Here is a 57,671-nt window from a genome sequence, read left to right on the forward strand (position 1 = left end):
GAACCAGAATGGATGTACCCCTGTTTGCATCGCCAGGTTACATCCATTTGTCATACATTTCTTTTCGGGCGTGGTTAAACAATCGGGCGTACAGTTGAGTGGTCGCTGGCCTTTGATGCCCAAGCAACTGTTGAATCGCTTCGCCTGGCATCCCTTTTTGGGCAAGGTGTGCTGCAAATGTATGCCGCAGCATGTGTGGATGTACATGAAACCCCAACTGTTCGGAATAGACTTGGAAGTTCGCATTGATCTTTTGATGGCGTATTCGCTTGGTTGCGTTGTGATTAACGAATACATACGGCAATTCATCGGTCCGACTCGCTAAGTATGCTTGAACATACTGAAGGCTTTCAAGACTAATCAATACGATTCGCCCTTGGTTCCCTTTGCCATCCGGGATATGAATACTTCGATCTGTTTCATTGATGTCTTCTTTTTTCATTGCGACTAACTCACCCATTCGTATCCCTGTCGAGACAAACATTTCGACGATGGCGCGTTCCAACAAACTATGTTGGACACAGGCACGAAGTTGTGTGAGTTCAGGTTTCGTCAAGTAAATTGGCACTTTGTCAGGGAGTTTCGGGTACGGGATACGTGCTGCGGGATTGGTGGCAATCCAGCCTTCCTCCAAACAATACTTAAAATAGGTTTTGACCCCGATTAACTTCGTGTAGATGGTCGTGGGTGTGTACCCTTGTTCCTCTAACCACATCAACCAGTTTCGAATATCCTTTCGGGTGATCTCTTGAAACGGTATCCCCGTCTGTTCGAAAAATTGGAGAATGTTACTTTGGTAAGCCCGGATTGTGCGAGGTGCCAATCGAAGCTGATAATCTTTTTGGAATTGCTCAATAGTGTCTATCGACATGATTTTCCCCTCTTTCTTATCCCATATGCCTTCTATATAAACGGATTAGTTTCCACTTCGGAATACGTGCATAAATTTTCGTCGTTTCTAAGTTCGCATGCCCAAGTTCATCGGCGATAAAATCTAGTTCAGCTCCTTTGGTTAATAACTCTGTCGCAAATGTGTGACGGAAGCGATGCGGGTATAGCGAGCCTGTGATTCCTGCAGACTTCCCAAGTTGATTAATGTTTTTTCGCATCCGGGACATGCCGAGCCTCGTTCCTGTTCTTGACACCAATAAGGCAGGATGTTCTTCTTCCTTTACCTCCTCCATCTCCCCATACCGTTCCAATAAGAGTGCACACGTTACGGAAAAATGCACCTCGCGGATTTTTCCTCCTTTGCCCATCACGCGGGCAGTTCGTGTATCTATGTCCACATCCTTTTTATCCAGTAGATGGAGTTCACGTATGCGACATCCTGACGAGAGAAGGAATTCTACGATAATTCGATTCCGAAGGAGTTCTTTTTCAGCATGTTGGCGTACTTTAGCCAGCTCTCCTTTTTCGAGATACCTAGGTATCGGCCTGGGTTCCCGCATATACCACCTCTTCTTGATGGGAACACACTCCATGTAGCCTTCCTCCACACAAAACGTGAAAAAAGAAGAGAGGATGGATAACCGACCGTTCACCGTCGTGGCTTGAACGATTTTTTGTTGGTGGATGACCCATTGCAAGATTTCATCAAAAGAAACAGTTGAAAAGTCGTCCTCTTTCCGTACAAAATATATTTCTAGCGCTCGTTTATAGAGAATAATCGTCAGTTCACTCATATTCGAAATTTTCATCGACTGCAAGTACTCATTTACGACTTCCTTGTTGGTTGGGTTACGAAACACCTTATCCGTCACCCAGTACTTTTTTGACGCATTTTTCTCCACCCAGAATAAGTCGATGGGCGATTTCGCCATATACTCCTTACGGACACAAAAGAAATAAAATGAACGTAACACCTGCTTGTAGTTGTTGATGGTTCGAATGCTCCAGTCCGGATCTTGAAGAGAAAACCATTCGTCAATCTGCTTCCGATCCACTTGTGAAAAATGAAGAGGATTCGTACCAAAAAATCGGTGCAACACAATCCCATATTCAACAATCGTTTTTTTCGTTCGCCTCTTATTCTTCAAATACAATAAAAACGCATTGATCACGTCCTTGTTCTCCTTAATGGAGAAGCGACCTTGTACTTCCCAGTAGAGATCGGTGGCTTCGGCAAATTTCCTTTTATTACGGAGCGGTGTGTCTTCCAAAATTTCATTCTCCCAACAATACTCATAGAGAGACCGAAGTGTACTCCACATCCCATTCCTCGCCGATTCGCTGCGTTGTTGATGCGTATCTATCACCCGTTGTTCAATTTCTTCCAGTGTTAGCTGACGAAGCGATTGATCGATTTCCTTGAAAATCCTTTGTAAATAGGTTCGCAACGCCACAATCGTATGCTCAGTTCTTCCTAGCGTTTTCATATGAAGCAAGAACTGATTCACAATCAGTTGATTCTCTGGATTCGGGAGATTGGTTTTCAATTCCCAGTAATAATCTGGGGTAGATATCTCCTGTAAATTCGGATTGAGCGGAAAGTTCTCTAAATGTCCTGCCTGGACACAAAAGTTGTAAAAACCACGCAGTGTTTTTAGATAATCTTTCACCGTTCGCTCTTTTTTTTGCGCTCGTTGTTGGGTAAGCCACGGCTCGACTTCATCTCTAGTAATCGATTTATAAGAAACCCGGTGAGCTAAGAAGAAGGATTGTAATGCAGTTCGGTAACGCCTCACAGCATCCCTACTAAGATCCTTATCTTTTAAGCTCTTTAAATATAAATTGAGGACGATGTGAGTGTCTTCCATCAGTCCTTTACAATTCACCTCCCAATGTCCTGCCATCTCTACACCTCCTATTTCTTACTGTTGGTATTGATCATACTTTTTCTTCTGTTCAGGGTTCATCAAACGCGTATAGATTCTAGTACTATTGATATTGGAATGACCCATTAATTCTTGAATATACGTAAAATCCATTCCTTTTTCCGCTAAGTTTGCCGCAAATGTATGCCGTAATGTGTGCGGGCTAACTTTGAAACCGAGGGCTCCTGAGTACTCGCGAAACTTCGTTTGAACTAAGTCTCGACTGATGGGTTGTCCTCTTTTATTTGAAAATAGGTAGTCACCCTCATACTTCCTCATTTCGATATACCGTACCAATCGCTCTGCACAGGCATGACTAAAGAGGACAATTCGACCTTTATTTCCTTTTCCTTTTCGAATCGTTATCTGTCTCGTTTCCCATTTGATATCTTCCAGTTTAATATTCAGTAATTCAGTTACCCGTACCCCCGTGGCATACAGTGTTTCAATAATTGCCCGATCTCTTATATTGTTCTTTGTGTGCTCCTGCAGCATGGCCAGTTGTCGCTTTGATAGATAGTAAGGAAGAGAATCGACCTTTTTCGGTGTAACGACTTTCAAAGTCGGATTCTTATTGATTTTGTTTTCTTCCATACAATAGCGATAAAAGGATTTCAGCGCGACGAGCTTAAGTTGGATACTACGTGGTTGAAGTCCATCATTCGTCATGACTTCTAACCAGTTCCGGATATCTCTCGCTTTTACTTCTTCCACGCTTTTTCCGCACACGGTGAAGAATTGAGAGAGCGCTAACTTGTACGCACGAACGGTCTCTGGACTAAATTGATTGTGGTTATCTAAAAAGAACTGTTTAATGACTTCTTGATTCATGTTTTTCACCCCATAATATTTTGATAGGTTAACAGCATCTCTTCCGTTGGGATTTGCGCATAGATTCGTGTGGTGTTGAGGTCCGCATGTCCTAACACGTCTGCGATGAACTGTAAATCGGCTCCTCTCGCGAGCATATTGGTCGCAAATGTATGCCGGCACATATGTGGATGAAATGATTGAACGAGTCCAGCTTCACCACCCACTTTTTTCAACACTTTTCGAATCCCCTGTACTTGAAGACCCTCACCAAATTTATTCATGAATAACGAATCGGATGGTTCAGCTGAACGCTTTTCCAAATAGTCTTGAAGGACAAGTCCACATTCTTCAGAAAAATAAATCTGTCGTATTTTTCGTCCTTTCCCCGTGACATCCACTTTTCGTTTGTTAAAATCAATATCCTGAACGTGTAAACTAGCTACTTCTGATACACGACAGCCCGTTGAAAAGAGAAACAACAGCAAGGCTCGATTTCGAATCGATAACTGTTCAGCACTCACTTTCACACGGGCAAATTCAAATTCATCCAAGTACTTCGGCAACGAGTAAGGAATTTTCGGTCGCCATCGTTTTTTCACGACCGTGATTTCCATGTACTCTTCTTCTAAACAAAAGCTGAAAAATGAAGAGACAGCCGATAGATACAAATCAACAGTACGCGCTTTCTTTCCTTGCGAAATGGTCGTCAACCACGTTAATACATCGTCACTCGTAATCTCTTCTAGCGGTAGGTTGCACTCCTTAAAAAATGCTTCGATGATCCTTCGATACTTCTCGATGGTTGCTTCCGCTTTATCTGCCAACTTCAGGCTGAGTAAATACTCATTTAATGCTTGTCGAGTTTCTTCGAGTAAATGGCCAGCGGTACTTTCCCAAAAGATTTTCGTTTCACTCAGTTTGATTCACCTCTTTTCATCTCGCTATCTTCGCTACTATCAATATGACCCATTATTGCGGTATTTATACTAACGTGAGTTTTATTGAAAGATTTATATATGAGGAATGCTCTCTACAATGGATGATTGCTTCTAATGAGTTTTCGAGAAGTTATAAGGAGCTCATTGTAAGGGGTAGCTTTCCTTATATGACACTTCTATCGCAAGAACAACTAGCTTTTTCATTGCGTTGAAAAAACTAGTATGAAATTCTGTTCAACTAGCGTCTGGCGAATCACTTTAAACAGTGAGGCAAAAACAGCAAAAAGCCCTCTGACCAACGGATTGGTTAAAGGGCTCGTAGGTTATCTGATTTTGTATGTAGATAACGAAGGGGGTACAAACTATATGGACACTCGTGTTAGTAAAACAGCAGTAAAATGGATACTATAGCGTATATTATGTCTGTTTTTCGGCAAAAAAAATAAACCGCCTCTGAGCCTGCCAGCATAAGAGTGGTTTATTCTCACCAATTGTGCGAATCGCCTTTTAAACGGATGCTATCTACTGACTAAAACTAGTGTGCCTAACCCACTCAGTTTAAAATACATCCAATAATACTATAATTGTAACATATAGGAGTATCCCTGTCATAATCCACATAGTTAACCATCACTTCTATTATCTCGGTCTGTAAGCTCATAAATTTCAACTGATATACAATTTTAAATTGATTAGTTTCTAAATTGCATATGATCCAGGTGCCAAATCCTTATTCCCAAGAGCTCTCCAGTTTTTTTGAGTCGTTTCATCACTTTTATGTCTTAGGTAAGCTTTATTTGACGCTTACTTGAAATATTAGTCGTTGCGCGGTTGTGAAAGCAAAAGAAGAGTCCTCTAAACGATTGCTCGATTAGAGGACTCTTCTGTTCATTCACCCAACCAACTATATGATTAGTAACTGAAATGTGTATCTTACCTATAACTCTTAGTAGTTAATTTAGCTTTATTTAGCTGTCTTAACTTCTGTAAATTTCACGCCGTTTGTTTTGTTGATTGTGATTTTTGCTAACCGATCTGCAGTCGTTGTTGCTCCCTCGTAATAGACACTAATATTATAGTCTGTAGGAGTAGTCTTTACTACATCGAAATCAGTTTCGCTGAAGATGCCTGTATATTCTGCAGGAATACTTAGGACACCAGCAGCATCAAAAGTAATATTATCTGCCATAATTTTAACCAGCTTAAGTTTTTCAGCTTGGTCGTCAACAATTATGTCAGCACCACCATTTTTTTGTACTTGAGCAATAGCTTTTAAATCTTCTAGGTTTGCATTTACAAATGCATTTCCAAGTTGATCTTTAGTCAGCTTAGCTTCTGCTTTACCTGATTTAATCCCATAGACCTTAAAGATCAAAGTTTTACCTGATTCAAGTTGAAGTTTTGTAGTACCTTCACCTTGTTTAACTAATCCAGCAATAGCATTATTAATTGCAGTTGCTTTAGCAAGCTTTTCCTCAGTAGTCGTTTCAGCTTTTGCCAATGCCACTGTTAACACTTTATAACTAGTAGATGTATAGTCAGCTTCAGCTAATTTCTCAGCAGCTGCTTTAGCTTTTTCTAAAGATGCAGTAGCTAAAGAATCTTCGTTAACTACGTTATCTTCTCCAATTACTACTTCTGGTGCTGTTCCAGTAATTAAAACAGATTCATTAGCGTCAGCTTGTTTGATTGTTCCTTCGTTCCTCACTATCGCACCTGGAGCATCTACGATTAGGTTAGCTACTACAGTGTCAGCAACAATATTAACGTTTGCCGCTTTAGCTAAAATAACTTTCCCATTATATTTTCCAGCTAACTTTACTTCACCGATAGTATTCAGTGTAACGTTTGTAGCACTTGCTTTCCCAGTTAAGTGAATCGTAGAGCCATCTGTGTCAGTTACTACAATTCCACTTGTATGAGTTCCAGCACTTACAAATGAATTATTACTAACATCTTGAATATTAGTAGCGCCATCCACTGTTACAGTGTCCGCCACATCTACGTGAGCTCCTGCTGTATTCACAGTCAAATTACCTGTGATGTTCAAGTTACGTAAATTAATATTACCCGTAGAATCTCCATTAATTACGACATCCCCAACAATTGTTCTTAAACCTGATGCTGGACCATAATTAATTACACCATTACCTGTTGAATTTAAAGTAACATTCCCTACATAGGTACCTGCTGTAGCATTAATATTTTCTAGATCGCTATTCCCCTCTTATACTACAATATGTAGCTTTCGATTAGGGCCTACACCGGACAAGCGACTTTCATCACATACGGCGTGCCATCAGCTTTACTCTAGTACTTATTTCCCCTGTAATTAGTATATCATACCCAATCTTATTTACAATTGATTTATAAAATAAATCTAAATATTGTACAAAAAAAGTTGAACCTGTTTAGATATATTGAGTTTTTACCGAGAAATTAATACTACTAACGTTAACTTTAATCACTTGTATTACTAAAAGACAAGTATTAGTTTTTTATATACAAACAAAAACCCCCTCTAAATAATTTATCATTTAGAGGGGGTACATTTCTCTCAAAATAGTAGGGTACCGCCTTTATACGAACCCACATAAATCAAGAATATATAAAATTAGATACAGTGAAAATTAAACTAGAGTTCCATCTTCTGCATCAGTATTTGTGAAAGTATCGATAGCAGTATCTAAAGTAGATTTACCTTCAGTAACAACAGAAGTATCTTCTGATGTTTGAAGTGCTTTAGCCGCATCAATTGCTGTCTGAAGAGTTGTAGCCTCTTCCACTGTCACCCATTTATCTGCTGGAAGTACATCAGCACCATCTACAGATACAGTATATTCTACGTCGTTAATAGTGATAGTATCGCCAACAGCAATTTCATTATCTACATCATCAGCGATATTAAATACTACTGAACTAATAGAACTTTGAAGTTCTGATTTAGCTTCTGCCAAAATAACAGCATCTGATTTAATTCCATCAATTACCGATTTAGCAGCTTCTACTGCTGATGTAACTTCAACAGTAGTTGTCGCAGCTTCAATAGCTACTTTACCTGCTGCAATTGCATCTGATAAAGCAGTTGCATTTGTTGTGTAATCTCCTGCTGTCACATAAGTGTCAAGAGTATTTTTACCTGTAGTTTTAGCTGTTGCTAAAATCTCTTCGCTATTCCCATCTTCCCTATCTCAAGATAGATTATAATGGGCCTACACCGGACAAGCGACTTTCATCGCATACGGCGTGCCATCAACAGAATTATTCAATGTTTACCTGTTTAGAAGCTTCTCATTTTATAGAAAAAATTCATCAAACAGGTAACTCAAAAATAGAGCGAACAATCACAAACATGATCGATTTTCTATTCTTTTACTAACTCATTTTGGGGAAATAAGTTTCGAATAATTACCACTGACTAGGTTCCTTCGCTCCTTCTGGTTTTACCCTCTTCACAAGTTACCTTATGAATACAAACGGCCAGCAATCAACACTACTACGAACCTGCTGCCACTTTCTAAGCGTCATAGGGTTCTGTCCACCTCTGCTTAAAAAGCTTCAAACGTTCCATTCCATGGCTCCCTCATTTTATAAACCTTAGATGACCACTGCCCCATCAAGTAAATACGTGTAACAGTCAATTATGCGTATTTTGTTCTTTCTCTTTCAGAAAGAACGATTCAATCGAGCTAACAGCGCTTTTTGGCAATTGAATCACTTCGACTTCACATTGTGGTTTCGTTATCCTCATCATAGCTTATTTTTATGGAGTCCCGCCTATAGACTTTCACTATAGTACGACTTTACCTGACTTCACCCTTTCACCGGACAAACGGCTCACTGGATGCAGGAGGATCAGACACAGCGATAGTAGACTGTTTCCGCTGAATTGAATTTTCATCAATTATAACCTTGGAATAGTTATGAAAAGAAGTAGGTTTTACCTACTTCTATTCTTTCACACCTGTTTCATTGCTGTGCAACTTATCAGGTAACGTTTCGTTTTGTTTTTTTAGTTAGCTTTTCTTAGTACAACATTGATGTTTTTAGTAACTCCATCAATTTTAACTTTCGCAACTAGCTTAGCTGAATCTACACCGTTAAGTGCAGCTGATGCGTTAGCTTTACCATTATTAGATAGAGTAACTTCAGAAGCCTTCTCAGGAACAATTGTTAAAGTCTCAACATCTTCAGCGAGTTTGTTTAATCCATATTGATCTGTTGTTACGATTTTTGCATTTGTAGATAGTACATTTGCTTTCGTAAATGTACCTACAGCAGTAATTGGTTGTTCGATAGCTTTTGCACTATCTACAGTTCCAGAAGTTGTTTCAGTTGAAGTAAAGATGAAATCTTGTACTTTAGGTGCTACGTTAGAATAAGTTAATTCCTTAGTGAATTGCTCACCTGTACGGCTAATTGTAACTGTAACTGTAACTTTAGCAGTAGTTGCATCTTTAGCGAATTTAACTTCTTCACCGTTACCCGGCTTACCAGTTACTGTGAAATCAGCACCTTCAGTAAGTGTTACAGTTTCACCTGCATCAGTTTTAGCTTTCACAACGATCGGTTGGTTATAAGCACTTGAAACAGTAGATACACCTGTATCTGGGTTTGTAACTGCATAGATTGTGTCTACATCTTCAACTGAATAAGAAGTGAAATCAGTCACATCTACAATTGTAAATGTTTTTGTTAAAGTACTAGCTTCAACGTTAGTTGCATTTTTAAGTTTAAAGTTAACCTTCGTTGACTTTTGTGTTGGTTCGGCAGCAGGAGTTATCTTAGAAGATTTATTAGCTGTATCTTCAATTACCACTACTCCAGCAGTTTCAGCAGTTGCAGTGAATTCAATAGCAGACAATGTAGCCTTATCAGTAATAACCTGCCCATATTGATCTTCAACCACTAAATCAGTGTTTGCAATAGTTACTCCAGTTGTATCACCACTGCGCAAAGCAGTTGCCTTCTTATCAGAAATACCAGTGATTACAGTTGGTTTAGCTTCGGCTTTTGCAACTACAGTTTGAGTAGCAACTTTACCAGTGTCACTTGTTACTACTACAGTAACAGCGCGATTCTCTTCAACATTACCTTTTAGTACTTTAACGAATAGGCCTTTGTCTTTAACTTCAACAATTTCTGAACCTACTGATGTTTTAACTTTATCTTTGATTTTGTCTAGAGCAGTTTTAGTCTTAACTTCATTGCCCTTAGAATCCATTACTGTAAGTGGGAACATAACATCCTTATTAGCAGTAACCAACTCAGATGGTGCACTTAATGCTAGTGATGAAATTTTCACACCTTCATTTACTTTAACTGAAGTTTGTGTATTTGCACCTGTTGTGTTTGAAATCAACAGAACATTTGCAGTTCCTGCTAATCCAACTTCAGATACCTCTAGTGCTAGTACCTTTTTACCATTGATTGTTACTTCTTGGATTTTCGATCCTGTAGCACCCGCAAATTGAACGATAGCTGGATTCGTATTTGTTACAATCAACTCTGCATTTGCACGGTCAACAGAAGTTACTTCTTTACCGTACTGATCTTTAACTTGAATTGGCAAGTAGAACTTGTCTTTTGTTGTGTCAGTGTCTTGGTCAAGTTCTTTACCGTCTTTGTTATACAATTCGCCAACAGTTGTACTAGCTGCTGCAGATTTGTTAGAAAGTGTTAGTTGCTTAGTAGTAGAAACACCTGTTGCACTATCTACTAATGTAAGATTAATTTTATCACCAAGCTTAGCATTTGTTGCTAGTGTTGTGAAAACAATAGAACCATCTGCTTTGATGTCAGCTGCTGTAGCTGCACCGGATACACTCTTAACAAGTGAAGTGCCGTATAGCTTTGTAACGTCTTCTCCGTATTGGTTTGTAACCATGTAAGCTGCAGTAGCACCTTTTAACGAACCATCTTCATTAGTAGTAACAGGAGCTACGTCTGTAAGAATTTCTACAGCAGAAACTTTTTCATTTTGAACTGTAACGCTACCTGTAAGAGCATCTTTGTCTTTTTGAGCAACTTTTACAGTGTATTCGCCTTCTGTAAGCTTAGAAGTAAGCTCGATTGTAGCTGTTTTCTTGTCAGCAGACATAGTAACTGAAGCAATGTTAGTTTTAACAGTACCTTTGTTCACAGTGAAGTCTGCTGCTGCGCCTTCAAATGCTTGTGTAAATGTAACTGTAAGAGCTTTAGCGTTAGTCGCCTTTACCGATTCAACTTGTACACCAGATACGAAGTCAAAATCAGCTTGCTTGCTGTTTACAGATAAAACACCTTTTTTACCTTTAAGTGTAGCGTGTGTAATTGTGTAAACTTCGCCTTTAGCGTCGCTTTCCACTTTTTCTGGTGTTACAGCTTCGCCGTTAACTAGAACTTTGAAGTCTGCAGCTGTTAGGTCTTTGTTAGCTACTTTAAGCTTAGCAGTTGTAGTTGTTTCGTTAACAACTGTTACTGTTTCAACAGCATAAGGAACAATGATTTGATCTTTCAAAGCGTACAAGAATTTCGCGAAGTCTCCACGCTTGATGTTGTTAGCAGTTCCGAATTGAGTATCGTTGATACCTTTAGTTACTTTGTTAGCAACTAGAGCGTCAACTGCAGCGTCGTAATCTGCTTTCACGTCAGTGAAAGTATTTTTAGTGTCTCCAGCTTTTAGATCAAATGCACGTTGAAGCATGATTGCTGCTTCTCCACGAGTAAGGTTATCTTCAAAGCCAAAACGAGTAGTTGACTTACCGTTAACTACGCCAGCAGCTTTCAAAGAGTTAACTGCTAATGCAGCACGTGTAGGAACGTCAGAGAATCCTGCAGCAGGAGCTTTCTCGTCATTCAATCCAGCAGCGTTAGCAATCATGATTGCTGCGTCGCCACGTTTGATTTGCATGTTGATGCCATATTGAGTTTCAGAGTATCCTTTAGAAATGTTGTTTGATACTAAAAATTCTACAGCTTCTTTATAGTCTTTGCCTACATCCGTGAATGCTGCTGTATTAACGTTTGCCGCCGATGCAACTGGAATAAGTGCAGATGCAACTAGAGTTGCTGTCGCAGCTGATGCTACGAACTTTTTGTAAGATTGTTGAGCCATTGTGTAGTATTCCTCCCTGTTTTAGGTAATCCAATTTCATTGGTGTTTCCACCAATGGTGAAACACAGTTTAACTATAACATTACTTACCATATAAATCTACAAATCTTCAAAAAGATTTCAAGAATTACAGACAAATAGTTATAATTTAACTCTTATTCTATTATACATAAGCCTAAATCTATTGCAACCCGTTTCAAATAGTTTTAAACGTTTCTATTCTATTACAAAATGGGAGTTATGTTTCTATTAAACGTCATAACGCTTTCACAGCTGTAATGGCAGCTCTTTTACATAGCTAAGCTTCTCTTCCATTTTTAAAAATTTCTACTTCTGCTCATGTGTTTTTTTTTAAAAAAAAGCCCCGAATCGTAAAAAACGATTCGGGGCTTTCATTTAGATTTAATTATAATTCAGGACGAATTTTACCATCTCTTGAGACAACTGTGACAACAGCTAACAAAAATGCTAACCAGATTGACACAGACGGTGCAGTTAAGACGTGACCAGCTGTGTAGCTTATGCCGATCCCGACGAGGAAAGAGATTCCTGTAAGGATACTAAAGTAATTAAAGTTTTGTTTTAAATTCATAACCAGTTTCACGATGAAACTACCAGCAAACCAAATGATTGGAGCGACCATATAAATGAAGCCCAGTATTCCAAACGAGAAGAACCAGTCATGGAAATCCATTTCTATCATTTTCAATGGTTTGTGTGGTGCTGGTGCATCATAGTTACCTGCAAAGCCCATTCCAAATAGTTTCTGACTAATTGGAGCGTCTTTAAACTGTTCGACATAATTCGCTTTATAGGTTTCTCTACTACTGAATACTAGATTCTCAAATTGTTCACCGGTAATTAGTGGATCTTCTTCGCCAGTGTCTTCCGGTGGAATTTCGTTACCATCATCATCTAGTTCAACAGGTGGCTTTTCTAGTGAAATCCCGAGAATATCGAGGTGTGCATACATATTGCCGAATACTGGCGTAAATGGTGTCGCCACAATGAGCGCAATTAATAGAATTAAAGAGATGAACGAATTTGCTTTGACTCGTTGTCGTGCTGGGTACTCTTTTGTCGTAATGAGTAATAGTAGACTTCCAAAGAATATACTCAATAACACGATCAAGATTCCGCCATAACCGACCTTTGTTCCAAGTCCGAGCATCGCTACTGATAACAAGACGAAAGGTAACCAATGTAGTAGTTTTCTAGTCGTTGTTGTTTTATAGACTGCAAAGAGTGCTGTGATCGGTAGTAACATCGACATCGAAGCACCAATTTCGTTTCCTGCATAGAACCAGCCCGTCCATCCTTCTTTCGAGCGAGCATAGTTTGACATGCTTGTACCTGTTAAGTGCGCGATGATGAATACGACACTGATTGTGAGTGATGCAATTAAGAAATAGTTAATGAGCTGTCGAGCATTGTCGGAGCCATCTTCTTTTTTCATCGATTCGAGTAACAGGATGAAACCAAAGAGTAATACATGGAAGTAGACGACTTTCGTGTAGTAGGTCAACTCTTGCATCATATAGAACGGTTCTTTGACGGTGTAGCCAACAATGAAGTTGATGATTACGAATACGGCTAGACCTGAAAGGTAGAGTAAATAGAGTCTGGCACGTTTGCTTTTCCGTGATTCGTTGACGATCCAGATTGCCATTATGGCTAGATAGGCGAGACGAATGATGACGCCAAGCGTCAACGGAAGGTCGATGAACAAGAGCGACGCTGTCGTTAGGACGTCGATGATCGGTTGGATCATGACGAATGCGACTAGCGCGAGCATGATGTTGTGTCGGTTAAGTTCCATTGGGGCAGGTTCCTCTTTCGTATATGGTTTAGTTTAATCTTTTTTTATATAAGATTAGATAATTGCAGGTTTCTTAGTTGATCGGAGCGGAAGGCGGCGACTCCGGAGGGATCAGCGAAGGCTGAAGACCCCGCAGAAGCGAAGCGCCGAGGAGGCTGAAGTCGAGCCCCTCGGAAAGCGTCCGCCTGCAGCGCAGACCAACGTGCTCAAGAAATATGATTAGTTCTTCGAGTTCCCTAGTACATGAGTTCTAAATCCAGCGTCTTCCCACTTCTTACGCTCGATGCAGTTTTTGGCGTCGATGAGGAGTTTGTCCTTCATGAGTTCGCCTACTTTTGCTGGGTCGAGTTGTTTGAAGCTGTCGTGGCTTGTTAGGATGACGACTGCTGATGCGTCTTTTAGTGCTTCTTCTAAGTTTTGTGTTTGCACGTCGATGTTGTTGACTTTAATGTGCGGGTCGTATGCTGAGACGGTTAGGCCTTTTTCTGTCATTTGTTCGATGACGTCGAGTGATGGGCTTTCGCGCATGTCGTCGATGTTACCTTTGAAGGCTAGTCCTAGTACAGCTACTTTCGGATGCTCAGCATTCAATGCTGACAACAGATCTACAGTGAGTTGTGCTGTGTACTCTGGCATGCCGTCGTTTGTTGTACGTGATAGGTGGATCAGCTTGGCAAGTTCCGGATTTAATTCAACTAAGAACCATGGATCGACTGCGATACAGTGTCCGCCTACACCAGGTCCTGGCTGGTGAATGTTGACTCTTGGGTGGAAGTTCGCAAGGCGAATTGCTTCCCAAATGTCGACGTCGATAGTTTCTGCAAGTTTCGCGAGTTCATTGGCAAATGCAATGTTGACGTCGCGGTATGTGTTTTCCATAACTTTAACAAGTTCAGCAGTTGTATCATCTGTTTCGTGAAGTTGTCCTTTGACGAATGAGCGGTATAGCTCAGATGTTGCACGTGAAGACTCTTCGTTGACGCCTCCGATGATCCGATCGTTTGTGACGAGTTCTTCGAATACTTTACCTGGGATGACGCGTTCAGGTGAATGCGAGACAAGAATGTCGGTCCCGATTTCAAGTCCTGTTGGAACGAGTTCAGGGATTACGATATCTTGGACGGTCTTTGGTGGAACCGTTGACTCCAAGATGACTAGGTTTCCTTTTTCGACAAACGGTGCAATCGATTTTGCCGCTGAGCGAATGTATTCGAGATTTGCAGTTTTGTCTGGTTTGATTGGTGACGGAACTGCAAGGATAAAAACGTCTGCTTTTTGTGGTGTTGTCGATACTGTTAACATGCCACTGTCAATTGCTTCGTTCAAATACTCTTGGAGTCCATTTTCTTCTATATGTAACTCTTTGTTGCTAATTTTCTTTACGACGGGTTCGTTAATGTCGACGCCGTGTACTTGGTGGCCGTGGTTGGAAAACATAACGGCAGTTGGGAGTCCAATATAGCCAAGACCTACGATACAAATGCTTTTTTTCATTGGATTTTGCCTCTTTCCTTCATTAATGAGTAGTTTAATGCTTACTGCGATTTGTCCGTTAGTACACGGACGAGAAAACGTGGCAAGTTGAGTTGCCGTTTTATGCGTTTTGGATCGCTGCACAGTCGGTAGAACCATTCTGTACCCGTTTTCCTAAAAAAGGACGGTGCACGTTTGACAGTTCCTGAGAACACATCAAAACTGCCACCGACTCCTTGAAAGACTAGGACGTTATGGAGTCGCTCCATGTTGCGACGAATCCATAATTCTTGTTTCGGACTCCCTAATGCTACGAATAGGATACGCGCTCCACTGTCATGAATACGCTGTACGAGCGCTTCTTCGTCTTGTTCGTAGCCATCTGTCATTCCTGCAATCGGAATGCCGGGATAGTCTTTTTGGATATTGGCTACTGCTTTTTCGACGACTTCTTTTTTTGCGCCATATAGATAGATCGGTTGCTGATCTTCTGCTGCGAATTTCAAAAGGCGTGCCATCATGTCTACCCCAGTTACGCGGGAAGTAATCGTGCCTTTTTTCAATTTCGACGCAAGCAAAATCCCGACGCCGTCCGCAATTTGGAACGTTGCGCCGTTGATGAGGTCGCGTACTTGTGGATCTTTTTGCGCGGTCATGACCTTTTCAGGGTTGACTGCGATGATTGTCGATTGTTCGTTTCTCTTCAATCGCAAACTAATTTCTTCGATGATTCCTTCGTATGTCAAAGGCGATACGTTCACGCCTAAATAACTCTCTTTCATCTTCGGGTGCCCCCACTCAGTTGCTACTTTCAATTGTCTTAGTATAGCAGAAACCACAACAGCTTGCACAGCCTGTTCAGATAGTGCTAAAATTAGCCCGATAGTGTGTGAACTCGCGCTAATTATTTATTCCTATATAGAGATTACATTGGCACGGTTTGCGGCTGCTTACCGCTCGCTTTCCGCGGGCTCGATCTCAGCCTCCTCGTTCGCTCCGCTCCCTGCGGGGTCTTCGATCTTCACAATTCCGCAGGAGTCGAGCGGACGCTGCCGCAAACCTAAGTTTCGAAATAAGCACCCTTCTTCAATGGAGAACGTTCTATATAATAAGTTCCGTTGCTTATAGCGTAAGGTGGCGACTCCTGTGGGATCAGCTCGGTGTGGAGACCCCGCAGAAGCGAAGCGCACGAGGAGACTCCACAACGAGCCCCATGGAAAGCGTCCACCTGAAGCGTAAAGCAACACAGTCTACATCTATCTTTAAGGAGGATCATTATATTGAAAATTGTACTGTCCGGCTTTTACGGATTAGGAAATACAGGGGATGAGGCGATTTTGAAGGCCATCATCGATAACTTGCGTGCGGAACTGGATAACCCGGAGATTACGGTGTTTTCATTGTCACCAGAGAAAACGGCATCCGATCATAGCGTCTCTGCTGTGTATCGTGGATGGCGTCATGGGAATAAGGAGAAGGTCAAAGCGCTTCGAAAAGCGGACTTGCTGATATCAGGAGGCGGTGGGTTGTTGCAGGACACGTACCCGACAAAGTTTCTTTTCGGTCCCCTTCCCTACTACTTACTCATCGTATTACTCGCGAAGCTTTGTGGAACGAAAGTCATGTTCTTCTCTCAGGGAATCGGCCCTGTAACGAGTAACTGGGGTAAGACGTTAATGAAAGGACTTGCGAACAAAGCTGACTTCGTCACAGTTCGGGACGAGTATTCGAAGACGTACTTGGAGAACTTGGGAGTCACGAAGCCCGAGACGGTTGTTACCGCAGATATCGTGTTTGCATTCAAGCCGGATGAAGATACTTCAGCTTATGATTCGCTCGATTTAACTGGTGACGAACGTTTAGTTGCGGTTGCACCACGTCCTTGGTTCGAGCATGAAGATGCGTATATCGAGAAGTTAGCGTGGACGTTGGATGAACTGATTGAGCAACGGAAGGTTACTCCAGTGTTTGTACCGATGGAGCCGCCATATGACACGAACGTATCTAAGAAAGTACAAGCATTGATGAAGCATGCAGATCAAACGAAGATTCTCGGTGAGCACTTCACGCCGAATCAGTTCTATAACTTCATCGAACAGACGGACTTGACGATTGCGCTTCGCTTGCATGCGCTAATCTTCGCAGCATTGTCGAACGTCCCTCACGTTGGACTGAGCTATGACCGTAAAGTTGAGAGCTTCTTGAAGCGTTCGGGTATGTGGGAGCATTCATTTGAACTGGGTTCATTCACAAAAGAAGGCTTGTTGGAACAAGCAATTTACGCGCTCGACAACAGCGATGCTGTGAAACAAAAGATGGCACCGAACGTCCAGGTATTACGAAGCGAAGCAATCCGGAACGTGGACTTGCTACGGGAACAGTTTTTGAATGGAGGCCGTTAAACGGTGAAAATTTTACTGGCAACTGTATATGATTATCCTCATTTGGGCGGATTGTCCGTCCACTTAACTACATTAAAAGCAGGACTTGAATCCCGCGGACATGAAGTCGATGTCGTGTCGTTCACCGACGTCCCTAAATGGAAGCGTGACGGAATCGTCCGTGGCCCTGCGTTTTTATTGAACAAAATGAAACAAGGTAAAGGCTATGTCTGGACGTTGAAACGTCGTCAGGACGAGCTTGCAATCCTGATTAAAGAAGCGGTGTCGAAGAAGGAATACGACATCATTAACGCTCAAGACGTGTTTACGACATTTGCTGCACTTGAAACGAATGTCCCTGTTGTGAGTACCGTTCATGGCTATTTGACGTTCGAAGGGATCTCAAAAGGTTCCGTGATTGAAGGCTCTCCGGAAGCGGCAGAACTTCAAGAAGCAGAACGTAAAGGCTATAAATTGACACGCGAAGTCATTACAGTCGATACACGTATCAAGGAATATATTTTAAAAGAAACTGGCGTGACCGGTAATATGATCAAGAACTTCATCGATGTCGAGTCCTTTAAACCTGAGATTGAACGTCGTGCGGAGTTCCGAGATACATACGGATTCTCTCAAGATGAGCTGATTTTCTTTGTGCCGCGTCGTTTGACGAAGAAAAATGGCGTCATGTATCCGATTCTGTCACTCCCTGCTGTTGTTGAGAAGTTCCCGAATGCGCGTGTCGTATTTGCAGGAACTGGCGAAATGATGGAGCCGATGAAGCAGAAAGCTGCGGAACTTGGCGTATCGGATAATATTACGATGCTGGGTGCAGTTGATCACTCAGTGATGATGCAGTATTATGCACTCGCGAATGTGGCACTTGTGCCGTCTATCTACTCTGCAGGTGTTGAAGAAGCGACTTCGATTTCTGCTCTGGAAGCGATGGGTTCTGGCGTTCCTTTGATTGCCTGTGCGGTTGGTGGACTGAAAGAGATCGTTGATAGCGGAAAAGACGGTTTGCTTGTTGAAGAGCAAAACGTGGAAGAGTTGAGTGACGCGATGATCCGGTTGTTGGAAGATCCGTCATATGGCGAACAGCTCGCTGAAGCGGGTCGCGCGAAGATTATTGAAGAATACTCGCACTTTGCTGCGGCTGAAAAATACGAAGCAATTTACTTGAAAGCATTGAAACACTGATTGCGAAGCTCCCTGGTGCGAATCAGGGAGCTTTTCGTCATTTACAAAGCACGCGGTATATGATTCGCGTGATTGGAGGACTTTTATGGGGAAGTTAAAACAGGCAGCGCTTTGGACGGCCATGCTTGCTCTCGTGCTGAAGTTATCAGGCTTAGTACGGGAATCGATTGTCTCAACTAAATTCGGGGCCTCGCATGAAACAGATGCGTATTTCCTATCTTTTGCATTCATTACATTAGTCGTTGCAATGATTTCTACTGGATTCAATAATGTCTTTTTACCGATGTATATCAAGAATCGCAAGTCTGGTGAAGTAGGCGACCACAATGCGAATGCACTGCTGAACTGGACGATGGTGATTTTTGTAGGGATCAGTTTCTTTGGCTGGTTCGGGGCTCCTTACTTCCTACCGCTGATCTATGGCAACATGGAGCCTGAAACAGCCGTCATTGCGTTGCCGATGACGCAATTGTTCTTTGCGTTTATGACGGTTATTGCGTTGAGTGGTTTATTGGACTCGTATTTGCAGTCACGCCGGATTTTTGTACCGTCTCAAGTGTCTAAGGTGCTTGCGACGTTGATGTCCGTGGTGTTCGCGATTCTTTTCAATGATCAATGGGGGATTTTCTCATTGGTTTATGGATTCATCTTCGGGACGATTTTAGGTTTGATCGTTCAATTGTTCTACTTATTACGTTCCGATTATAAATGGCGCTTGGAATTTAAAATGGATATTAAGTTCCGAAATGCGTTTTTGTTACTCATTGTCCCTTCTCTGTTGAATTCAGTCGTTGGGCAAGTGAATATGTTTGTGAATAAAGCATTTGCTTCAGGGATTGGAGAAGGTGCGGTTTCGTATTTGAATTATTCGTCGCTTATCGTGAGTATTCCGAATGCGATTTACGCGACGACGCTCGCTGCAATCATCTTTACGCTGATGAGTGAGCAGACGGAAGATCGTGCGAAGTTCAAAGAGACGTTTTTCCGCGGAATGGAGATTTCGCTTGTGACGTTGCTACCGATTGCAGCGGGATTGTTGGTTATCGGAGATTCTGTTATCGCGTTCATCTATGAACATGGTAAGTTCACGGCGGACGATACGCATAAGACGTATATAGCGCTCATGCTGTATTTGCCGGTCATTGTGTTCCAAGGTATGCAACTCATGTTGTCGAAGTCGATGTATGCACGTGGGAAAACTGCAGTTGTGTTCCGGATCAGCGTAACAACGATTTTGATCAACTTTGTGAGTAACTGGTTGTTGGTGGACCGGTATGGCTATCCGGCACTTGCCATTGCGACTTCTGTTGTGAGTATTTACTTCTTTGCGGTGTCGATGGTTGTCGTGTATAAGGATCTTGGCAAAGAAGAGTTGGCACGTTTCGGACGGATGGTTCCTCCAGTACTGATACCCACCGTGATTATGGGGCTTGTTGTTTGGGCTGCGAAGGAGTTTGTTGGACTGGGGTCACTTGGCCCAGTTTTACAGCTTGCGACGCTTATTCCGATTGGCGTGGTTGTGTATGTGGGGATGCTGTTTGTGTTTTACCGTGCTGGGTTTAGAAGGTTCGTTGGGTTGTTGAGACGGGGTTAAATCCCGTGCGAACGCTTGGCGCTGAGGGATAGCTTTCCCCTTTAGACGCCTGCGCTTGTAATTTATAATTGGATATATAGGAATGAATGCTGAGGTTGTATCGAAAGGAGTGGGATTGGTGAAGAAATGGATAGTTGGGGTGCTGTTAGCGGTTCTTGTAGTGGCAGGTGTTGCGGGAATCTTTTTAAAGGGGACGACGACGGAGCGGGTGTATTCCACGAAAGATGTGCAAGTGGATGTAAAGATTCCTCGTTTTTTTGAACTCTCCTACCAAAAAGATACGGAACGCAGTGTAGAAAATACGAAGGATGTTATACATACTTATTCCGTGCAGCGGCTTGGAAAGAAAATCGGGTCGTATGAGCTGACGGAACGGACGCTCGGGAATGGTTCGAAGTTTCTGTTTGAGCGGTTGACGAATGACGCTCGACTCGGGGTATCCTTGGAAACGGAGTATCACTTTGGTGATTCTGTAAAGGTTGCGGAGAATTCATGGAATCCTCGTAAGGTGAAGCATCCTCACCATGATACGTTCGGAACAGATCCCACGGTGAATCCTTTTGGGAAATTGTCGATTGATGGCAATGCGAACGTTGCGGAAGCGATAGTCGGGTATTCATTCACATCGAAAGAGCTTGTGAAAGCGTATGATGTCGGAGAAAGTCGGATTCGTGAACTCGACAAGGAAGTGCAAGACGTGAAGGTGACCGATGATGGGTTTACTCGGGGGGCTAAAGCGGGTGGTCATCAGATTGCGGAGTCTTGGGTGTTACTCGCGGATTCACCGTTGTTCGAGACTGCGGACGAAGAGAAAGACTACATAGAGTTCGCGCTTGAAAACCAGTTTTCTCAGTTGAACTGGATGACAACGGATGGCCCGTATACGAAGTTGCCATTTTCGATTGATCCCGGAACGAAGATGGGGTATGGTCGTGTAATCGGTCGGATGGAAGACGATGTGGCGCTTGAATGGTATGGGAAATCGGAGTCGTTGTTTTTTGAGACGATGGTGTTGAATTCACGTGTGAACTTGTTGAATTACATTAATGAGTTCGATGGGACGCGCTGGCCTACGGAATATACGAGTGCGTGGCTGAATAATGCGTATGGCATCAAGGCTCCTTATGTGGATACGCGTTACAACGAATACGTAGCGTTTTTCCTGGACGATACGGAGAAGAAGTTCGACGACGAGGTCGATGAGTCGAAGTTGTATGTGCCGGTGTATGCGGATTACTTGCTGTCTCGAATTGAAAAAGGCGAAACAATTGAAGCAGGTGATGGATTCATGATAGTCGATTATTTCGATGAGGATCCTAAGACGGATATCCCTCATGCTTCGTTGAATCATGAGCTTGGTGGATTGAAGATTTTGCTAACGGCGTATCGTGAGACGGATGATGCGAAGTATTTAGATACTGCCAAGAGCGTCATGAAGGGTATTGAAAGCTTCGGTGCGGATCAAGGTGGTTGGATTCGCGACAATGGCGATTTATGGTATCAGGCGCGTCCAGACGGCACGTTTTCTGGCGATGACTATCCTCAGTTGACGTTGGTGGATTTAGTGGAAACACAAAGTCTTCTGGAAGAGATGGGGATGGAGCGGAATGCGTACTTTGATGAGTTGATTGACGCGAAGATGCAGTTTTTGGAAGACAGTGGTGAGGAATTGATAGAGAAAGTTACGAAGCATTTGAAACAGGGGTGATTGCGCCCCTGTTTTTTTGTGTGGTGCTTGAGTGGATTTGATGGTTGCTTGGTCACTTTTCGGGTTGCTTGAGCTGATTCGCTACCTGCTTGATCACTTTTCGGGTTGCTTGAGCGGATACACTATTTGCTCGATCACTTTCGGCATTTTTCGAGTGAATTTTTCTAACTTCTATGAAACTCTCAGCAGAAAATGCTGAGCGGAGCCTACCAATAAGTCTTGGTTTTGAAGTAATTGGAGCTTGTGACAATCAGGTCGCCTCTTGTATAAAGTAATGTGGGTTTTAGCCAATTTGAATCACACTTAATCACTATCAAATTATACACAGACGTAAAAACCCCCTAGAATAGCCATAGCTATTCTAGGGGGTTGGATTTACTTATAATTGATGATATTCACGACATCTTCGCGGATAAAACCATGATCTACGCCAGCTTTATCACTAAACACTTCGTACCACGTCTTGCCGTCGTCACCTTTAACGGATCCGATGACAGTCAACGGGTAACCAAGACCAATGCCTGAGCTCGAATCTTGGTAAATTCCGTTGTAATGCGGCTTATATGTGAAAAGAATTGGCGCTGATGTGCTTGGTGCTTTGCGGACATTCGTCGCAATCTCAAGGCTTGTGAGTGCGAACTGTTTGTATGCAAATAAGTCTTTTCCGCCTGCTTTTTTATCCAACTCATACATGTGCGCGCCTGCTTTTGCGCCCCATGTTGGATCAGATGCATAGTTGACATTGAAGCCAGTTGTTTTGTTACCGAATGCAGCACCCAATGCACGGTTCAACGTGCTGTCGGGATTAATGTAATTCGGATTCAAGAAGGTGTCAACAAGTGCAACTGCACTGTCGCTTGGTACTTTAAATGTCCCTTTGTCAGGACATAACTTTGTCAGTGAATCGTATTTGTACAACCCGAACAAGTTGTTGCATGTTTGTGCTGTTTCGCTCATTCCGTAGTCGCTCTCGTGTACTGCGAGCGAGAGAATCATAAGTGCGTTCATGTGACGTTCTTTTTCAAGAGTTTTGAAGAACGATCCAAGTCCTATGAGCTTCGACTTCTTCGTTGCGTCTTTGTACTTGCTTGAGTTAAGGGCTTCTCGCTCAACTAAGACTTTTTTAATTAGCGAATCTAGTTCTGCTCCTGTATAGCTAGTCGCCGACCGTGCCGATAGGAATTGGAAGTACGGGAAGAACGTACCCACACCTTTACCTGTGGAGTCCATATAATGAACGCCGTCAGGACTATAATAGGTAGTGCCCTGCTTCAAGAAATCGGGTGCTGGCATGATTGGATACGACGCACCTTTTTTACTCATATAATTATAAGTGTAGTGAATTAGCGTCCCCCACTCACTGACTGTGTAGCGATCACGATCTGTTACAAGTTGGATTGGAATAAGATCCACTTCTGAATGCTTCGCATAACCGACTGTTGCGCCGACTTGCACTTTGACGTAATCATCGTTCGAGCCTAGATACTTCAGCTCTCTCCCCTGTTGAACATATGTTGCTTGTTTCTTGAAAGCCGAGTCAAAGTAAATGATCGTATTTGCTTCTTTGCCTGCTGAAGTTTTATTATCTCCAAACGCCATACCGCTTTTCACTCGAATCAGTTCGTTTCCGCGGTACATAGCTGCATAGTTATTGGAGTCATTAAATAGATTTGCAGCAGCTAAGTAGGTACTGTGCCCTTTTAACTGTTTAACCAACTTGCCGTTTGTTAGCGTTGCAAGATAGAAGTCATTGCCCTGAGTTGGCGGCTCAGGTTTTTCTGGTTTTTCTGGAATTCCTGGCAGCTCGTTTCCTTCAGCTGCTTTCAAATAACGAGAAATGAATGCTGCTGCTTGTTCGCGTGTTGTATTGGATTTCGGCTCAAATCGCATAGAGCCGTCTTTGTTCGGGATACCGCTAATAATGCCATATGTGATGTTGTAGTAGACTGAGCGCACGCTACCGGATGATTGGAATTTGTCCAGATCCGTGAAGTCGATACGTGATTCTTTTAAGTCCATTTGGCTGTAGTTCAAGACGTTCGTCATGGTAAGGGATACTTGCTCGCGGGTGATTGGTGCCTCGGGTTTGAACATCCCCCCGCTGTATCCATTCATCAGCCCTGCTTTTTGTACTCTGTAAATGTCTTTCGCGAGTTTACTAGTTTTAGGGACGTCTTTAAAGTTACCGTCTGCTTCTGGGAGTTTCAACGCTCGCGCAATGAATGCGGCAAATTGTTCGCGGGAGACGTTTTCTGTCGGACGGTATGTTCCGTCGGTGTGGCCTGAAAGAATGCCTTTATCAATCATTTCACGGAGTTCTTTTTCTAGTGTACGACCTGTCAGTTCATCTGCGTGGGCCGGTGATGCCGGGATTACCAAGGTGATGAGTAAGAGAAATGCGGAAAGAATAGCCACCAATTTTGTCATGGAACGAAGTGATTTCATATGTGTAGTTCCCCCTTCTAGTTGAGTTGTTTTTTTGGTTGGAACAAGAAATGCCGCCCTTCACGAGAGCTTGAGGGCGGCATTTTGTTTTGTTAACGTAGTTCAGCAACGCTGTAAAGAGCGGCTGAGAATTGTGCACGTGTTGCGTTTGCAGCAATTGAGAAATTCGGTGTTTGGAAGACTGTTGTCTTGTCCATTTTCTTTAAAGCACCGATTGCTTCAGCTGCACGGTACGTGACAGGTACGTCAATGTACGGTGGTTTCGTTAGGACTGAAGCGGTTGTCGTCATGCTGAATGCACGATCCAAGATGATGGCAAGTTGCGCTTTCGTTAACGGATCATACATGCCGAATGAGCCGTCTTCATAGCCACTCAGGATTCCTGCGTCACTCATTGCAGAGATGTCTTTCGCAAAAGCATGTGTTGCTGGGACGTCGCTATAGCTGAGTGGGAATCGTGGGCGTAATTTCAATACGCGGTTGATCATCGTTGCGGCTTGTCCACGTGTGACCTGCATTTCAGGTTGGAATGAGCCATCCGGGAATCCGCTGATGATTTTTTGCGTGCTGAGTGTTTCGATTGCTTCGTATGCTGGGTGCTTCGCCGCTACGTCATTAAAAGATGTAGGCGGAGTAGGTGTTGGCTTTGATGGAGCTGGTGGTGTCGGTGTTGGAGCAACGGGCTTTGTAGGCGGTGTCGTCGTGATCCCCGAGACGCGTTTAGCTCCTGCGTATTTCGGTCCCCAGTATGGGTTAGTGTCTAGATTCGAAATTTTAACGCCGCTAGATTCTGCTGATATGAAGTTTCCGTTTCCGATGTAAATACCTGTATGGGAAATACCAGGCTTGTATGTATTTTCAAAGAAGACGAGATCTCCAGCTTGCAAGTTGTCACGGGCCACTGATGTCCCGACATTGAATTGTGTTTCTGATGTACGTGGCAACGAGATGCCGAAAAACTTGAAAACGTAGAGGATATAGCCCGAGCAATCAAATGCAGTTGGTGTGGAGCCACCAAATAAATATGGAGTTCCTTCGAATTTTTTGGCGTAGGCAACGATGCTGTCCCCTGAAGCGGCTTGGCTTTTTTGAGGGGCTACTGTGAACATGCTTGTAAAAACTAAAATAAAGGCCAAAAAGACTACTAGTTGCTTTCTCATGTCCCACCTCGATTTAGGATGATTGACTGCTTCCAACGTCTATTTACCTAGAATTCTCTCTATGACTATATCGTATCAGAAAAGACTGACAGGGAATATTACATTTGTGTTACAATATTAGTAGATTGGTTTATTTTAATAGAGTTGTGGATATAATGAATAGTTTTGAGTGGTACGTGTTGATGGGGAAATGAGCGGTTTTTTGCGTGAAGCAGGGTCAGGCACAGTGTCGGAGATTGTTGTAAACTCTTGTGTCCCCCACTCTCCCTCACTAAATGCGTAGCGGAGCGAAGCACACCAATTAGTCTTGGTTTTGGAATGGGGAAAGATGGATTGGTCGCGAGTTTGATATTGGTGTGACGAGGATGATTTTCCGCGGGAATGAGCGGGTCGGCGTGTGGAACGGGCGGGTTCCCTCGGAGAATGATCGGGTTGTCGTGCGGAACGGGCGGGTTGCCTCAGAGATCGATCGGGTTGTCGCGCGGAACGGGCGGGTTCCCTCGGAGAACGATCGGGTTTCCTTGGAGAACGAACGGGTTACCGGATGTGGGCATGAAAAAACCGCGCGGCCTGGTGGGCTGTGCGCGGTTTTGGTATTTATTTGAACAAACTTGGGTTTTCTGCACCAGCTAGGAAGACGCTGTAGGTGGCACGGCTCATTGTTTCTTGTGGCTTGAATGTGCCGTCTGGGTATCCTTTTGTGACGCCTGATTGTGTTAGCGCGAGTGCTGCTTGGTAGCTTGATACGTTAGGTGTCATGTCTTTAAATGGTGATTTTTGTTTTGCATCATATTGAATGTTGAATGCTTTTTGAAGAAGTAATGCCATTTCTCCACGTGTTACGGGTTGGTTCGGACGGAATGTTCCGTCTGGGAATCCTCCAAGCAGCCCTTTTTCACGTGCTGATTGGATGTAGCCAGATGCAAAGCTGTTCGAATTGACATCTTTGAATTGAGTTTTCCGCTTTTCTCCGTTCAATCCTGAGGCACGCCCCATGATTGCCACTGCTTCTGCCCTTGTGATTTTCCGATCGGGTTTGAATACGTTTCCTTCGAATCCGTAGATCAGTTTTTTATCCATCAAGTAGGCGATTTGTGGCGAATACCATTTCGATCCTGAGACATCTTTATAACTCGTACCTTCAATCTTCACAATGAGGTCTTCTTGAATTTGTTTGCCTGTGTTTGTCATGATGGCATACTTTCCTTTATACGTTCCAGGCAGTAAGTATGTCTCCCATTTCCCTGGAGATTGCTCGGTAATTGTACGATCTTCGATTTTCAATTGGCGGGTTCTCGTTTTGTCAGCGTTCGACAATTCAAACACGACTCGCCCATTTTGCGTATATTGCATCATCATTGGAATCTCTTCGACCTTTGATGGATATCGGACGAGTCCATAGCCGAACTGTCGGTCGCGTCCTTTTGCACCTAGGTCTTCAGCGGCATTTGCCAGAATCGAGCGCAATCGCACGTTAGTCAGTTCAGGGAAGCGCTCTTTTAGGAGTGCTGCGATTCCTGAAACGTGTGGAGATGCCATGGATGTCCCTGATAACTCATAGTAGCCATCTTTTTTCCCATCGTCGTCAAGTGCACGTGGAAACGTGCTTAAAATGTCGACGCCTGGTGCTGCCAGTTCTACTTCAGGTCCAATCGAAGCTTCTAAAAAGCGTTCTTTGTTGTAGTTAATGGCTGTTGTTGCGATAACAGTAGGATACTTTGCTGGGTATTGAACAGAGTCTTTCAAATCGCCCATTTCTTCGTTCCCCGATGACGCAACGATAATCATGCCTGTAGCATAAGCTTTTTCAAGCATCAGTTTGAGTGCTGGATCATCGCGGTTTGTGGTGATACTCATATTCAAAATATCGATTTTATGGTTTATTGCCCACTCGACACCGTTAATAATGTCGATGGTTCGACCTGAGTCCTCGGAATTGATAGCTTTGATGGCATATAAGTCAACACCTGGTGCGACACCCATCGTGCCGTTACTTGCTTTAGCTGCAGATAAAATTCCTGCCACGTGCGTTCCATGACCGAGATCGTCATTATAGGGCACATTTCCTTCAGCGCATTGATCTTTCGGCAAGGCGCAAAAGCCGTCTTTGACGTTAAGCTTGCTATGCGTGACATCGATTCCGCTATCAAGAATCGCGACCCGGACGCCTTTGCCTGTATAAGGAGTAATTACTTCAGGCGTGGTGTTAATAAGGTTAAATCGTTTTGGGTACGTAATTTGGGAAGGCGGTGCTGGTGTAACAGGGGTTGCTGCGATTCCGTATTCCCGGTTTGGATAAATGTTGACGTTCGGATAATGAGTGCGAATTTCTTCAACTTCTTGTTTTGTAAGCTGGACTTCTCCGAGTGGTGCATGTTTAAATTCCTTCGCGACGGAACTCACTTTTTGACTAATTGCCTGTAAGTCGGCGTCCGATCCATGGAGCAACCAGTCTGTACGCTCTTCGGCGTGCGCTTGCATGGGAATTAGCAAACCTAAGGCCAAGACGACTGCAAAACCTAACTTTTTCACATGATCACTCCTTTATGTACGATATGATTCCTATACCCTGTATCAGTCCTTTTTGAGCACGTATCCAGAAAAAATTCCACTCGATCTTATGAACGAGTGGAATGGGTGTGTTTAGTGAAGTTTGCCACTCGGCGTAGCATTTACTGTGCTATACAAAGGCAAAACATCTTTTCTATTTTCATAATAATAGTAATAGTCGAGTGTGGCAAGGAATAATCCTTTTGCCATCTTTTCACGACCAGCTTCTGTACCCATGACGGCCATGTCTTTTTTACTTGAGATGAACCCAAGTTCAGCGAGTACGGCTGGTACAGTGTTTTGTCGAAGTACAGCCCAGTTACCTACTTTGATACCACGGTCTGTTAGTCCCCATGCTTCAAGCTGACGGTTTTGGACGTATGTTGCAAGTGCTTTTGATTGTGATACGTTTGGATTAACTGCTGCTGAACGACTATAATAGAAAGTTTCTGTTCCATTTCCTGAACCATTATGTGAGTTGGTGTGGATGGAAACGAAAATGTCACCTTTCACTTTCGAAGCATAAGCACCACGTGCGTCTAATGAAACATACGTATCTGATGTGCGAGTCATTTTAGCTTTCATAGGTACTTTTGCATAATACTTTTCCATCTTTTTCGCCACGTTCAATGTAATGTTCTTTTCTATATATCCATTGCCTGAGCTACCTGGATCCGATCCACCGTGACCTGCGTCAATGACTACAGTGATATCACTCAATGGGTTTTTTCCTGGTGGTGTTGGATCCGGTTTCACTGGTGGAGGTGTTACTTCCGGTTTGTCAGAAGGCTTGTCCCCCTGTAAGTAAGCCGTGTGCACAAAACCTTTTACATTGTCAGATGTGATGTACGCCCAATCTCCGACAAAGTATGCATACGAGACAATTTTACCTGTCGGGATAGAAGCGATTGACGGATAAGATGTATTCGGACCAGTACGGAGGTTCAACTTCGATCCGTCTTTAGTGTCTACATAAAGATTCCGGTCAAATTTCTCGTTATCCGCTGTACGGAAGTCCGCGTTGATGCTACGAGATAGGAATACTGCAAAGTCTCCGCGTTTGATTGTTTGAGTTTCGCCAAATGATCCGTCTGCAACGCCAGAAGCGATTCCTTTTTTCATTAGAGAACTAGCTGCTACACTTACAGAACTTGCATTATAATCGAAAGTTCGTCCAATAAGAACAGCCATTTCTCCACGACTCAGTGTCTTGTCTGGTTTGAAGCTACCATCTGGATATCCGGAAATGATTTTTTTGTCGACTAGCTGCTTTATGTAGCCGGAAGCGAAATTGTTTTTCCCAACGTCCTTAAAGTTTGTCGGACGCTGTTCTCCGTTCAAGTTCAGTGTACGACCGAGCATGGCTGCTGCTTGTCCACGCGTTACTTGTTGCTCCGGGACGAAACGAGTTTCAGAGACTCCGCTTGTGATACCGCCTTCGACAAGATAATAGATTTCAGCCTGTGCACGGTGAGTCGTTCCGACATCCGTGAAGTTGGCTGCGGCCTTGGAATCTTGTCCGAATGGGACAAGCGCTGCGAGAGATAATGTAAGACATACTGCGAGTTTCTTCAAAATTACAATCCTCCAAATATTTGTCGTTACCGTAAAGGATACAACAATTCTTTGTATTTCTCTATGTTTCTATCGACCTAAATTGGGGTATGTTAATAGGTTAATGTTTTTTCAGACTAGCTATTCAGTCCTTATTTTGTTTGCTAGCTTGCTGCAAAGCCTTGCAGGACGCATTTTGTAGAAAACGCCGGATCATCTTACAAGTGATGATCCGGCGTTATTTTTTATCTTTTTATTTAGTTTTTTGCACCTTCAACTGGAACTTTATATCCATTTTGTTGCGTTTCAAGAGAAGTGTCGATGATGCGACCTTCGACTTGTGGGTTGATTTTGTCGCCTAGTGACTGAAGGTATTCGATTAGGTTTTGAGTGTCTGAGAAGCCAGGGTCTGATACTCTGCCTTCATCAGATGCTTTTTTGAATACATCATAGTCATCGCCGCCTCTTGCTGTGAAGCTATTTGTTGCAATATATACCTTTTTGTCCTCAGTAAGTGGAACGTATTCCTCTCCGTCAAGCACCCAGACTTTATCCACTCGCTCGCCCGATTTTTTCGCACTGTCGAATGTGAATTTAAGTCCGCCAACGTGCAGGAATCCACCGTTCTCTTTCAATCCTTTGCCACCCTCAATAGTATCAGCGCGGACACTATGTTCTAATGCTTCTTTCACTTCTTTACCATTTGATTCCACAATTGCCAAAGGGTTTCCAAAAGGTAGAACCTGCACAATACTTCCCACCGAAATCTGTCCACCTTCGATGCTCGTACGAACACCGCCACCGTTTTGCAAGGATACAACGATTTCATCTTTAAGATTAGGCATGGACTTTGCTTTCCAGAGCATAGCATCTGCAATTACGTTACCTAAGTTTGTTTCGTTATGACGAATACTGGATTTACCTTCATTGCTTGAATCACGTGTTGCATCCAACATTACTTCTGTTTCAACACCAATTGGTTCTTTCTTGAGCTCTTCTTTACCTTGTTGGAAAGGCTTAAGAACTGCTGCAGCCTTTGGATCAGCCTTCATCGTTTTCGTATCGATCTTGATAAGTTGTCCACTATTCGAATATGCTTCACCTTTAAGATTGAACTTTACGTCTAGTGTACCAAGGTTATTTCCATGCTCTCCGGCTTGGACAATGAATGTTTTACTACCTGTTGCATGGGTAATCGCAATCGGCTCTTTCAATTCAGTGTGGCTATGTCCGCCAACAATGATGTCAATTCCAGGAACTGCTTTTGCTAGTGCTTGGTCATTTCCATAAATAGGAGACTCATGAACGCCAAGGTGTGTCATTGCAATAATCTTATTGACACCTTGTGCTTCAAAGGCAGCCACTGTTTCTTTAGCACGCTCGATGTGATTTTCGAGTTTTAGTTTATTTGGAGAGGCAATATTCGCAGTTTCTTCAGTAGTTAATCCGAAAATACCAACCTTTTCACCATTTATTGTTTGAATGGAACCGTCATAAATACCACCAGCGGCAGCATTGTCATATACGCCACGTTTTTGAAGGCCTTCAAAAGCAGGTTCGGCAGATGTATCAATGTTTGCAGTGAGTACAGGGAATTGTGCACCCTTTATATAATTTCTCATAGCTTCATGAGAGCCACCTTCGTCAAATTCGTGGTTACCGAAAGTGACGGCATCAAAGCCAAGGTAGTTCATCATCACAACGTCTGCTTGTCCTTTATATTTGTTCCAGTAAAGGTCGCCTGAGAAGACGTCTCCACCGTGGAGTAATAGGTTATTTTCATTATTTGCACGCAGTTCGTTCACAACTGTCGAAATGTACGGGAAGTTGTCGAGATATGCGTGGTGGTCATTCATGTGCATCACCATGAGATCGAAGTAGCCGAATTTCGCGTTGCCTCGGTTGAGAAATAGGGCAAGTTCGCCACGTGTGACGGGCATGGATGTGCCGAATGTTTTGCTGTCTTTCCCGCTTGCGATTTTTTCATCGACAAGTGCTTGGACGTATGGTGCGAAGCGTTTGTTGACGTCTGTAAATTGTGTTTTAGTTAGTTTGTTGTCGGCTTCGATTTTTGCTGCTTTGACGATCATTGCTGCTGCTTCACCACGTGTGAGGTGTTCGGAAGCACCGAATTTCGTTGTGCTTTTCCCGTTGACGATTCCGTGTTCCGCAAGTGCATCGACTGCCCACTTTGCTTTTGTCGGTACGTCTGTGAAGCCTGAGTCTTTGTATACGCCACCTGGCTCAAGGCCCATGACTTTTGCGATGAATATCGCTGCGTCTGCGCGCTTTACGTTTGAAGTTGTGTCGAATTTTGTTTCGCTTACGCCTGATGTTACGTTATTTGCCCATAGGAAGTTGACCGCGTCTGCATAACGCTCAGATACGTCGGTGAATTTCGAGGAATCGGCTGATGCGCTTGGTACCGCCAGTGCAGTTGCGACTGCTGCCGCTGTTATGGTCGTTGCCATGAATCTAGTCTTCTTCGTCATTCGAAATTGCCCCCTAGAATAGTAGTTTGGACATGCATGTCTATCATATCAGTTTCAGAGTGTTACGACTAGTTGTATTTGGATTTATTTGAATAAGGGTGATGTAAGGACTGTGTCTTCCTACGCTACAGACGGCGCTTTCCGCGAGCTTGATCTCAGTCGCCGTCTTTCGCTTCGGTCGACGGATATTTTTAGCACAGATATTAACATTGCAGATAGAAAGAATAGAGAAATCCCTCGGGGCTATGATGGCTCCGAGGGATTTATTTAGAAACGGAAGGGTTCGCGTTTTATGGCTAAGCTTCCGAGTAGGTATGCGAGTAGGGATAGGACTACTGGGATGGTGACAGTGTGGACGCCGAGTAGGTTGCCGTATTCCTGGTTGTAAAAATGGATGGCGATGTAGCTGCCGATTCCGGTGAGCATGGATAGAAACGCGCCGTATTTGTTGCCGTGTTTCCAGTAGAGTCCTAGGACGATTGGCCAGATGAAGGCGGCTTCTAGTCCTCCGAATGCGAATAGGTTTAGGAAGATCAGTAGGTCCGGCGGTTGTAGGGCTAGTAGGAATACGACGATTCCGAGTACGCCTGTGATGCCGAAGCTGAGTATTTTGATCTTTTTTTCGGGTGCGTCTGGTTTGATGAAGTTCAGGTATACGTCCTTGACAATCGCTGAGCTGACGAGCAGCAAGAGCGAGTCGACGGTGGACATGATTGCGGCCATCGGCGCAGCGAGAACGATGCCGGCTAACCATGGCGGCAAGACTTCGAGCGCGATGAGAGGGATGACTTTATCCCCCACTTCGATTCCTGGTAGGACGGGACGCGCAAATATGCCGATCAAGTGCATGTTGAGCATGATGAAACCGGTGACGATTGTGCCGATTGCGAGTGCGCGGTGCATGGCACGGGAGCTTTTGTAGCTCATTGTCCGGATGACCATTTGCGGAAGTCCGACGACACCAACACCGACGAGTATCCAGAAACTTGAGACGTAGGCTGCGGTTAGGCTGCCGTCTGCTCCAAAGGGCGTGACGAGGCGCGGGTTTTCATTTAACAAATCTTGCATGATGGCTGGGATTCCGCCACCCGCGATGATAACACCGATGAGTAGAATGAGAGTTCCCACGACCATGATAGCGCCTTGGACGGCGTCTGTGAGTGCGACGGCACGGAATCCACCGATCGTGACGTAAACAAGGACGCTGACCGCGAAGATGAAGAGCGCCGACGTGTAACTGAGGCCGGTGAGTGATTCGATGAGCCGTCCGCCGCCTACCCATTGCGCTGTCATCGCGGAAAATAGGAAGACGATGATGGCGATGGCTGAGAGTATTGCGACCGCTGGGCTGTTGTAACGCGCTTTCAGGAAGTCTATCATCGTGACAGCGTCGTAGCGACGGCTCAGGATGGCGAACTTTTTACCGAGTACGAGCAGGACGAAGTAGCCAGTTACGACTTGGGTCATCGCGAGAAGCGCCCAGCCGAAACCGACGGTGTATGCGGTTCCGGGACCGCCAAGGAAGCTGGATGCGCTTCCGTAAGTTGCAACCATGGTCATCGCGAGGACGAAGCCGCCGAGTTCACGGCCGCCCAGGAAGTAGTCTTGCAGGAAACTGCCGCCACTGCCCATTTGCTTGGAGGCAATGAACCCGATGGCGAATATTGCGATCAGGAATATGATAAGCGGGATGAGTACGCCGATGTTCATGATTTCGGTCCTTTCTGTGCGGGTTTATCCGAAAAATTAGGTGGATTTGGATGGTACGTCGGGTCGTCGTCAAGCGGCATGTCGGTGAGGACGAATTTCGCGAGGACGACGGTGATGATACTCATGAGTATGAAGCCAACGACGCAGCTCCAGAAGAACCAGTCGGGCAGGCCGAGTATATATGTATATTCTTCGACGGGGCGACCGCCAAGTCCATAGGCAAAGCCGAACCACCAGATGAAGTTGAAGATGGCGAGTGCAACGCCGATCCATGCTTCTTTATGCGCGGTTTTGAAGCGCGGGTCTTGTTTGGGTTGATCAGATTGTGGTGAGTTGGGTGTGTCCGGTCGCATGGCGGTGCCTCCTTTTAGTGAGTGTTGGGTTTTTGTTGAGTATATCCTATTTTGTGGATGGGGGGTAGGGGGAATTTGTTGTGTTTGAGGGGATTAGTGTGGGGCTTGATCACATTTTGAGTTGCTTGAGCGGATTCTTGGGGTGCTTGATCACTTTTGAGGCTTGCTTGAGCGGAGTGCCACGGAGCTTGATCACTTTTAGACTTGCTTGAGCGGATTGGGCGCATGCTTGAGCACCTTTTGGATTTCCGCTCGAAATTGCGACGCGGAGCGGCGCACACAAATCAATCTTGGTTTTCGTTTTCAGGAATGGGAGAGATTAATTGGTCGCGAGTTTTGGAGGTCGGGGACTTGGTAGTTGTGCCGCGGACATGTTGTTGTGATGTACTTGAGCGGATTCATCTCGTGCTTGATCACATTTTGGCTTGCTTGAGCGGAATACCATGAGGCTTGATCACTTTCAGGCTTGCTTGAGCTGGTTGAGGGGGTGCTTGATCACTTTTGATGACTACTTGAGCGGGTTCACCGTATGCTTGAGCAGTTTACTAAATCTCATGTGGAAAACCTAGTAAGTCACGCTTCGCCTAAGCGAAGCGTGACTGTTCATTTATTTATTCGCAGGGACGTATACACTCCCCGCCCGTTTCCCTCTTCTATGCAACCGACTTCGGGCTAGTAGCCTTTTAGCGGTATGTCGATCGGGTACACCCGTGAATTCGCAAAATGCACGATTTGTGATATTTCCTGAGACGATCAGGAACCACTCCCCTAATGTCTTTTCGTGTTCAGTTGCACTGACATTCCCGCACCTCGGACAATTCCAGCGAAGTTTCTCCCATTGCATTACTTCAGTTCCAGTACATCCAGGACAAAACACTCCCGGAATCATATCTTGTTTGGAGATTCTGTAGCGCGTGCTTAATAGTGGAGGATTGTATTGTCTATCGCTTTGCACAAGGGCTGTCGCAATCATTTCTATCCTTTTTTTATCCAACACACGTTCTTGAATCTCTAGGGACCTAAAATAAATAGGTGCCTCGTAGGAAGTAAACACAGGCATTGGAGGTTGTTCTTCAATTAGCAGCTCGTTATTGTGAGCGAACACAATAATACCTCGGACAGGGATGTGAATATTACGCTTAGCGAGCCATCTTTCCAAAAACTGCTGTTTTCGATTTACTTCTACTATTGGACTTCGAAATACAGTAGATTCTCCTTCGGCAGATACTTGCAGAAACTGTGTTGGGTTCGTTTTGATCAGAATTTTTCCCGCTCTGTTTTTGATTTCTGTGATGATGATTGCCTCGGGGGTGATGAATAGGGAGTCGATTTGAAAATAGACGCCTTCTTGTTGCAAGGAAAGATCATGGAGGATGGCATGCGGGTAGTCAGTTCGGACTTCTTTCATATAGCGGTCGTATTCCACCTCTCCCCCATAACCCGCACGTGTTTTGTAGAGTTCTTTTTGAATATAGTCATACTGTGGGTGAGTTGGTGATAATCGTTTCTCCAATGCGAGCAGTCCTTGGAGTAGTTTTGGCATTGTTCGTTGTTTGTATAACAAGGGTTCACCTCCATTTTTCTATAGTCTAGCTTGTCCCTTTCAGAAAAGATATAGAATGTCGCAAAGCCGAATTATTGGGTTTTTGACACAATTCGAGTTTGGGTTGATTGCTTTTAGGGTTACTTGAGTGGATTTGGATTATGCTTGATCACATTTGAGGCTTGCTTGAGCGGATTACCATTGAGCTTGATCACTTTTTGGCTTGATTGAGCGGATTCGGCACTTGCTTGAGCACCTTTTCCAGGTTCCGTGGGATTTCTGCTCGAATTTGCGACGCGGAGCGGCGCACACAAATCAATCTTGGTTTTGGTTTTCAGGAATGGGAGAGATTAATTGGTCGCGAGTTTGAGTTGTGTGTGATTTAGGGGAATTTCCGCGGGCTCGGGCTATACTTGAGCGGATTTAGGTAGGTCTTGATCACATTTGGTGATGACTTGAGCGGCTTCCCCCTTGGCTTGATCACTTTCCATGTTGCTTGAGCAGATTCTCAAGGTACTTGATCACTTTTCGGGTTGCTTGAGCGGATTCTTGGGATGCTTGATCACTTTTAGGCTTGCGTGAGCGGATTGGGCGCATGCTCGAGCTTCTGCACCTGGTTTTCAGAGGATTTGCAGACTCAAAACACACAAAAACCCTGCCGCGGCAGGGTTTTACTTGGTGCAATATTGATAGATTGCGGCGGTTGCTAGGCAGTCGCCGATTGCGTTGTGGGCGTCGTGTTCGAGTTGTAGGTATTGTGTGAGTGTTGTGAGTTTGTGATTGGGTGTGTCTTTGATTTTTTGGCGTGCTATTTTCACCGTGTCGATGACGGTATATTCCGGGATGGAAATGCCATTTACACCTTCGAGCGCATATAGGAAGCCCATGTCGAATGAGGCGTTGTGTGCGATGATCGGCAGTTCCCCGATGAATTCGATCAGCTCACCTAGTTTTTCATCAATCGTTGGCGCTTCCTCTACCATTTCATTGGTGATTCCTGTAAGACGGGTAATTGTTGGTGAAATGTAGCGCTGTGGATTGATGAGGACGTCCATCTGTTCATCTTTCCAGTGGTCGAAATAGCGGATTGCCCCAATTTGAATAATTTGATCGGCTCCTGCTCGTAATCCCGTCGTCTCAAAATCGAGCACAACATAATCGTTCACGGGTTTCGTGCTTTTTTTATATTTTTGTGCAGTTGTTTTGCGTGAACGATTCGGTTGCTCGGCCTTTTCCTGCAACAGCCTAATCGCTTTTTCATGGATATCCATGCGGTTGCTCCCCCTCTACGAACCTATTATGGCTAGTATACCCTGGAACGACCGCACAAAACAGACACCGTGTTTGAATAGCCGAGTATTACAGACGTTTTTTATTAAAATGAAGAATAGTTCCTAATAGAAAAACGAGCAGTGACCCCATTGCGACTAAAAATGGTGTCAGCATTTCTTTCGGCACAACATCTCCTGTTAACATCTGCGGTGGCCCTGTCAGCAGTTGGAGTGGATTCCAAGTTGCAGAGTCCGGGAAAATCGCGATGATAAACAATGTGATCACTGCCACCACTGTCACCAAAAGACCGCCATACGCGGATGCGAAATAGGTGTTACCCCAAAGCGTGATTGTGAACAACAGTAACCCGAATACATAGACGCAGCCCGCGGCGAGGAACACGTGCTGGACGATGGTTTGATCCCAATAAAAGGCGGTGTAGCTATACGTGATGATAAATGTCAGCAGGAATGCGAGCGTCCAATAAGCAAAGCCCATTGCAAATTTCGCAGTGATGACCGTACTCCTGCGCAGCCCTTTTGTGAGCAAGATGACAAGTGTACCTTTTTCGAGCTCTTTCGACATCATCGTGCTGAACAAAAGAATAAAGATGAACAGACCCATTTGCGGGAAGTTTTTGTAGAATTGTAGCCATGAGTCCAGCGCTGTTGGTTCGGGTAGATTCAGGACCGTGCCTTCTGGCATGAAATTCTCCATGAGTGCAGGCGTGATTTTTGCGGTGAACGGATTTAAAATGCCGATTACAGAAAAAATAAGGATAGTAAGCAGCAGCTTGTAGGACTTCACACTCTCCGTCCATTCCTTCTTAAGAAAACCGAACCATGGGCTCATTTCAGCACCTCCAGCACGACTTGTTCGAGCAGTCTTGTGTGAGGATGCATCGATTGGATGACAAGGTTGTGATCCGTAAGTTCGCGCATGAATAGTAGGCGTTCACTCTCGCTTGATAACTGTACGATGAGTGTGTCTTCTTCTATATACATGTGGTGTTCGAGTTCTCTGAGCTGTGATAGCGCCTGTTCCGCCGATATGGTGAACGTAAACACATACTGATGTTCAACTTGTTGCTGAAGTGCCGCGAGTTCATCTTCAAAGATGATGGTTCCCTCGTGCAGCATAGCGACGCGGTCACAAATTTGCTCGGCGTCTGACAGAATGTGTGTTGAGAAGAATACGGTTGTTTCGGATTTTGCTGCTTGTAATATGGATAAAATCTGCGCACGTCCGACTGGATCGAGTGCCGATGTGGGTTCATCGCAAATTAGCAGTTTTGGGCGATTCAGGAGTGCTTGCGCAATGCCGAGTCGTTGTTTCATGCCCCTCGAGTACGTTCGAATTGGGGATTTGGTTTGGCTGAGTCCTACTAGTTCGAGTAATTCTTCGATGCGTTGCTTGAGTTCTGATTTCTGCATATTCGTGATGACTGCGCATAATTCCAGGTATTCTCGTGCAGTGTAATATGGATAAAATTCAGGGACGTCGGGCAAGTAGCCGATGTGTGCGTTCGACTTTGTTTGGCCGAATTTGACCGTTTCACCTGCGATTATGATGGTGCCCGATGTGACCGGGAGTAGCCCTAACATGCATTTCATGAGTGTCGTCTTACCAGCACCGTTTGCGCCAACGAAACCAAAAATGGAGTGCTCTGGTATGGTGAGACTAACGTTTTTGAGGACTTCTTTTCCACCAAATTTCTTTGTGACGTTGTTAATGGACATGACCATCTTCGTCCCCCCTTCCTGCGATAAAGTAAATAAGTGGTCCGATGAATTGAATGAAAAGCACAATGAGTAACCACATTACTTGGTTGCCGAACCGGTAATGCGGGTGGCGGATGATGTGAATAACGGAAAAAATGGCAAGTCCGAATTGGAGCAGGGCGATTGGTATTATAAACGGCAAGTATTCCATGAGTAAATCCAAATCTGTGTTCATTATTTATCCTCCAATCCCCAATGTAATTTCTTCTTTAAATTGCGCATTTCTTTATCCTCTTGATAAGGTTCAAAAAATGGAGCGTCCATGAGCTCGATAATGGATTGTTTAATGAGAGCATCGTTACGAAGTGCGTTTTTCCCGAGATCTAATTGTTCCAACCAGTCTTCTAATAAATTGAAATAGGCATCACCTCGGAGTGCGATCGGCCATAGATCGTGTACGCATACATCTACATACTTGGTGAGATAGTTATAGAGTAACTCACGATTTTGTTCAGTTGCGGCTGCTTGTGCGACGCTTACATAAAATTGTACGCACATATTGGGATGGAGCTTTTTGAGCTCGTAGAGGTCGATCAATCCGTCAATGCGACGAATGGTTTCATTGAACGCATCCCGATTGGACGTTGTGAGTCTCAAATAAATCGGACTGCTGCCAACGATTTGAAGGATGCTTTGGTACATCATCACTTGGATAGCGCGCGTGGCTTCTTCAGTGTTTCCGACTTGTTCATAGGCAGTTGCGAGCACCACTTCGTCCCCGATGCTCGGTTGGATGACGCCATCTAGGAGCTCGAGAGTTTTTTGCGGATTCTCTTGCATGAGCGCAACGTTTGCTAGCAAGGAGTTCACTTGTCTCAGCACCCAGACGTCATCGCTAACCTGGCGAATTCGCTCGAGCCACTGTGTGATTTTATCCAAAATAATCGCGCTGTCTTCTGCAAGGTGATAATGATTGAGCATAAGAATACTCATTTGCAGAAGTAGCGATGGATGGTGATAGTGCGTTTTCACTTGGTTTTCGACCTCTTGAAACACGCGTGAAAATGATTCTTTCCCAAATTTTTGCGAGAAGTCATTATACAGCTCTTGGATTGTTTGCTTGGATACCTCTTGTTGGTAGCTGATCAGTTCATCAACCGTGATATCAAAGTAGGCTGCGAGTTTTGGGAGCAATGTGATGTCGGGATAACTTTGCCCGTTCTCCCATTTCGAGACGGATGCTTTTGTGACTTGGCAATGTGTGGCGAGTGTTTCCTGCGTGATGTTCAACCGCTGGCGTTCACGAAGTATAATGGAGCCGATTCGGAGCATGGTGTCTCCCCCTTTTATGTTCTCTCTTTAGTATATGTTAATCGGTGGGAGATTCAATCTACTCTTGGTTGATATACGGAGTGGCGAGTCAACTGTTAGGTTACTTTGTACGATGGGAAGGGGCGGGTTGTTGAGGGAAATGAGCGGGTTGCCGCGGGGAACGATCGGGTTGCTCAGGCATACGAGCGGGTTGCCGTTGGGAACGGTCGGGTTGCCGCGAGGAACGGGCGAGTTGCCTCGGAGAACGAGCGGGTTGCTCGGGGAAACGGGCGGGTATCCTTAGTTAGCGTTCGTTCAAATGGAAAACTTGGACATCCAAATCCTTCATACTCTCATTTTTCATCACTAAATGCGCAGCAAAGCGGAGCACACCAATTTGTCTTGGTTCTAAAATAGGGAGAGCCGGATTGGTCGCGAGTTTGGAAGTGGATTGGACTGGGGATATTTCCGCGGGAATGGAGGGGGTAGGCAGACGATTCTATCGCTAGAACATGCAAAAAGGCTGCCCGAGGGAGGGCAGCCTTTTCATTTATTTCTGTACGATCACGTAGCTTCCTGCAGCCTCAATTTCAAACTGCGCTTCGTTCTTTTTCACTTTTACTTTTGATGATTTGTTTGTGCTCAAGTTGAGGGCTTCTGCTTTCTTCAACTTTTTCGCTGTTGCTTCGTCTAGTTGGATGGCAACTGCGATTTCTTCTTCGAATTTATTGACAGATGATTTTTGAGCAGCTGTCCCTTTAGCGAAGTCGATTGTGTAGACATCTGAAACTGCGTTTTTCACATCTGATGATGACGATGTGCCGACCGTAATCACTGCGTCTCCGCCAGTGCGTTCCATTAACTCTTCCACAGCATCGTCTTCAAATGTGTACACTGCGTTGCCTGCTTTTAGAACAAGGTCTTTTTCGGACTTCTCGATTTGCTTTAACACTGCTTTCGAGAACTCCACGTCCATCGTGCCTTCAGCGGAGGGTACATCAATGATGATTTGCTTCGCTTTTTTGTCCTTGATGAAAGTGTTAATCATATCTTCAGTCACCACGACCGCTTTCGGTGCAGCGGCTTCTACGTGGACTTTGACAGTCGTTGTGAAGTCGCCGAGTGTGACGCTGATTTCTGCGTCTCCTGCTCCGATTGCCGTGATTTTACCTTGGAATACTTTTGCAACGTCCGCATTATTGGACTGATACGTTGCGTCTGTTGTTACGTCTTTAGTTGTCGCCGTTCCATCCGCTTTCGTCGTTGTTTCGACGAGCTGGACAGAATCTGTGTCCCCAGATTTCAAGGAGACACTGTCTTTATCCAACGAATACGTGATGATTGGAGCGGGCTCACCTTTTACCGTCAAGTAGACGAGTAGGCTTTCACCGTTCGGCAAGACGACTTTCACTTGCGTTTTACCTGGTGTGAGCGCGCTGATCAATCCTTTTTTAACCGTTGCAATTTTGTTGTTAACGACGCTGTAGTTGCTTGCGCCAGTTACGTCTTTTTCAGTGATTTTGCCATCTGGAGTCACTGTTTTCTCAGTCACCTTCAATTGCTTTTGCTGATTCACTTGCATCTTCACGTCGGTTTTATCCACTGAATACGTGACGATGTTTTGTTGAGGTGTGACGACTTCCAAATATACGAAGATCGTGTCTTCTCCTGGAATCATGACGCGGACTTGTGTTTTACCTGCTTTGTGAGCAGTTACGAGTCCTTTTGAGACCGTTGCGATCTTGTTGTTCACAACATTGAAGCTTGTCGATGGCGTGAAGTCTTGTTCAACAACTGTTCCATCTGGCTTTACTGTCGTCTTCAAAACAGTAAGTTGTTCTTGTTGACCTACACCTAATTTAAGAGTGTTTTTATCAACCGAATACGTCACAACGTCTTGTGGAAGATCTTTCACTTCTAGATAAACGAAGAGAGTATCTTGTCCAGGGATCATGACGCGGACTTGTGTTTTGCCTGCTTTGTGCGCAGTTACAAGTCCTTTGTGGACTGTAGCGATTGAATTATCGACTACATTGAAGTTTACTGCTGGCGTTACGTCAGTTTTCACGACTGTACCGTCAGCTTTCACTTTAGTTTCAGTGATTGTTAGCTGTTCTTGCTGGCCAACACCAAGTGATAGGTTTTTCTTGTTAACTGCATAGCTGACTTCTTCTTTCACAGGTTCAGCAGTTACTGTGACTGGAACTGTTTGTGTGAAGTCGTTATATGTGACTGTGATGTCTGCTTTACCCGCAGCGACTGCTGTCACTTTTCCGTTTGAAACTGTTGCAACTGCTGCGTTGCTTGAAGCGAATGTTGCTTCTGCAGTTACGTCGCGGTCAGTTGACGTGCCGTCTGGCTTCGTTGTAGTTTCTGTGACGAGTAGTTGAGCTGTGTCGCCCACTTTCAAGTCAAGCGCAGATTGATCGATAGAAACAGAAACTGTGTCCACTGGCTCTTCGACTGCTGTGTAGATGATTTCTTCTGCTTTGTTGCCAGCAGCGTCAGCATATTTCACAGTGACATTGTTTTTGGTTTTATCAAACGTTGGAAGGTTGAATGTGAATGAACCATCCTGTTCGAGTTTAACTGCACCAGAGTCAACAACCGTTTCCCCTGCTGTCACTTCATATGTTGCTGCAAGTTTTGTGTTGATGTCGTAGCCCATTCCGAATTTCACGAGCTCTTTTTGGTAATCGACGTACTTGTCGATGATTTTACCCGTTGCTTTTCCGTCTGCAACTGTTCCTTCGATTGTGCCAGCTGTCGATTTCACAACAACCGGTCCAACATAATCAGAGATCACTGGTGGATTGCCAGACACGGTTTCCGCAGTGAAATCAATTGTATACAAACCGTCCGGAATTTGTGCTTTCCCAGTGCCATCCCACGGTGTGTATTGCCCCGCAATCGGAAGCTGGTAAGAGCCTGAACCAAGTGAAGTGCTTGCATGCAAGTAGCCGATGTAGCCATCCGCGTATGCTCCACCCGTTGGGTCCATAATGTTCCAAAGCTCGATGAAGTTTGTGGCAACGTCACCTGTAATCGTGAAGTACATCATTGCGTCGTCATTCACGCCATCTCCGTTGAACGATAGATCTGTTTTCGTGATTTCCATATCTTGAATTGCGACTGCAGATGCGCCGCCAAAGTCCGCTGCGAATGGTAATGAAAGATCCTGGCCATTTCCTTCGATGTGAATGTACCCGAGGATTTCATCCCCAGCTTTTGTCTCTGCCTTAGAAGCAGTCAGAGTTACGTTCAATAACTGTTCGCCATTTAGTGTGAACTCGGATTTGTCTACTGCGACTTTTGCGTCGCCAAATCCTTTTGTTACGTCAACGGAAACTGTGTAGTCGCCGCCAGCTGATTTCAAATCTTTCACTTTAATTTGCTTAGTGACGTTCAGGTTTTTATCCAACTTTTGAGGACCGAATGTAACGGTTCCTTTTAAGTTTTCAACTTCCGTTCCGTCGTTGTTTGCTTTGTCAATCGCATAAGCAAGTACATCTGCGTGTGCCGCCTTGTAAGCATCAACACGTCCTGCTCCTTGTGCGAAGACGTCATATTTCGTCGTATCGAGCAATGTTGCCGTGTTTGAGAGAGCTACTTTCACGTCAAATGCGTTCCATGTTGGATTCGCTTGCTTCACAAGTGCTGCGATTCCAGCAATGTGTGGAGTTGCCATGGACGTACCTGTTTTACGTGAGTATGCTTCGCTGTAATCTGCGTCCGGGTAATCGTTCCCGTACATTGGGATTGTTGACATGATGTTTGTTCCAGGTGCCGCAACGTCCGGCTTAATGTCAAAGTTCGGTGTGGATGGACCACGTGAACTTGAGTCATTGACTTCATCGCCTGTTGTTTTAACGTTTGAGAATTGATCAAACGAAATTGTACCTGGTGCTGTTGCAAGTGCCGCGCGAAGTGCATCTCCGTCAGTTTGAGACATGTCAAATGTCGGGATGAATTCGAATGCATCGCCTAGGAAAACGTCGGATTTGTTTGGTGCATTTGTACCGCCAGCAAAGTTTTGGACGATAATAGCTGCTGCACCATTTTTCTTAGCCGCTGCGACTTTATCGACAAACGCGATTTCTCCACGAGAAACGAGTGCTACTTTGCCAGTTACGTCAAGATCCGCGTAGTCTTTTTCAGCGCCGACTCCAGGAATTGCAACGAGGTCGTAGTTACCTGTCAATTCGGATTCTACGTTTTTACCGAACGTCGTTGCCATCAGATCATTCACTTTGTTGTATGTGAAGTCACCTGCTTTTACATTTACGTTTGCTTTGTAATGTACTTCCGGATTTGTTGTATTTCCTACCGCAATTCCGAGTCGTGATGTTGCAGGTGTGCCCATTGTGCCTCGGTTAGGACCTGAGTTGCCCGTTGCGATGACAGAAATCGTGCCTGCAAGCATTGCGTTGTTGATGGCGAAGGATGCACCATCTGTTTCAGAGTTTGCGCCACCACCGAGTGATAGGTTGATAACGTCGATTTTCTCGATGACTGCTGTGTCGATCGCTTTGATGATACCTGAAGTTGCACCACTACCGTAAGCGCCAAGGACGCGGTATGAGTAAAGGTCAACTTTCGGAGCGATTCCTTTGATACCGAATTCGTTGTTACCTTGTGCGGCAATTGTGCCGGCCACGTGTGTTCCGTGAGTCGTATAGAATGAGCTACCACGTTCGTTCACTTCCGGTTTGTTAGCCGGACGATCGAGTGGAGATGTTTCAGAACCATCGTCATCTGCGCGTGGACGTGCATAATCGCCACCTACGTGAGGAACGAAGTTTTTACCGCCTTTATAAACGGCTTTCAAATCAGGATGTGAAGCATCAATTCCAGTATCGAGGACTGCGACTTTGACACCTTGTCCCTCAATTCCTTCTTCCCATAGCTTGTTGATGCCTAGGAATGGAATGCTTGTGTCCATCTTAGCATCTACTTTTGGGTCCACTTTTTGTAGACCTTCTTGTGCATAGACTGTCGCATCGGGTTCGACGTATTTCACGCCGCTTACTGTTAGGAGTTTCTTGAGGTCGTTCGCTTGAACTGTTCCGGAGAGACCATTGAGGACTGTATCGTATGAGTAAGCTTGGTCGAATTTGACGTTTTTGACCGTCATTTCTTTACGAGCTGTGTTTTGCTGAGTTTTGATTTTTTCTTTTTTGTTAGCGATTTCAGATTGTGTCATCTTCTTTCCGTTTAGCTTCTTGATCCCTTGTTCAAGACCCACCGCTTTTTCGGATAAATGAATGATGACGGGAACTTTTTGACTACCAGTAAGATCCTGCAGATCCTTATGGAGTCGGGCATCCCCTTCCAGCAAGCTTGTCTGTTGCGCAATCGCAGTTTTTTGCTGGAGCGCACTGGCATCTTGCGGATTCGGCTTGAACGGCTGTTTCAACAGCGCTGCGTTTGCAGTACCGGAGAACGGCAGAACAAGCGAAAGAACCAAGATAATTGTTAAAAATGTACTTAGAAATTTCGTGAATTTCTTATTGGCCAATTCCTCTTCCCCCTTAAAATTTTTGTTGTCAGACTTAACTAAATTAAGTGACAGAATGACAATATCATAGTTTGGAAGATTTTAGAATGGCTTGATGACAAGGTTTTAATGTTTTAACACTATTTTCTGAAAAATCGTTCGATAGGCATCTATTTGGGTCATGTGGAGTAGTCCGTTGGAAGGGTTGAGTACTTCGGATTCCGTGATGAATGGAGTGGGTTCTGGATGTGGGAAGTTTGACGGAGGTTGATTGGTGTTGGATTGAGCGGGTTGGTTGATGAATTGATTGGGTTGCTCGTGGAAACGAGCGGGTTGCCCGTGGTATTGATCGGGTTGTCCGTCGAATTGATCGGGTTGCTCGCGGAATCGATCGGGTTGTCCGTCGAATTGATCGGGTTGCCCGCTGAATCGAGCGGGTTGATCCCCGAAACGATCGGGTTGCCCGCTGAAACGAGCGGGTTGATCCCCGAAACGATCGGGTTGCCCGCTGAATCGAGCGGGTTGCTCGCGGAATTGATCGGGTCGCATGCTGAAACGAGCGAGTTGCTCGCCGAAACGGGCGGGTTGCTCGTCGAATTGATCGGGTCGCATGCTGTGATCGAGCGGGTTGCCCGTCGAATTGATCGGGTTGCTCGCGGAATTGATCGGGTAGCACACCCAATCGAGTGGCTATCCCACCAAACCACCCAGAATCCCTCTCCAAAAAGAATCATCCCCACAAAAAAGACACTTCGCAAAATTACGAAGTGCCATAACTTTTATCCGCCACTCGCTTACTCGCTTACCTCACAGCAATACTCATAAATACTTGCAGTAGCACGACAATCAGTTAAGCAACTCATTGAGTGTTCCTTCGCGCCTAGTAAAAACGCTAATTTTCTCATCTTTTCTACATCATTCAACTGGCTAGCCACTTTTCGTGCTAATTTACTTGTATCCACGACAGTATATTTTGGTAAAACAACTGACGAAAAGTCCTGAAGTGACTCTAAAAAACCCATTTCAAACGAACTGTCATGAATGACAATAGGGAACTCTCCGATATATGAAACAAGGTGCTGAATCACATCTTCCATAAGAGGTGCATTCTGAATTTCATCATTTGATAGCCCTGTTCGTTGTGTCACTTCTATTGGAATATGTCGTTGTGGATTCACTAGCGTTTCAAATCGATCCTGTTCGACATGATTTATATATCGAATCGCAAGCACATTAATTATTTTGTCAGCACCTGCCCGCATACCTGTCGTTTCAAAATCCAATACTATATAATCCTCATGGCAATCTTCGGTGGTAATATAATTACTACTTTTCGATTGCTTTCTTACACGATTGTTTTTTTGCATCGGTTGCTGATTTAACAGTGTCTGAACTATCTTTCTCTGAGATTCCATTAGTTGCACGTCCCTTGTTATAAATAATAAATATCCTATTCCCTAATTTCTAAATAACATGCATGAATTCAAGATATTATCAAAAAACTTATTTTAATTACTCGTTTTGCACAAACTATCTAGCTGTTAGCATCACCAACATCAAATTTTTTAAGCAGAAAAAAACTGTCCGCTCGTCAGTCTTCACTGAAAATCCGGACAGTCTCCCCTTTTATTTCGCTATATCTACTTAAGGTTGTTTTAACAATAATACTTTAAAGTAATTTTTCCAACCGAATGCTCTCCATTCCGCTTTTGTTGGCATGTCCAAAGGCATCGGGAGGAAAACACGCGGTGCACTTTCCTGATCACGGATGGATGTATCGTAAACAACTACATTCCCCGCTGCGAGACCCTCTGTGACAACCGAGCGATTGAGATACTCAAACGGCGTTGTAACATCTGTTGCTGCTGCATAACCATTTTCGTCAAGTCGCCATACGAAAGCTCGATCTTTGCCAGCATCCGTCAGCCACTTCGTGCGGACTGCTGCGGCGTTTTGAGCAACATTTGTTGTAATGACGGTATTCACATGAGTACCAAAAGGAGCTGGAACTTCCTCGTCATTCGCTTTCAAACGAACTTTGTAATATGCTAATGGATTGGTTACTTTCTTATCCGCAAGCACTTTGTAAGCATCTAAGAATTCGTTCGGGGTTGCAGGGACCTGATCAATCGATTCGATCGTACCGTCTAAAGTTCCTTCTGCGCCCTTCGCGTCCAGTACAACTGGATTTCCGTTCGCAAGCTTACTCCACTCTTCGTCTTCTGCATACGTTTCAACCACTTGCTCATTGCTATAAATGACGATTTTCGGCTGATCGCTCTCACTAGTTATACGAGCAACGACGCCATCTGTTGGACTAACTAGTGCAGGACTTGATGAGTTTTGTTCCAACTGGGATTCGACTACTTTCAGACGACGTTCCGTATCTGCTAAATCACGCTCTGCCTCCGCGATTGCTTGTGCATATGAACCGGTCTGATTCACATCGACTTTTACATCTACATTCAGCTCTACTTTCGTATCGTCATCTGTCTTTGTGCGATCAGATTTCGATGAATTGGAGCTATTTGTTTTATCTCCTGTTTCAAGATCGGAAATTGTCGAACGGATTGTGCTTTGCTGAGTCTCCAGTGCTTCTTTTTCAGACTCCCAAACTGCACGTTGACCGTCAGCTTGCTCTGTCTGTAAAGTAGCGAGTTCTTCACCTGCTGTGACCGCATCGCCCTCACGCACGAGCCAACTATCGATTGCATTGCTGTCGTTCGTATAGACAGTAAAGGTTTCTGCTGGAGCAACCAAACCATCTTTAGGCATTACTTCTTTGTATTCTTTGACTGCCAACCGTTCGTAATTGCTCACATATACTGATTTTGGTATAACGCTTTTCTCGGAATACATTAAGTAGAGATTGAGTGAGACAAAGACGCTAACAACAATCGCGATTGCTACATTTGTAGTTTTATTCATTACGAAGCGCCTCCTTGCATGACATAATTGAAGAGGCGTTCAAATGGAATGTACCCGATCGCCGCTGTTAGTAAAGCGAACAAAATTTGCAGGCCAATCAAGACCGCGAGTAAACTTTTCCAATTCATTGTTTTTGTATATGAACGGATGAAACTAAATTGCAAGCTCACGATGAGCGCAGAGATGATTGTTAATTGATTGAGGAACATAACTAAAAACCATGTGTCCGAAAATGTTGCTGATAACGGACCGAATGATAGAAATGAAACGTTTGTCGTTTCTCCTTTTACAACAAATACAAGGAATACTAGAGCTTTTTCAATGAGGAGGATACCAGTTACCAGTAATTGCAAAGGTACAACACGGCGTACAGGGATCGATGTCAAAAGGCCAAGGATATAGGATACAAAAAACAAGTGAAAAGCTATGTAGACAACAGCCCATAATATAGAACCGACCACTGAGACAATCCGTGCAATCGTATAATCGCCATCTGTCGCAACAGTGAGCATTGGACTAAGTGATTCTGTTGTCATTCCCCATATGTCACGTAATGCATAGAGTACGATGCCCGAAAGAAAAAGGAAGACAATTCGTCGGTTAAATCCGCGCATTGCCGAATTTTGGTGATTTATCGCGAGCTGTGATGGATTCGTTACATAGCGCCAGAACGAAAAGTTGAAAAACATGGGATAATTCCTTTCTTGTCAAATATGGCAAACGGATTTCTATAATAACTTCCTATCCTCTACTTTAGCAAAATCTACAAGATTTGCAAAGAATACATGTGAAATTTATACAATCTTAGACAAATTAATAGACTACAAATTAAAAAGTAGTTTCTAAGTGACCTAAATGTGGGTAAAGAATAACTAAATAACAAGTTGACTAACCTACATAACATCGCTGACAAATCTTCTCGGAAATTTCTTGTTATTTCCCGGGAAATCGACAAAAGGAGCGGAGTACGATGGAAAATCATACACAAACTAAAAAGATGGCGTACATGTCTTGGCAAGATATTGCATTTGGACTTTTAGGTTCAGCACTATTTGTCGTGCTACTAATCATTTTCACATGAATGCAGTGTGCTTGATGCTTTCGAAACAACTTTAAAAAACACCTATCATGTTAACATTTGATAGGTGTTTTTTACGTGGCATTATTCAGTTTGTACATTCGGTGTGCGCAATCCTTCCGTCAGTTCAGTGAACAGTAGTTTATTATTGTTTTCCAGGGCGTAGTCAATCATTCTCAATCGATTTTCCAGTTCCAATTCCCCAATCAGTTGCTCGATCTCACGTGCTTGCGGTTCGGATAACTCCGGGGCTAAGTGGAAGATGCCTTCTAGTACACTAGATAAATGATGGTGCAAGTCTGAAATCAGCAGCAATTGATACAGCGGTAATCGGATGAACCGGCTGCCTCGCTGAAATACGAATACTTCACCTAAGTTTTCGACTTGTAAGCTTTTCATGTTGATGACGATTTCTTTTCCTTCAATCGGTACAAATTGAAAGACCTCTTGACCTTTCAGAATCGAAAAGTATTGATACGCAAACACTAATCGCAGACGGAAATCTTCTTTACTCGTATAAAATGGAGTCATTCGTTTAACTGATAGCATCTGGATCCCCTCCGAATTTGAATATTCCGATTATTTATAGTTTATCACATCCAAGCTCTTTTTGTGAATGACAAATGCCTGCTGTATAGAACTATATGTAACTGGAGCAGAAGCTATTTCACTAACTCATCACTCTATCGTTCGATTTGGTGGAAACATACAAAAAGACATGCTATGAGACGTGAACTCCTCAATTCCCAATTCTCGTAACGCATCTAACACAGCCTCCGCCATTTTCTTATTCGAGCGATCCACCTGGTTAAATGTAATGAGATTTTTTGCATAGTCCATTGTAATTGAATCAAAAAAAGATTCTCCTACAGTCGCTGAAATGACATACAATGTCTGACGTTCTCTCACATCTATGATTCCATCCGAACTTGCAGGTTGCAGTTTCGTCTTGAGTGAGCTAACTCGGTCGGTTACCATCTTTTTCAAACCTGGTATGTAGACTACGATTTGATGAGTTATAATTTTCGACTCCTCCCCTCTTTCCAGGATGATACTTTCCATATTCACCTTAAATTATGTAAAACTACTTATATTTTTACAGAAACTGTTTGGTTTTTATCCAAATCCAACGAAATGTTGAAAAAATTATTCACGTTTTGTTGGATTCTCCATTATCCATACTCTTCTACTTTACGGTAAAACAAAAAGTGGAGGGAATGGTCATGGAACGCAAGGATAGAAACTTTGGGAAGCAATTTAAAGAGTACCGAGAAGAATATTTGGAAATTAAACAATTGGAGGCCGCTGAGCGTCTATCCATCTCATCTTCCGCACTATCCAACTACGAACGGACTGATCGGGATTTAACTCCCGATATGCTCGCTGAAATGAAACGTACCTTTGACATACCAGATGATTACTTCATAGCGATGCTGATGGGAGAGCCTTTGAGGGATGTCCGGTCAACTAATACTAAATCAGCTGGGAAAACGAGTGAGATAAGAGAGCACTATCGCGATCAATTTATCGAACATCATCGTGCGTTGTTAGAAGAGAGTAATGAACTACGTGAAATGATCGCAATTGCATCATCACTCACTGCAAAACAGCGTCGCATCTATTTTAATTCGATGAAATCCAATATCGCAGTGTTTAAAAGTTTAGTCGCAAAAAGTGAGCAATCTGCTACTCCCCTTCACCCTTCTGCAAAGGAATGATGAAGGGTTTTTTCTTTTCCTGCATGTGATGATTTACGCAGGTCCCTGAACTGATGTATAATAGAAAGAATGCTTTGTCTAGGGAGTGGTTTTATTTTGCGCGTCGCTGCAGAACGTATTTCGTATTTGCATGAACGAGAAATCGAAAAGATGATGAATGATGTCCACTATACATTTCGCCCGGATAGTCCGGATCAGTCGGAGCTCATCCGAAACGCTATTACTGCTGTTCGAAGGGGTGCTATTTCTTCTTATCGTTATTCGCAAGATGACGGAGAAGTGCTCGCTCAACTCAATGATCGAGCTTCGGAATTTGTGCGGTTTTCGTTTGAAGAGCAAACCTTGAGTTGCACATGTGGTCGTAAGGGTCGGTGTGTTCACCAACTTACGGTCGTATTTGACTTATACTCACAGTTCCATTCATTAACGGAGTGGTTCCAAGAATGGAGAACGTCTGAAAAAGAGCAACTTGCTTTGAAAGTTACCGATCGCACACCAGAAGCGTGGGATGCCGTCTTGACTCGAGTGACCGCGCCTCTTCGTAAACTTACCTTATCGACTAACTCTTCTGTGTTCACATATGAATGTGCAGAAATTGAGAATCGCGTTAAACCACTCATGCCATTTGAATACGAGTGGAAGCCACTGTTCGAATTATTCTACCGTCTTCACCTAGTCGATGCGGCTTTCGAGTACGCTTCTTCAATACTTTCATCGAGTAACTCCCAGCATTCCTATGGAACTTGGCAAATCACCACATGGCTGAATGACCAAATTTCCGATATAGAAAAATTAGCGGGGACTTTCAGTAACAAACCGAAGTTATTTGAAACGGATCCCTTCATGAAACGTTTGAAAGAGCTCGTCCACTCTGTTTGTATCCATCAGACAGGCTTATTCCCTTATCGCTTCCGCATTTATGAAGCTATTTGGGGACAGCTTTTTGTTGATCGGAACGAGAGAGATGCAGAGAAACAGCAGCTAGCTCAAGACGCTTCTGCTGATGCTCGTCTGTTTGCAATGTATTTCGCGATAATCGAAGGACGCGGGGACGTGCTGGAAAGCGCTCTTGCTGAAGAAGAACAGCCTGATTTCGGAAGTTGGATGATGCTTGCGAAGTTTGCGTTGGCTGAGGCGCTTGCACCTACTGCCGCTTCGATTGCTCGTGGACTTTATCCCTCCATTGAAGGGTATTTCAGTCAAAAGAAAAGTCGGAGTGAACAGCTTGCGGCTGCTCATGAAATCGATATGCTCCTTGCGAGCGGTGATTTTTCTGATGAAGAGCGGGAAGCCGTGTTTGCGATGTACGGTAAAATCGGGATACCACGTTATTCCGATTTTCTGATCGAACGTCGAAGATATCAAGAATGGGCGGCACTTTTGCATCGGTATAACGTACCTTATGACAGTGTCGAACAAGCTGATTTAAAAATCGTGTTGGCTGAGCAACCTGCAGCTGCACTTCCTTTGTTACATGATTATGCTCAGCAATTCATAGCGGAAAAGAATCGATTGAGCTACCGTCGGGCTGTTAAACTGTTTAAACGCATGCGTACTGCTTGTAAAAAGAGTGGTCATACCGAATTTTGGAACCGCTATATTCGAACAGTGCGAGATAAATACCGTCGCCTACGCGCGTTAATTGAAGAAATGGAGAGGGGTAATCTTGAATTATGAGATCAGCACATCGACTTGCACGTGAGTTAAAACTGACCATCCAGCCAACAGATCGTGGCAACTTTGCGATTTCAGCTACAGATGACTACGGAACCTCCATACCTGCTGATCGCCTTGTCTCCTTTTTCTTCTTCGCCGATGATACGTCATTGTTCGGTTTGATGGTCCCTATTGAGGATGACACTGTCATTTTGCATCCCCATGAGTGGGTCCAAGCATTGAGCGGAAACCGCCACCCATTTATTGAGTTTACGGGAGCAACCGAACAGGACGTCGCTAAGTTAGAAGCAGCTGAAGAAGCTGCTTCACTTTGGCATTCTAAGGATTTGTGGTCCTATACAGAACCAGACGCGGAGGAAGTTATTCGCTTTGCCGGTGACGCAGCAGGAATGTCGGAATCCGCCGCTCTCTTGACAAAACAAGCAATTGCCAGCAAATTTCAAACGCTTGGCGTTCGTGCGGATATGGTACCTGCTTTGTTGCCTCATTTAAAAGCTTACGGCTGGCCAGGTGAGACAAAATCCGACATTCCAGTACGACCTGCACTCCGACTGACTGAACCGGATTCGGAGCGGACTGAAGATTGGTTACTGGAAACGGTTATATTGAATGAACGCGGAACACAATGGTTGCCTGCAAAATCGAAATTGAATACTTCTATTGAAAGTGCGCTGCCCGCGAAGTGGAAGCCATATGCTGCCGCTATTATGGAACAACAATCCGAAATGATTTCGTTTCTACAATCCATCGAGCCTGAGATTGAAGATACATTTCTCCATATGCCGATGAGTGATCCCGAAGTCCGGATGTTCATCCAGCATGACTTGCCGTTATTCCAATCGTTCGGACTTGCAGTACTCCTACCTTCTTGGCTGAAAAGCGTGACTGAGACGAAGATGAAAATACGCACAGATGCAGGTGTTCAGTCATACAAATCTGCCGCCGGGTTAGACGAAGTCCTTTCGTTTAACTGGAGTTTCTCACTTGCTGGCAATGACATCGACCGGGATACGTTTCAGAAAATGGTGGATGAAAACCGTGAATTCATCCGTACTGGAGACGAATGGTTTCATATCGATCCGACTTGGTTGAAGCGGATTAAAGAGTTGATGGAACAAGCGGATAATGGGGAGTGGACTGTGAAAGATTTACTGTTCCAAGAGCTCCCTGAAGAGATTGTGCCAAGCGAAGACGATGAGTTTGAAGAAGATCCACTACTTGCGTTCACAATGCAAAAGTCTCTGCGTCAATATGTAGATCAGGTAATGGATAAAAAGGGGTTACCCCACGTTCAAATTCCTGAACAGTTGCAAACTGAACTGCGCCCATACCAACAGGAAGGATTCAACTGGCTCATGTTCATGCGAGAGCAGCATTTCGGTGCTTGCCTTGCCGATGATATGGGACTTGGTAAAACGGTTCAGCTTATCAGTTATTTGCTTAAAGTGCATTCCCAACCGGACGCGACACCGTCACTCATCATTTGTCCGACCAGTGTGCTTGGTAACTGGCAAAAAGAATTGGAACGTTTTGCGCCTTCTCTAAAAGCCGCCATGCACTATGGACCCGGTCGCTTGAAGGAAGACCAGTTCAGCGCATTTCTAGCACAGGAAAAACCGGATGTCGTGCTGACGACTTACGGTACAGCAACTCAAGATAGTGATTTTCTCATTGAATTTCCTTTTGCGAGCATCACGTTGGATGAAGCGCAAAATATTAAAAACATGCAAACGAAGCAATCTCGAGCGATTCGGAAACTTCGGGGTGGTCATCATATCGCGTTGACGGGGACGCCGATCGAGAACCGACTTGCGGAGTTATGGGCAATTTTCGACTTCATCCATCGAGGATATTTCGGTAGTTTCCGGAAATTCACGGATGACTACATTATTCCAATTGAGCGGGATGATGACGAACGGACAAAAAGTCGTCTGCGTTCTAAAATCCACCCATTCTTGTTACGAAGAACGAAAAGTGATCCAGACTTACAGCTCAATTTACCGAAGAAGCTAGAACAAAATGAGTATGTGCCACTTACAAGTGAACAAGCTGCAGTTTATGAGAGTTTTATTGAAGATACGAAGTTCAAGTTACAGACACTTTCTGGCTTTGAGCGGAAAGGGCTCATTTTGAAGATGTTGAGTAGATTGAAGCAATTGTGTAATCACCCTGCTCTGTTCTTGAAAGAACCTTTTACGCAAGCTGATGAAATGTTGTCGAGATCTGACAAACTGGAGCGAATTGTGAAATTGGCTGCTGAGATAGCTAGCAATGGCGAGCAATGCTTGATCTTTACACAGTATATCGGAATGGGGCAACTCATCCGACAATGTTTGGCCGAGCTTTATGGATACGAAGTACCTTTCCTGACAGGAAGTATGCCGAAGGGTCAGCGTGATCACCTGGTCGAAGCGTTCCAAAAAGGGGAATTCCCGATTTTCATCCTATCCTTGAAAGCGGGTGGAACAGGGCTGAACTTGACGGCTGCGAATCACGTCTTGCATGCGGATCGTTGGTGGAACCCTGCTGTAGAAAACCAAGCAACCGACCGTGCATATCGTATAGGTCAGGAGAAGTTCGTGCATGTCCATAAATTCGTGACCATTGGGACGATAGAAGAAAAAATTGATAAAATGCTTGAAGAGAAGGCCGCGCTGTCTGCAGATCTGATCCAGTCCAGCCAGTGGCTAACAGAGCTATCTGATCGAGAACTGGACGACTTACTATCATTCGGCTAACCTATACTTTTCATCCGCAAATCACACTGTGGTTTGCGGTTTTTTATGTAAAGACGCAGTTAGACGTGACTGATTCGCTTGATCTGCAATACCCTGTGTAGCTCATACTCTTTCTGTTCCTGCTCCACCACGTCTAACCGTTCGTTTAAATTTGCTACCAATCGGATTAGCTGTCCAATTTGCAACTCCATACGCAGAATTATTTTTTGTTGGGATTCCATATAATTCTCTCCTTTTAAGCAATTTCGCAGCCGGATCACCAAGAAGCGGTCTCTTCTGACCCGACGGCAAAATAGCGGTTAGTTGGTGGTTGAAACCACCACTCCTCTTACGTACTGCTAGGTTGTTAGTCGTGCCTGATCACTTTTAACAACCTTTGCTTAACTTACTATCGAGGGTCTAAAGGAATCCCCACTCCTCAAAAACCCCCTACTACCTAATCATTCTTCCCTCATCATTTGTACGAGCCGCTCTCCACGGGCACTGCGCGCACAGTTATCTAGTTATCATTCCTCCTATTCTGTCACATGTCCGATGTTTCTGGACAACCCAATTAGAAGATAGGTAACGTTTCTTTTTCGTTTTTTTGTGTAGGTAATTCAAAATGATCGGCAGCGGAGTTGCTTTGTGAATTCGCCAATGCTACTTGCGATTGGCTACTTTCCGCACGTACTTCCGAAGATGGTTTCTTCGTCACCAGGAATCGGACATCATCTCCCACTACTTCTGTTACAAATGCGCGGGTTCTGTCTTCACGCTCATACGAACGCGTTTGAATACGTCCAATTACACCTACCAGAGATCCTTTTCCACAATGTTTTACGGTGTTTTCTGCGGTACGTCCCCAAATGCTACAGAGAATAAAATCCGCATCGATGTCACCTTGCTGGTTTTTAAAACTACGATTGACAGCGAGAGTGAAGCTGGCTTGCATCCGCCCATCTCCTATCTTTCGAATATCTGGATCTTTCGTCAGTCTACCGACAAGTGCCACATGATTCACCTAGTTCCCTCCTCTCTTTGAATTGCTTTCATCATACGGACAAGCTCCGGATTAAACAAATGTACATTTCCCACATTTGGAGGTTATTCCATTGTTGAAATTGAAGTTTGAACTAGGAGGTTTTGTAAGTTCTGCGTGGAACCGCTTAGGTGACGGTGCTTTTGAATTGTGTTCATTTAATGATAATTCGGCTTTGCCCATATTTTTAAGAGATTGAACCGTCTGTGGTATACTGGGGAAAAAAGGGGGATTTGGACGGGATGAAAACGTTTAAAATGATTTCCTTCGGTCTGCTGACTGGGGATGTAGCAGATTATTTGCCCATGCTGGATGGTATCATTATTAACCAAGAAAACAGCCATCGTATGTGGATTTTAGAGATGTTTTTGGACATGGAGTATAAAGAACGCTTTGTAAAATTGAAGGATGAGGAGGCACTCATTGAAGCAAAAGTAGTAATTTCTTATCCTGAAAATGAACCTGCTGCCTTCGTTCTAGCAGTCGACACCGTTCATGAGATTGGAGATCGTGTTTCCGTCTTATTGAAAGGTCGATTAAAGCGTCAGCGTTCAGAATATGCTGAACAGTTACTGAGTGAGTTATTGGATCTCGGTTTTGAAGGGCAAGCATTGCTAGAACGATTCGAAAGCGACATGCGGGCAAGACCTCGTTTAAAAAAGAAATAACGACATGCAAAAACCACGGGAATGTTCAACCCGTGGTTTTTATTTGCATTATTTCTCGTCTGACATACCTTTATCATCTTTCTTTGGAGATCCACCGTTGTTGCCAGTTCCCGCGCTATTCCCGCCGCCAGGTGTGCTATTTTCTCCCATCGTACCGCCTTCTCCATTGCCAGTTCCTTCTAGCGTATTGTCTTCAACGCCATCGCGATTCATGACACCGTCATTCATCCCATCGTCTTCCAGTCCATCAAGATTCGGACCTGTCGTACCGTTAGGCGCATCGCCCTCCATATCCGGGGTCCAGTCACGTGCCCGCTCGTCCATACCGTCGTTCAAGTCTTCCATCGGTGTCTCGTTTTTGTCTGGGATGTCGTCGTTGTTGGTACCACATCCAGCCA

At 44.2% G+C, this 57,671-nt stretch carries 41 protein-coding genes (1 of these 41 running past the window's edge); 9 read left to right on the forward strand and 32 right to left on the reverse strand.

The window, feature by feature from the left end:
* Positions 1–37: 37 nt before the first annotated feature.
* From RL70_RS00540 to RL70_RS00585, 10 genes are all read right to left on the reverse strand, one after another.
* Positions 38–871, reverse strand: a complete 834-nt coding sequence (locus tag RL70_RS00540; RefSeq protein ID WP_039041492.1) for a tyrosine-type recombinase/integrase — start codon at positions 869–871, stop codon at positions 38–40.
* Between the two features lie 16 nt (positions 872–887).
* Complete coding sequence (locus tag RL70_RS17420; protein WP_082003267.1) at positions 888–2,795, reverse strand: tyrosine-type recombinase/integrase; 1,908 nt, start codon at positions 2,793–2,795, stop codon at positions 888–890.
* A gap of 18 nt (positions 2,796–2,813) precedes the next feature.
* The gene (gene xerA, locus RL70_RS00550) at positions 2,814–3,647 is read right to left on the reverse strand and encodes a site-specific tyrosine recombinase/integron integrase (RefSeq protein WP_039041493.1); all 834 of its coding nucleotides are present in this window, start codon (positions 3,645–3,647) and stop codon (positions 2,814–2,816) included.
* A gap of 5 nt (positions 3,648–3,652) precedes the next feature.
* Positions 3,653–4,552 carry a site-specific tyrosine recombinase/integron integrase gene (gene xerA, locus RL70_RS00555; RefSeq protein ID WP_156137864.1) on the reverse strand — a complete coding sequence of 300 codons (900 nt, stop codon included), beginning with the start codon at positions 4,550–4,552 and terminating at the stop codon, positions 3,653–3,655.
* A gap of 979 nt (positions 4,553–5,531) precedes the next feature.
* Complete coding sequence (locus tag RL70_RS00560; protein WP_156137865.1) at positions 5,532–6,593, reverse strand: hypothetical protein; 1,062 nt, start codon at positions 6,591–6,593, stop codon at positions 5,532–5,534.
* Between the two features lie 604 nt (positions 6,594–7,197).
* Entirely contained in the window at positions 7,198–7,683 is a 486-nt protein-coding gene (locus tag RL70_RS00565) for a hypothetical protein (RefSeq protein ID WP_039041496.1), read from the reverse strand.
* Positions 7,684–8,579: 896 nt separating this feature from the next.
* Positions 8,580–11,663 (reverse strand): S-layer homology domain-containing protein, encoded by a 3,084-nt coding sequence (locus RL70_RS17160; RefSeq protein ID WP_052245699.1) that lies wholly within the window; start codon positions 11,661–11,663, stop codon positions 8,580–8,582.
* Between the two features lie 405 nt (positions 11,664–12,068).
* Positions 12,069–13,481 (reverse strand): O-antigen ligase family protein, encoded by a 1,413-nt coding sequence (locus RL70_RS00575; protein WP_052245700.1) that lies wholly within the window; start codon positions 13,479–13,481, stop codon positions 12,069–12,071.
* A 219-nt stretch (positions 13,482–13,700) separates the two neighbouring features.
* Entirely contained in the window at positions 13,701–14,975 is a 1,275-nt protein-coding gene (locus RL70_RS00580) for a nucleotide sugar dehydrogenase (RefSeq protein ID WP_039041497.1), read from the reverse strand.
* Positions 14,976–15,016: 41 nt separating this feature from the next.
* A complete protein-coding gene (locus tag RL70_RS00585) occupies positions 15,017–15,736 on the reverse strand; it encodes a WecB/TagA/CpsF family glycosyltransferase (RefSeq protein ID WP_039041498.1) in 720 nt (239 codons plus the stop codon).
* 498 nt (positions 15,737–16,234) lie between these two features.
* On the opposite strand from RL70_RS00585, the gene csaB reads away from it, so the two are divergent.
* The 4 genes from csaB to RL70_RS00610 all read left to right on the forward strand — a co-directional run bounded on the left by csaB (position 16,235) and on the right by RL70_RS00610 (position 21,837).
* The gene (gene csaB / locus RL70_RS00595; protein WP_039041500.1) at positions 16,235–17,356 is read left to right on the forward strand and encodes a polysaccharide pyruvyl transferase CsaB; all 1,122 of its coding nucleotides are present in this window, start codon (positions 16,235–16,237) and stop codon (positions 17,354–17,356) included.
* Between the two features lie 3 nt (positions 17,357–17,359).
* Positions 17,360–18,535: a glycosyltransferase family 4 protein gene (locus RL70_RS00600; protein WP_039041501.1), complete on the forward strand. Its 1,176-nt coding sequence runs from the start codon at positions 17,360–17,362 to the stop codon at positions 18,533–18,535.
* 85 nt (positions 18,536–18,620) lie between these two features.
* Positions 18,621–20,129, forward strand: a complete 1,509-nt coding sequence (gene murJ, locus RL70_RS00605) for a murein biosynthesis integral membrane protein MurJ (protein ID WP_039041502.1) — start codon at positions 18,621–18,623, stop codon at positions 20,127–20,129.
* 118 nt (positions 20,130–20,247) lie between these two features.
* Complete coding sequence (locus tag RL70_RS00610; protein ID WP_039041503.1) at positions 20,248–21,837, forward strand: hypothetical protein; 1,590 nt, start codon at positions 20,248–20,250, stop codon at positions 21,835–21,837.
* 375 nt (positions 21,838–22,212) lie between these two features.
* Here RL70_RS00610 and RL70_RS00620 read toward each other — a convergent pair whose 3' ends face one another.
* The 14 genes from RL70_RS00620 to RL70_RS00690 form a co-directional block, all read right to left on the reverse strand.
* Positions 22,213–24,282, reverse strand: coding sequence for an S-layer homology domain-containing protein (locus tag RL70_RS00620; protein ID WP_039041505.1), 2,070 nt, complete (start codon positions 24,280–24,282; stop codon positions 22,213–22,215).
* 92 nt (positions 24,283–24,374) lie between these two features.
* Positions 24,375–25,442: a C40 family peptidase gene (locus RL70_RS00625; protein WP_039041506.1), complete on the reverse strand. Its 1,068-nt coding sequence runs from the start codon at positions 25,440–25,442 to the stop codon at positions 24,375–24,377.
* A gap of 597 nt (positions 25,443–26,039) precedes the next feature.
* On the reverse strand, positions 26,040–27,974 hold the full coding sequence (locus RL70_RS00635) for a S8 family serine peptidase (RefSeq protein WP_052245701.1): 1,935 nt from the start codon (positions 27,972–27,974) through the stop codon (positions 26,040–26,042).
* A 111-nt stretch (positions 27,975–28,085) separates the two neighbouring features.
* Positions 28,086–29,567, reverse strand: coding sequence for an N-acetylmuramoyl-L-alanine amidase (locus RL70_RS00640; protein WP_039041508.1), 1,482 nt, complete (start codon positions 29,565–29,567; stop codon positions 28,086–28,088).
* 236 nt (positions 29,568–29,803) lie between these two features.
* A complete protein-coding gene (locus tag RL70_RS00645) occupies positions 29,804–32,038 on the reverse strand; it encodes a 5'-nucleotidase C-terminal domain-containing protein (RefSeq protein ID WP_052245702.1) in 2,235 nt (744 codons plus the stop codon).
* Between the two features lie 267 nt (positions 32,039–32,305).
* A complete protein-coding gene (gene panF, locus RL70_RS00650) occupies positions 32,306–33,748 on the reverse strand; it encodes a sodium/pantothenate symporter (RefSeq protein WP_039041509.1) in 1,443 nt (480 codons plus the stop codon).
* Positions 33,745–34,101, reverse strand: a complete 357-nt coding sequence (locus tag RL70_RS00655) for a YhdT family protein (protein WP_082003268.1) — start codon at positions 34,099–34,101, stop codon at positions 33,745–33,747. Before RL70_RS00655 ends, panF begins: the two co-directional genes overlap by 4 nt.
* 607 nt (positions 34,102–34,708) lie before the next feature.
* Positions 34,709–35,665, reverse strand: a complete 957-nt coding sequence (locus tag RL70_RS00660; RefSeq protein WP_039041510.1) for a nuclease-related domain-containing protein — start codon at positions 35,663–35,665, stop codon at positions 34,709–34,711.
* A 650-nt stretch (positions 35,666–36,315) separates the two neighbouring features.
* Positions 36,316–36,915 (reverse strand): PolC-type DNA polymerase III, encoded by a 600-nt coding sequence (locus tag RL70_RS00665; protein WP_039041511.1) that lies wholly within the window; start codon positions 36,913–36,915, stop codon positions 36,316–36,318.
* Between the two features lie 88 nt (positions 36,916–37,003).
* Positions 37,004–37,768, reverse strand: coding sequence for an ABC transporter permease (locus tag RL70_RS00670; protein ID WP_039041512.1), 765 nt, complete (start codon positions 37,766–37,768; stop codon positions 37,004–37,006).
* Positions 37,765–38,661, reverse strand: coding sequence for an ABC transporter ATP-binding protein (locus RL70_RS00675; protein WP_039041513.1), 897 nt, complete (start codon positions 38,659–38,661; stop codon positions 37,765–37,767). The genes RL70_RS00670 and RL70_RS00675 overlap by 4 nt, the downstream gene beginning before the upstream one ends.
* Entirely contained in the window at positions 38,645–38,872 is a 228-nt protein-coding gene (locus tag RL70_RS00680) for a PLDc N-terminal domain-containing protein (protein ID WP_039041514.1), read from the reverse strand. Before RL70_RS00680 ends, RL70_RS00675 begins: the two co-directional genes overlap by 17 nt.
* Positions 38,872–39,969 (reverse strand): helix-turn-helix domain-containing protein, encoded by a 1,098-nt coding sequence (locus RL70_RS00685; RefSeq protein ID WP_039041515.1) that lies wholly within the window; start codon positions 39,967–39,969, stop codon positions 38,872–38,874. Before RL70_RS00685 ends, RL70_RS00680 begins: the two co-directional genes overlap by 1 nt.
* A gap of 529 nt (positions 39,970–40,498) precedes the next feature.
* Positions 40,499–45,466 (reverse strand): S8 family serine peptidase, encoded by a 4,968-nt coding sequence (locus tag RL70_RS00690; RefSeq protein WP_052245703.1) that lies wholly within the window; start codon positions 45,464–45,466, stop codon positions 40,499–40,501.
* Between the two features lie 246 nt (positions 45,467–45,712).
* Between RL70_RS00690 and RL70_RS00695 the strand changes: the two genes are divergently transcribed.
* A complete protein-coding gene (locus tag RL70_RS00695) occupies positions 45,713–46,270 on the forward strand; it encodes a hypothetical protein (RefSeq protein WP_039041516.1) in 558 nt (185 codons plus the stop codon).
* On the opposite strand, the gene RL70_RS00700 is transcribed toward RL70_RS00695, so the two are convergent.
* The 5 genes from RL70_RS00700 to RL70_RS00720 all read right to left on the reverse strand — a co-directional run bounded on the left by RL70_RS00700 (position 46,240) and on the right by RL70_RS00720 (position 50,513).
* Positions 46,240–46,860 carry an exonuclease domain-containing protein gene (locus tag RL70_RS00700; protein ID WP_039041517.1) on the reverse strand — a complete coding sequence of 207 codons (621 nt, stop codon included), beginning with the start codon at positions 46,858–46,860 and terminating at the stop codon, positions 46,240–46,242. The two genes, RL70_RS00695 and RL70_RS00700, sit on opposite strands and share 31 nt — an antisense overlap.
* A 229-nt stretch (positions 46,861–47,089) precedes the next feature.
* Positions 47,090–48,373, reverse strand: coding sequence for an efflux RND transporter periplasmic adaptor subunit (locus RL70_RS00705; RefSeq protein WP_039041518.1), 1,284 nt, complete (start codon positions 48,371–48,373; stop codon positions 47,090–47,092).
* Positions 48,373–49,062 carry a hypothetical protein gene (locus tag RL70_RS00710; protein ID WP_039041519.1) on the reverse strand — a complete coding sequence of 230 codons (690 nt, stop codon included), beginning with the start codon at positions 49,060–49,062 and terminating at the stop codon, positions 48,373–48,375. The genes RL70_RS00705 and RL70_RS00710 overlap by 1 nt, the downstream gene beginning before the upstream one ends.
* A 473-nt stretch (positions 49,063–49,535) precedes the next feature.
* The gene (locus tag RL70_RS00715) at positions 49,536–50,000 is read right to left on the reverse strand and encodes a hypothetical protein (RefSeq protein WP_039041520.1); all 465 of its coding nucleotides are present in this window, start codon (positions 49,998–50,000) and stop codon (positions 49,536–49,538) included.
* Positions 50,001–50,129: 129 nt separating this feature from the next.
* The gene (locus tag RL70_RS00720) at positions 50,130–50,513 is read right to left on the reverse strand and encodes a hypothetical protein (RefSeq protein WP_039041521.1); all 384 of its coding nucleotides are present in this window, start codon (positions 50,511–50,513) and stop codon (positions 50,130–50,132) included.
* Between the two features lie 161 nt (positions 50,514–50,674).
* Here RL70_RS00720 and RL70_RS00725 point away from each other — a divergent pair, with 161 nt between their 5' ends.
* The 3 genes from RL70_RS00725 to RL70_RS00735 all read left to right on the forward strand — a co-directional run bounded on the left by RL70_RS00725 (position 50,675) and on the right by RL70_RS00735 (position 55,584).
* On the forward strand, positions 50,675–51,169 hold the full coding sequence (locus RL70_RS00725; RefSeq protein ID WP_039041522.1) for a helix-turn-helix domain-containing protein: 495 nt from the start codon (positions 50,675–50,677) through the stop codon (positions 51,167–51,169).
* Between the two features lie 96 nt (positions 51,170–51,265).
* On the forward strand, positions 51,266–52,846 hold the full coding sequence (locus tag RL70_RS00730; RefSeq protein ID WP_039041523.1) for a hypothetical protein: 1,581 nt from the start codon (positions 51,266–51,268) through the stop codon (positions 52,844–52,846).
* Positions 52,843–55,584: a DEAD/DEAH box helicase gene (locus RL70_RS00735; protein ID WP_039041524.1), complete on the forward strand. Its 2,742-nt coding sequence runs from the start codon at positions 52,843–52,845 to the stop codon at positions 55,582–55,584. Before RL70_RS00730 ends, RL70_RS00735 begins: the two co-directional genes overlap by 4 nt.
* Before the next feature lie 59 nt (positions 55,585–55,643).
* Here RL70_RS00735 and RL70_RS17985 read toward each other — a convergent pair whose 3' ends face one another.
* Complete coding sequence (locus RL70_RS17985) at positions 55,644–55,805, reverse strand: hypothetical protein (RefSeq protein ID WP_197054060.1); 162 nt, start codon at positions 55,803–55,805, stop codon at positions 55,644–55,646.
* A gap of 332 nt (positions 55,806–56,137) precedes the next feature.
* The gene (locus RL70_RS00740) at positions 56,138–56,587 is read right to left on the reverse strand and encodes a single-stranded DNA-binding protein (RefSeq protein ID WP_082003269.1); all 450 of its coding nucleotides are present in this window, start codon (positions 56,585–56,587) and stop codon (positions 56,138–56,140) included.
* A 260-nt stretch (positions 56,588–56,847) separates the two neighbouring features.
* Here RL70_RS00740 and RL70_RS00745 point away from each other — a divergent pair, with 260 nt between their 5' ends.
* Positions 56,848–57,273 (forward strand): YwpF family protein, encoded by a 426-nt coding sequence (locus tag RL70_RS00745; RefSeq protein ID WP_039041525.1) that lies wholly within the window; start codon positions 56,848–56,850, stop codon positions 57,271–57,273.
* 48 nt (positions 57,274–57,321) lie between these two features.
* On the opposite strand, the gene RL70_RS00750 is transcribed toward RL70_RS00745, so the two are convergent.
* Positions 57,322–57,671 carry the 3' portion of a hypothetical protein gene (locus RL70_RS00750; RefSeq protein WP_039041526.1) on the reverse strand. 46 nt of this gene lie beyond the right edge of the window, so 350 of the gene's 396 nt are visible here — the last part of the coding sequence; its start codon lies beyond the right edge, outside the window; its stop codon occupies positions 57,322–57,324.

Source organism: Sporosarcina sp. ZBG7A (assembly GCF_000813425.1).
Lineage (GTDB): Bacteria > Bacillota > Bacilli > Bacillales_A > Planococcaceae > Sporosarcina.

What these genes read in the sequence shown, in the direction of transcription:
- RL70_RS00625 (WP_039041506.1), bottom strand. Translation starts at nt 25,442, where the DNA reads ATGAGAAAGCAACTAGTAGTCTTTTTGGCCTTTATTTTAGTTTTTACA.
- RL70_RS00705 (WP_039041518.1), bottom strand. Translation starts at nt 48,373, where the DNA reads ATGAATAAAACTACAAATGTAGCAATCGCGATTGTTGTTAGCGTCTTT.
- RL70_RS17985 (WP_197054060.1), bottom strand. Translation starts at nt 55,805, where the DNA reads ATGGAATCCCAACAAAAAATAATTCTGCGTATGGAGTTGCAAATTGGA.
- RL70_RS00670 (WP_039041512.1), bottom strand. Translation starts at nt 37,768, where the DNA reads ATGAGCCCATGGTTCGGTTTTCTTAAGAAGGAATGGACGGAGAGTGTG.
- RL70_RS00720 (WP_039041521.1), bottom strand. Translation starts at nt 50,513, where the DNA reads ATGGAAAGTATCATCCTGGAAAGAGGGGAGGAGTCGAAAATTATAACT.
- RL70_RS00575 (WP_052245700.1), bottom strand. Translation starts at nt 13,481, where the DNA reads ATGGAACTTAACCGACACAACATCATGCTCGCGCTAGTCGCATTCGTC.
- RL70_RS17420 (WP_082003267.1), bottom strand. Translation starts at nt 2,795, where the DNA reads ATGGCAGGACATTGGGAGGTGAATTGTAAAGGACTGATGGAAGACACT.
- RL70_RS00645 (WP_052245702.1), bottom strand. Translation starts at nt 32,038, where the DNA reads ATGACGAAGAAGACTAGATTCATGGCAACGACCATAACAGCGGCAGCA.
- RL70_RS00620 (WP_039041505.1), bottom strand. Translation starts at nt 24,282, where the DNA reads ATGAAATCACTTCGTTCCATGACAAAATTGGTGGCTATTCTTTCCGCA.
- RL70_RS17160 (WP_052245699.1), bottom strand. Translation starts at nt 11,663, where the DNA reads ATGGCTCAACAATCTTACAAAAAGTTCGTAGCATCAGCTGCGACAGCA.
- xerA (WP_039041493.1), bottom strand. Translation starts at nt 3,647, where the DNA reads ATGAATCAAGAAGTCATTAAACAGTTCTTTTTAGATAACCACAATCAA.
- RL70_RS00685 (WP_039041515.1), bottom strand. Translation starts at nt 39,969, where the DNA reads ATGCTCCGAATCGGCTCCATTATACTTCGTGAACGCCAGCGGTTGAAC.
- panF (WP_039041509.1), bottom strand. Translation starts at nt 33,748, where the DNA reads ATGAACATCGGCGTACTCATCCCGCTTATCATATTCCTGATCGCAATA.
- RL70_RS00585 (WP_039041498.1), bottom strand. Translation starts at nt 15,736, where the DNA reads ATGAAAGAGAGTTATTTAGGCGTGAACGTATCGCCTTTGACATACGAA.
- RL70_RS00665 (WP_039041511.1), bottom strand. Translation starts at nt 36,915, where the DNA reads ATGGATATCCATGAAAAAGCGATTAGGCTGTTGCAGGAAAAGGCCGAG.
- RL70_RS00540 (WP_039041492.1), bottom strand. Translation starts at nt 871, where the DNA reads ATGTCGATAGACACTATTGAGCAATTCCAAAAAGATTATCAGCTTCGA.
- RL70_RS00580 (WP_039041497.1), bottom strand. Translation starts at nt 14,975, where the DNA reads ATGAAAAAAAGCATTTGTATCGTAGGTCTTGGCTATATTGGACTCCCA.
- RL70_RS00725 (WP_039041522.1), top strand. Translation starts at nt 50,675, where the DNA reads ATGGAACGCAAGGATAGAAACTTTGGGAAGCAATTTAAAGAGTACCGA.
- RL70_RS00715 (WP_039041520.1), bottom strand. Translation starts at nt 50,000, where the DNA reads ATGCTATCAGTTAAACGAATGACTCCATTTTATACGAGTAAAGAAGAT.
- murJ (WP_039041502.1), top strand. Translation starts at nt 18,621, where the DNA reads ATGGGGAAGTTAAAACAGGCAGCGCTTTGGACGGCCATGCTTGCTCTC.
- RL70_RS00710 (WP_039041519.1), bottom strand. Translation starts at nt 49,062, where the DNA reads ATGTTTTTCAACTTTTCGTTCTGGCGCTATGTAACGAATCCATCACAG.
- RL70_RS00745 (WP_039041525.1), top strand. Translation starts at nt 56,848, where the DNA reads ATGAAAACGTTTAAAATGATTTCCTTCGGTCTGCTGACTGGGGATGTA.
- RL70_RS00735 (WP_039041524.1), top strand. Translation starts at nt 52,843, where the DNA reads ATGAGATCAGCACATCGACTTGCACGTGAGTTAAAACTGACCATCCAG.
- RL70_RS00655 (WP_082003268.1), bottom strand. Translation starts at nt 34,101, where the DNA reads ATGCGACCGGACACACCCAACTCACCACAATCTGATCAACCCAAACAA.
- RL70_RS00700 (WP_039041517.1), bottom strand. Translation starts at nt 46,860, where the DNA reads ATGGAATCTCAGAGAAAGATAGTTCAGACACTGTTAAATCAGCAACCG.
- RL70_RS00680 (WP_039041514.1), bottom strand. Translation starts at nt 38,872, where the DNA reads ATGAACACAGATTTGGATTTACTCATGGAATACTTGCCGTTTATAATA.
- RL70_RS00675 (WP_039041513.1), bottom strand. Translation starts at nt 38,661, where the DNA reads ATGGTCATGTCCATTAACAACGTCACAAAGAAATTTGGTGGAAAAGAA.